This is a genomic window from Streptomyces sp. NPDC059255 (assembly GCF_042752355.1).
GTDB lineage: Bacteria > Actinomycetota > Actinomycetes > Streptomycetales > Streptomycetaceae > Streptomyces.
The window spans coordinates 1-56676 of sequence record NZ_JBHYZP010000005.1; the positions used below are offsets into that span (position 1 = coordinate 1).

53 protein-coding genes and 1 pseudogene (1 of these 54 only partly in view) are annotated in these 56676 nt (G+C 71.3%); 38 read left to right on the plus strand and 16 right to left on the minus strand.

The genetic code is table 11. The features are described 5' to 3' along the window. The coding region (locus tag ACFXKG_RS08815) for an FG-GAP repeat domain-containing protein (protein ID WP_384834543.1) at window positions 1-944 on the minus strand (944 nt) is incomplete at its 3' end. Here ACFXKG_RS08815 and ACFXKG_RS08820 point away from each other — a divergent pair. Then, window positions 910-1122, plus strand: a complete 213-nt coding sequence (locus ACFXKG_RS08820; RefSeq protein ID WP_384834546.1) for a hypothetical protein — start codon at window positions 910-912, stop codon at window positions 1120-1122. The two genes, ACFXKG_RS08815 and ACFXKG_RS08820, sit on opposite strands and share 35 nt — an antisense overlap. Here ACFXKG_RS08820 and ACFXKG_RS08825 read toward each other — a convergent pair. From ACFXKG_RS08825 to ACFXKG_RS08835, 3 genes are all read right to left on the minus strand, one after another. Continuing rightward, on the minus strand, window positions 1116-2702 hold the full coding sequence (locus ACFXKG_RS08825; RefSeq protein WP_384834549.1) for an FG-GAP and VCBS repeat-containing protein: 1587 nt from the start codon (window positions 2700-2702) through the stop codon (window positions 1116-1118). The genes ACFXKG_RS08820 and ACFXKG_RS08825 overlap by 7 nt on opposite strands. Before the next feature lie 160 nt (window positions 2703-2862). Then, window positions 2863-5136, minus strand: a complete 2274-nt coding sequence (locus tag ACFXKG_RS08830; protein WP_384834552.1) for a (Fe-S)-binding protein — start codon at window positions 5134-5136, stop codon at window positions 2863-2865. 73 nt (window positions 5137-5209) lie between these two features. Next, window positions 5210-5959 carry a sugar transferase gene (locus ACFXKG_RS08835; protein WP_384834555.1) on the minus strand — a complete coding sequence of 250 codons (750 nt, stop codon included), beginning with the start codon at window positions 5957-5959 and terminating at the stop codon, window positions 5210-5212. 239 nt (window positions 5960-6198) lie between these two features. Between ACFXKG_RS08835 and dnaK the strand changes: the two genes are divergently transcribed. The 4 genes from dnaK to ACFXKG_RS08855 all read left to right on the plus strand — a co-directional run bounded on the left by dnaK (window position 6199) and on the right by ACFXKG_RS08855 (window position 10506). After that, window positions 6199-8052, plus strand: a complete 1854-nt coding sequence (gene dnaK, locus ACFXKG_RS08840) for a molecular chaperone DnaK (RefSeq protein ID WP_384834558.1) — start codon at window positions 6199-6201, stop codon at window positions 8050-8052. Further along, window positions 8049-8705: a nucleotide exchange factor GrpE gene (grpE, locus tag ACFXKG_RS08845; protein WP_384834561.1), complete on the plus strand. Its 657-nt coding sequence runs from the start codon at window positions 8049-8051 to the stop codon at window positions 8703-8705. Before dnaK ends, grpE begins: the two co-directional genes overlap by 4 nt. 129 nt (window positions 8706-8834) lie before the next feature. Beyond that, window positions 8835-10025: a molecular chaperone DnaJ gene (dnaJ, locus tag ACFXKG_RS08850; RefSeq protein WP_384834564.1), complete on the plus strand. Its 1191-nt coding sequence runs from the start codon at window positions 8835-8837 to the stop codon at window positions 10023-10025. A 4-nt stretch (window positions 10026-10029) separates the two neighbouring features. After that, the gene (locus ACFXKG_RS08855; protein WP_365817241.1) at window positions 10030-10506 is read left to right on the plus strand and encodes a heat shock protein transcriptional repressor HspR; all 477 of its coding nucleotides are present in this window, start codon (window positions 10030-10032) and stop codon (window positions 10504-10506) included. Between the two features lie 137 nt (window positions 10507-10643). Here ACFXKG_RS08855 and ACFXKG_RS08860 read toward each other — a convergent pair whose 3' ends face one another. Both ACFXKG_RS08860 and ACFXKG_RS08865 read right to left on the minus strand, forming a co-directional pair. Next, window positions 10644-11621: a hypothetical protein gene (locus ACFXKG_RS08860; RefSeq protein WP_384834568.1), complete on the minus strand. Its 978-nt coding sequence runs from the start codon at window positions 11619-11621 to the stop codon at window positions 10644-10646. A gap of 287 nt (window positions 11622-11908) precedes the next feature. Then, the gene (locus ACFXKG_RS08865) at window positions 11909-12919 is read right to left on the minus strand and encodes a helix-turn-helix transcriptional regulator (RefSeq protein WP_384834571.1); all 1011 of its coding nucleotides are present in this window, start codon (window positions 12917-12919) and stop codon (window positions 11909-11911) included. 129 nt (window positions 12920-13048) lie between these two features. On the opposite strand from ACFXKG_RS08865, the gene ACFXKG_RS08870 reads away from it, so the two are divergent. From ACFXKG_RS08870 to ACFXKG_RS08895, 6 genes and pseudogenes are all read left to right on the plus strand, one after another. Beyond that, the gene (locus tag ACFXKG_RS08870; RefSeq protein ID WP_384834574.1) at window positions 13049-13321 is read left to right on the plus strand and encodes a 5'-nucleotidase; all 273 of its coding nucleotides are present in this window, start codon (window positions 13049-13051) and stop codon (window positions 13319-13321) included. Then, window positions 13318-13641 (plus strand): (2Fe-2S)-binding protein, encoded by a 324-nt coding sequence (locus ACFXKG_RS08875; protein ID WP_365817249.1) that lies wholly within the window; start codon window positions 13318-13320, stop codon window positions 13639-13641. Before ACFXKG_RS08870 ends, ACFXKG_RS08875 begins: the two co-directional genes overlap by 4 nt. A 502-nt stretch (window positions 13642-14143) precedes the next feature. Beyond that, window positions 14144-16726, plus strand: a pseudogene (clpB, locus tag ACFXKG_RS08880) (ATP-dependent chaperone ClpB); the annotation flags it as partial. A gap of 256 nt (window positions 16727-16982) precedes the next feature. Next, window positions 16983-17510, plus strand: coding sequence for a YbjN domain-containing protein (locus ACFXKG_RS08885; protein WP_365817255.1), 528 nt, complete (start codon window positions 16983-16985; stop codon window positions 17508-17510). A 172-nt stretch (window positions 17511-17682) separates the two neighbouring features. Beyond that, entirely contained in the window at window positions 17683-18168 is a 486-nt protein-coding gene (locus ACFXKG_RS08890) for a prevent-host-death family protein (protein ID WP_384834577.1), read from the plus strand. Then, the gene (locus tag ACFXKG_RS08895) at window positions 18165-18515 is read left to right on the plus strand and encodes a hypothetical protein (protein ID WP_384834579.1); all 351 of its coding nucleotides are present in this window, start codon (window positions 18165-18167) and stop codon (window positions 18513-18515) included. Before ACFXKG_RS08890 ends, ACFXKG_RS08895 begins: the two co-directional genes overlap by 4 nt. 103 nt (window positions 18516-18618) lie before the next feature. Here the strand turns inward: ACFXKG_RS08895 and ACFXKG_RS08900 are convergent, their stop codons facing one another. Together ACFXKG_RS08900 and ACFXKG_RS08905 are read right to left on the minus strand one after the other, a co-directional pair. Then, window positions 18619-18828 (minus strand): DUF397 domain-containing protein, encoded by a 210-nt coding sequence (locus ACFXKG_RS08900; RefSeq protein ID WP_384834582.1) that lies wholly within the window; start codon window positions 18826-18828, stop codon window positions 18619-18621. Then, window positions 18825-19700 carry a helix-turn-helix domain-containing protein gene (locus ACFXKG_RS08905; RefSeq protein ID WP_384834585.1) on the minus strand — a complete coding sequence of 292 codons (876 nt, stop codon included), beginning with the start codon at window positions 19698-19700 and terminating at the stop codon, window positions 18825-18827. Before ACFXKG_RS08905 ends, ACFXKG_RS08900 begins: the two co-directional genes overlap by 4 nt. A gap of 161 nt (window positions 19701-19861) precedes the next feature. Here ACFXKG_RS08905 and ACFXKG_RS08910 point away from each other — a divergent pair, with 161 nt between their 5' ends. From ACFXKG_RS08910 to ACFXKG_RS08920, 3 genes are all read left to right on the plus strand, one after another. Then, the gene (locus ACFXKG_RS08910) at window positions 19862-20344 is read left to right on the plus strand and encodes an ATP-binding protein (protein WP_384834588.1); all 483 of its coding nucleotides are present in this window, start codon (window positions 19862-19864) and stop codon (window positions 20342-20344) included. Window positions 20345-20555: 211 nt separating this feature from the next. Then, window positions 20556-21584: a helix-turn-helix domain-containing protein gene (locus tag ACFXKG_RS08915; protein ID WP_384834590.1), complete on the plus strand. Its 1029-nt coding sequence runs from the start codon at window positions 20556-20558 to the stop codon at window positions 21582-21584. Beyond that, entirely contained in the window at window positions 21581-21928 is a 348-nt protein-coding gene (locus tag ACFXKG_RS08920) for a hypothetical protein (protein WP_384834593.1), read from the plus strand. Before ACFXKG_RS08915 ends, ACFXKG_RS08920 begins: the two co-directional genes overlap by 4 nt. A gap of 184 nt (window positions 21929-22112) precedes the next feature. Here ACFXKG_RS08920 and ACFXKG_RS08925 read toward each other — a convergent pair whose 3' ends face one another. Further along, window positions 22113-22304 carry a hypothetical protein gene (locus ACFXKG_RS08925; protein WP_384834596.1) on the minus strand — a complete coding sequence of 64 codons (192 nt, stop codon included), beginning with the start codon at window positions 22302-22304 and terminating at the stop codon, window positions 22113-22115. A gap of 261 nt (window positions 22305-22565) precedes the next feature. On the opposite strand from ACFXKG_RS08925, the gene ACFXKG_RS08930 reads away from it, so the two are divergent. The 3 genes from ACFXKG_RS08930 to ACFXKG_RS08940 are packed head-to-tail and all read left to right on the plus strand — an operon-like array spanning window position 22566 to window position 26096. Next, entirely contained in the window at window positions 22566-23741 is a 1176-nt protein-coding gene (locus ACFXKG_RS08930) for a hypothetical protein (RefSeq protein ID WP_384834599.1), read from the plus strand. Beyond that, window positions 23738-25318 (plus strand): substrate-binding domain-containing protein, encoded by a 1581-nt coding sequence (locus tag ACFXKG_RS08935; RefSeq protein WP_384834602.1) that lies wholly within the window; start codon window positions 23738-23740, stop codon window positions 25316-25318. The genes ACFXKG_RS08930 and ACFXKG_RS08935 overlap by 4 nt, the downstream gene beginning before the upstream one ends. Then, the gene (locus ACFXKG_RS08940) at window positions 25308-26096 is read left to right on the plus strand and encodes a hypothetical protein (protein WP_384834605.1); all 789 of its coding nucleotides are present in this window, start codon (window positions 25308-25310) and stop codon (window positions 26094-26096) included. Before ACFXKG_RS08935 ends, ACFXKG_RS08940 begins: the two co-directional genes overlap by 11 nt. A gap of 62 nt (window positions 26097-26158) precedes the next feature. On the opposite strand, the gene ACFXKG_RS08945 is transcribed toward ACFXKG_RS08940, so the two are convergent. After that, window positions 26159-27310, minus strand: coding sequence for a pyridoxal phosphate-dependent aminotransferase (locus ACFXKG_RS08945; protein ID WP_384834608.1), 1152 nt, complete (start codon window positions 27308-27310; stop codon window positions 26159-26161). A gap of 919 nt (window positions 27311-28229) precedes the next feature. Between ACFXKG_RS08945 and ACFXKG_RS08950 the strand changes: the two genes are divergently transcribed. The 15 genes from ACFXKG_RS08950 (at window position 28230) to ACFXKG_RS09020 (ending at window position 43796) form a co-directional block, all read left to right on the plus strand. Then, on the plus strand, window positions 28230-28766 hold the full coding sequence (locus tag ACFXKG_RS08950; protein WP_365817147.1) for a DUF2617 family protein: 537 nt from the start codon (window positions 28230-28232) through the stop codon (window positions 28764-28766). Window positions 28767-28802: 36 nt separating this feature from the next. Beyond that, complete coding sequence (locus ACFXKG_RS08955) at window positions 28803-30431, plus strand: polyamine aminopropyltransferase (protein ID WP_384834611.1); 1629 nt, start codon at window positions 28803-28805, stop codon at window positions 30429-30431. Window positions 30432-30553: 122 nt separating this feature from the next. Beyond that, window positions 30554-31495 carry an SRPBCC domain-containing protein gene (locus ACFXKG_RS08960; protein ID WP_384834614.1) on the plus strand — a complete coding sequence of 314 codons (942 nt, stop codon included), beginning with the start codon at window positions 30554-30556 and terminating at the stop codon, window positions 31493-31495. A 9-nt stretch (window positions 31496-31504) separates the two neighbouring features. Further along, window positions 31505-32326, plus strand: a complete 822-nt coding sequence (locus ACFXKG_RS08965; protein ID WP_384834617.1) for an aldose 1-epimerase — start codon at window positions 31505-31507, stop codon at window positions 32324-32326. 63 nt (window positions 32327-32389) lie between these two features. Beyond that, the gene (pyrE, locus tag ACFXKG_RS08970) at window positions 32390-32926 is read left to right on the plus strand and encodes an orotate phosphoribosyltransferase (protein WP_365817139.1); all 537 of its coding nucleotides are present in this window, start codon (window positions 32390-32392) and stop codon (window positions 32924-32926) included. A gap of 226 nt (window positions 32927-33152) precedes the next feature. Then, window positions 33153-34184: a class II fructose-bisphosphate aldolase gene (gene fbaA / locus ACFXKG_RS08975; protein WP_384834620.1), complete on the plus strand. Its 1032-nt coding sequence runs from the start codon at window positions 33153-33155 to the stop codon at window positions 34182-34184. Window positions 34185-34294: 110 nt separating this feature from the next. Next, window positions 34295-35767, plus strand: a complete 1473-nt coding sequence (locus ACFXKG_RS08980; RefSeq protein WP_384834623.1) for an MFS transporter — start codon at window positions 34295-34297, stop codon at window positions 35765-35767. 109 nt (window positions 35768-35876) lie between these two features. Further along, the gene (locus tag ACFXKG_RS08985) at window positions 35877-36290 is read left to right on the plus strand and encodes a DUF3151 domain-containing protein (protein WP_384834626.1); all 414 of its coding nucleotides are present in this window, start codon (window positions 35877-35879) and stop codon (window positions 36288-36290) included. 478 nt (window positions 36291-36768) lie between these two features. Continuing rightward, window positions 36769-37566 (plus strand): DUF3152 domain-containing protein, encoded by a 798-nt coding sequence (locus tag ACFXKG_RS08990; protein ID WP_384834629.1) that lies wholly within the window; start codon window positions 36769-36771, stop codon window positions 37564-37566. Between the two features lie 205 nt (window positions 37567-37771). Beyond that, entirely contained in the window at window positions 37772-38617 is an 846-nt protein-coding gene (locus ACFXKG_RS08995) for a tryptophan 2,3-dioxygenase family protein (RefSeq protein ID WP_365817128.1), read from the plus strand. Further along, complete coding sequence (gene kynU / locus ACFXKG_RS09000) at window positions 38610-39944, plus strand: kynureninase (RefSeq protein WP_384834632.1); 1335 nt, start codon at window positions 38610-38612, stop codon at window positions 39942-39944. Before ACFXKG_RS08995 ends, kynU begins: the two co-directional genes overlap by 8 nt. Window positions 39945-40021: 77 nt before the next feature. Then, window positions 40022-40918: an alpha/beta hydrolase gene (locus ACFXKG_RS09005; RefSeq protein ID WP_384834635.1), complete on the plus strand. Its 897-nt coding sequence runs from the start codon at window positions 40022-40024 to the stop codon at window positions 40916-40918. Window positions 40919-41107: 189 nt separating this feature from the next. After that, on the plus strand, window positions 41108-42421 hold the full coding sequence (locus ACFXKG_RS09010) for a sensor histidine kinase (protein ID WP_384834638.1): 1314 nt from the start codon (window positions 41108-41110) through the stop codon (window positions 42419-42421). Then, window positions 42418-43089: a response regulator gene (locus ACFXKG_RS09015; protein ID WP_384834641.1), complete on the plus strand. Its 672-nt coding sequence runs from the start codon at window positions 42418-42420 to the stop codon at window positions 43087-43089. Before ACFXKG_RS09010 ends, ACFXKG_RS09015 begins: the two co-directional genes overlap by 4 nt. A 140-nt stretch (window positions 43090-43229) precedes the next feature. Then, window positions 43230-43796 (plus strand): Uma2 family endonuclease, encoded by a 567-nt coding sequence (locus ACFXKG_RS09020; protein WP_384834644.1) that lies wholly within the window; start codon window positions 43230-43232, stop codon window positions 43794-43796. A 67-nt stretch (window positions 43797-43863) separates the two neighbouring features. Here ACFXKG_RS09020 and ACFXKG_RS09025 read toward each other — a convergent pair whose 3' ends face one another. After that, window positions 43864-45498 carry an ABC transporter permease gene (locus ACFXKG_RS09025; protein WP_384834647.1) on the minus strand — a complete coding sequence of 545 codons (1635 nt, stop codon included), beginning with the start codon at window positions 45496-45498 and terminating at the stop codon, window positions 43864-43866. Next, a complete protein-coding gene (locus ACFXKG_RS09030; protein WP_384834650.1) occupies window positions 45495-46478 on the minus strand; it encodes an ATP-binding cassette domain-containing protein in 984 nt (327 codons plus the stop codon). The genes ACFXKG_RS09025 and ACFXKG_RS09030 overlap by 4 nt, the downstream gene beginning before the upstream one ends. Window positions 46479-46602: 124 nt before the next feature. Between ACFXKG_RS09030 and ACFXKG_RS09035 the strand changes: the two genes are divergently transcribed. From ACFXKG_RS09035 to ACFXKG_RS09050, 4 genes are all read left to right on the plus strand, one after another. After that, entirely contained in the window at window positions 46603-47145 is a 543-nt protein-coding gene (locus tag ACFXKG_RS09035; RefSeq protein WP_384834653.1) for a GbsR/MarR family transcriptional regulator, read from the plus strand. Window positions 47146-47355: 210 nt separating this feature from the next. Continuing rightward, window positions 47356-48090 carry a M23 family metallopeptidase gene (locus tag ACFXKG_RS09040; RefSeq protein ID WP_384834656.1) on the plus strand — a complete coding sequence of 245 codons (735 nt, stop codon included), beginning with the start codon at window positions 47356-47358 and terminating at the stop codon, window positions 48088-48090. Window positions 48091-48195: 105 nt separating this feature from the next. Next, entirely contained in the window at window positions 48196-48954 is a 759-nt protein-coding gene (locus tag ACFXKG_RS09045) for a LuxR C-terminal-related transcriptional regulator (protein ID WP_384834659.1), read from the plus strand. Then, entirely contained in the window at window positions 48951-50210 is a 1260-nt protein-coding gene (locus tag ACFXKG_RS09050) for a sensor histidine kinase (RefSeq protein WP_384834662.1), read from the plus strand. The genes ACFXKG_RS09045 and ACFXKG_RS09050 overlap by 4 nt, the downstream gene beginning before the upstream one ends. Here the strand turns inward: ACFXKG_RS09050 and ACFXKG_RS09055 are convergent, their stop codons facing one another. Together ACFXKG_RS09055 and ACFXKG_RS09060 are read right to left on the minus strand one after the other, a co-directional pair. After that, window positions 50211-52319, minus strand: coding sequence for a hypothetical protein (locus ACFXKG_RS09055; RefSeq protein WP_384834665.1), 2109 nt, complete (start codon window positions 52317-52319; stop codon window positions 50211-50213). An 89-nt stretch (window positions 52320-52408) separates the two neighbouring features. Then, entirely contained in the window at window positions 52409-53323 is a 915-nt protein-coding gene (locus tag ACFXKG_RS09060; protein ID WP_384834668.1) for a diacylglycerol kinase, read from the minus strand. A gap of 227 nt (window positions 53324-53550) precedes the next feature. Between ACFXKG_RS09060 and ACFXKG_RS09065 the strand changes: the two genes are divergently transcribed. Both ACFXKG_RS09065 and ACFXKG_RS09070 read left to right on the plus strand, forming a co-directional pair. Further along, window positions 53551-54834, plus strand: a complete 1284-nt coding sequence (locus tag ACFXKG_RS09065; protein WP_384834671.1) for an adenylosuccinate synthase — start codon at window positions 53551-53553, stop codon at window positions 54832-54834. A gap of 157 nt (window positions 54835-54991) precedes the next feature. Beyond that, a complete protein-coding gene (locus ACFXKG_RS09070) occupies window positions 54992-55552 on the plus strand; it encodes a LuxR C-terminal-related transcriptional regulator (RefSeq protein WP_384834674.1) in 561 nt (186 codons plus the stop codon). Between the two features lie 31 nt (window positions 55553-55583). Here ACFXKG_RS09070 and ACFXKG_RS09075 read toward each other — a convergent pair whose 3' ends face one another. Together ACFXKG_RS09075 and ACFXKG_RS09080 are read right to left on the minus strand one after the other, a co-directional pair. Continuing rightward, a complete protein-coding gene (locus tag ACFXKG_RS09075; protein ID WP_384834677.1) occupies window positions 55584-55841 on the minus strand; it encodes a hypothetical protein in 258 nt (85 codons plus the stop codon). A 159-nt stretch (window positions 55842-56000) separates the two neighbouring features. Beyond that, window positions 56001-56676 carry the 3' end of a protein kinase gene (locus tag ACFXKG_RS09080; RefSeq protein WP_384834680.1) on the minus strand. Its footprint extends 1322 nt past the window's final position, so the window shows 676 of its 1998 coding nt (coding positions 1323-1998); the start codon falls outside the window, past its right edge; it ends in the stop codon at window positions 56001-56003.

The following is a 56676-nucleotide window of genomic DNA, read 5'->3' on the forward strand; positions in this document are numbered from 1 at the left end:
GCCGGGAAGCTGTACGTGGTGCCCGGGCGCCCGGGGCCGTCCGGGCCGCCCAGCAGCAGCGTTCCGCGCGCGGCCGCCCCGGGCGCGTGGGCGCGGGGCGCGACGACGAGGTCGTCGTAGCCGTCGCCGTTCACATCGCCCTTCGGCTCGGGCGCCGCCAGGACCGTGCCTCCGCCCCGGACCGGCGCGGCGGCGGAGCGCGGGGCTCCGGTCCGGCTGAACGGGCCGCGCAGGAAGGTGACCTGGCCCGCGCTCGCGGTGACCGCGAGGTCGGTCCTGCCGTCCCCGTCGAAGTCGCCGCAGACCGGGTGGTCGGGCCACTCGTCGCCCGCGCGGGCCTTCGCCGGAATCTTGAGGACGACCGCGCGGCCGGTGAGCCCCTGCGGGCCGCCGAAGAGGATCTGGAGCGGTACGGGCGGCATCCCGATGCCGTCGTACGGCGGGTCCGTGGCGATGATCAGGTCGCCGAAGCCGTCGCCGTCGAGGTCGCACGCCGCCTCGGCGTCGAACGCGGCGGGCAGCGCCCCGCCCACCCGCGCGCCCCGTTCGCGCGGCTCCAGCGTCTGGCGGACGGCCGGGTCGAAGCGGCGGGCCTTGTCCCCGTCCCCCGTCCTGGGGGCCGTGCCGTACACGATGCCGATGCCCGCGTCGTCCCCGTACGTGTCACCCGCCGCCTTGACCAGGTCGTTCAGTACGAGGTCGGGGTGGCCGTCGCCGTTGAAGTCGTCCGGGAGACGGCTGCCCCTGCCGCGCGGGACGGGGCGCCGGGGGACGGCCGAGGCGCCGGTGCCCGGGGCGGTGTCGCCGTTCTTCGCCGCCACCGAGGCGTCCGAGGAGGAGGCGGACGAGGAGGAGGCGTCGGTGCAGGCGGTCAGCGGCAGCAGCAGGGCGGTGCAGGCGGTGAGGCCGATGGCCGTTCTCGTCGTTGTCTTCATCGTCTTCATCGCTGTCGTGGTCGCCGTCGTGGTCGCCGTCGTCGGTGTCGTCGGTGTCGTTCGTGCCCGCCGTATCCGCCGTCTCCGCATGACCCCACCCGTCCCGTCCGTACTCACCGGCCCCCGCCGCACCGCCTTATTGTGCGCGCGGCGGCTCGCCGTGCCCAGGCCGGGCGGGGCTCAGTGACCGAAGTCCCAGCCGAACTTGTCGCCCGCCACCGGCTTCAGGCCCAGATCCGCGGGGCCGATCCCGCGCGGCCAGCCGTCGGCCCCGGTCCCGCCGGTGCCGGAGCCCGTTCCTGTGCCCGTCTCCGGGTCCGTCAGGCCGTCCGGGCCGCCGCGCAGGACGCGTACCTCCGGGTTCCCGGAGAAGTCCCCGCGCGCCGCGCCGACCGCCAGCTCCGCCGCCCCGTCCCCGTCCGTGTCCAGCAGCGCGAGCGGGGGCGATCCGGGGAGGCCCGCGAGGTGCTGGGCGCCCGCGCCGGTCAGGCCCTTCTCGCCACCGCGCAGGACGAGGACCACGGTCGAGCCGTCCTTCGCCGGGGCGGTGAAGGCCACGTCGGCGTACCCGTCGCCGTTCACGTCGCCCGCCGTGGCCGCCGCCCCGAAGGAGCAGCCGGTGGAGACCGGCGCGCCCGGCAGTCCCGGCGTCCGGTCGTCGATCGTCGTCGGCTTCGGGGCGCGGCCGCGGCCCGCCCGGCCGCCGTACACGACCGTCAGCCGGCTGCCGCCGTCCGCGATCTGCTCCTCGCCGATGACCTCGCAGGAACGGCCGACGATCACGTCCGCGGTGCCGTCCTTGTCGACATCGGCGGTGAGGGTGTCCGCGCCGTAGACGTTCCTGCCCTGGGCGTCCTTGAGGCGGGTGTACGTGGCGGAGACGCCCCCGGCGCCCCGGGCGGTCCCGCGGTGGACGGCGGTGGCGCGCGGGACGGGCATCTCGTCGACGAAGACATGGGTCCAGGTGACGACGAGGTCGTCCCGGCCGTCGCCGTTCACGTCCCCCGCGGTAGCGAGGCGGGCCGTGTAGTATCCCTCGGAGTCCGGACCGGAGCCGGGGGCGGCGTCGGGACCGAGGCCGGAGCCGGGGTCGGGGCCGCGGTCCTTCGGGGTGAGGTCCAGCGGCACCGTGGCCGCGGGCACACCGGCCCGGCTGAACGGGCCGTACGACAGCGTCGCCGTCGAGGGCGAGCGCCCCGCGGTGACCAGGTCGGCGTACCCGTCCCCGTCGAAGTCACCGGTCACCGGCGCGCTGCCGGCGAGCCGTGCCCCGCCTCCCGCGAGGCCCTTCTCGCCGCCCCAGACGACGAAGACCGTGTCGGTGCCCGCCCCGGTGATCAGATCCGCCGTCCCGTCCCCGTCGAGGTCGGCCGAGCGGACGGTGCCGCCGAAGGCCCCTCCCTGGCCGGCCTTCCCGAGGTTCAGGCTGTTCTGCGTGATCACCCGGTGGCGGGCCGTGTCCGGGCCGTCCGGCGAGCCGGGCACCACGGCCGCGTACCCGGCGGAGTAGACGCCGTCGACCGTCGCGACGGGGTCGGTCAGGACGAGGTCGCTCGTGTGGTCGCCGTCGAAGTCGGAGTACGTGGCGGGGGCGGGCGGCGCGGTCGGCGACGGGGGCGGGGCCGGCGTCCGGGACGGCGTGCCGGTCGTCGTGGAGGTCGCCGGGTTGGTCGTGGGGCCGGGTGACCCGCCGTCCGGTGGGGTGCCGGCGCTCCCGCACGCCGTCGCCAGTCCCATCAGACAGACGAGACCCACCAGAGGGACCACGGGGGCAGGGGCGCGCCTGCCGGCCACCGGACGTTTCCGCATGGCCAGTTGGACCCGCCCCGCCCCCGGAAGGTTGTGCCGCCGGTACGGGCGCCTGTCCGGGGGCCCGTACCGAACCCGTACGGAACGGCGCCCGTACGGAACGGACCGCGCGAACGGACTACTTCGCCGGTTCGGGCTCCGGGTCCGGCGCGCTCTCCCGCTCCTCCAGGGGCTCCGGGTCGGCCGGCGTCCGTACCGAGTCGAGCAGCAGCTGCGCCACGTCCACCACCTGGAGCGACTCCTTGGCCTGGCCGTCGCCCTTCTTGCCGTTGACCGAGTCCGTCAGCATCACCAGGCAGAACGGGCAGGCCGTCGAGACGATGTCCGGGTTGAGCGAAAGGGCCTCGTCCACCCGCTCGTTGTTGATCCGCTTGCCGATGCGCTCCTCCATCCACATCCGCGCGCCGCCCGCGCCGCAGCAGAAGCCGCGTTCCTTGTGGCGGTGCATCTCCTGCTGGCGCAGGCCCGGGACGGCGGACATGATCTCGCGCGGCGGTGTGTAGACCTTGTTGTGCCGGCCCAGGTAGCAGGGGTCGTGGTACGTGATCAGGCCCTCGACCGGTGTCACCGGCACCAGCCTGCCCTCGTCCACGAGGTGCTGGAGCAACTGCGTGTGGTGGATGACCTCGTACTCGCCGCCGAGCTGCGGGTACTCGTTCGCGATGGTGTTGAAGCAGTGCGGGCAGGTCGCGACGATCTTCTTCGAGGACTTCGGCTTCTTCGTGGAAGCGTCATCGTCGTCCTCGCCATATGCCATGTTCAGCATCGCGACGTTCTCCTGGCCGAGCTGCTGGAACAGCGGCTCGTTGCCGAGGCGGCGGGCCGAGTCGCCGGTGCACTTCTCGTCGCCGCCCATGATGGCGAACTTCACGCCGGCGATGTGGAGGAGCTCCGCGAACGCCTTCGTGGTCTTCTTCGCGCGGTCCTCCAGGGCGCCCGCGCAGCCGACCCAGTAGAGGTAGTCGACCTCCGTCAGGTCCTCGATGTCCCTGCCGACCACCGGCACCTCGAAGTCGACCTCCTTGGTCCACTCCAGGCGCTGCTTCTTGGCCAGCCCCCAGGGATTGCCCTTCTTCTCCAGGTTCTTGAGCATCGTCCCGGCCTCGGAGGGGAAGCTGGACTCGATCATCACCTGGTAGCGGCGCATGTCGACGATGTGGTCGATGTGTTCGATGTCGACCGGGCACTGCTCCACGCACGCGCCACAGGTGGTGCAGGACCACAGCACGTCCGGGTCGATGACACCGTTCTCTTCCAGCGTCCCGATCAGCGGGCGCTCGGCCTCCGCGAGGGCCGCCGCGGGCACGTCCTTCAGGGCCTCGGCGGTGGCCTTCTCCTCGCCCTCCATGGTCTTGCCGCCGCCGGCCAGCAGATACGGCGCCTTGGCGTGCGCGTGGTCGCGCAGCGACATGATCAGCAGCTTCGGGGAGAGCGGCTTGCCCGTGTTCCAGGCGGGGCACTGCGACTGGCAGCGACCGCACTCCGTGCACGTGGAGAAGTCGAGGATGCCCTTCCAGGAGAAGTGCTCGACCTGGGAGACGCCGAAGATGTCGTCGTCGCCCGGGTCCTCGAAGTCGATCTCCTTGCCGCCGGAGGTCATGGGTTGGAGCGCGCCGAGCGCCGTGGAGCCGTCCGCCTCGCGCTTGAACCAGATGTTGGGGAAGGCGAGGAAACGGTGCCAGGCGACGCCCATGTCGGTCTTGAGGGCGACCGTGATCATCCACACCAGCGAGGTGGCGATCTTGATCATGGCGACCAGGTAGACCAGGTTCTGCAGGGTGCTGAGGCTCAGCCCCTTGAAGGCCAGGACCAGGGGGTACGAGACGACGTACGCCGCCTGGTAGGAGTCCGCGTGGTGCAGCGCCCCCTCCAGCCCGCGCAGGACGAGGATGGCGATCCCGATGGTCAGGATGACAGCCTCGACGAAGTAGGCCTGGCCCAGATTGGAGCCCGCGAAGCGGGACTTGCGCCCGGCCCGGCCGGGCAGCGAGAGCTGGCGGATGACGATCAGCGTCAGGATGCCGAGCGTGGTCAGCAGGCCGATCAGCTCGACGAAGACCTCGTACGGGGTCCAGCCGCCGATCACCGGCAGCAGCCAGTCGGCCTTGAACAGCTGCCCGAAGGCGTTGACCAGGGTCAGGACGAGCGAGAAGAACCCGACCGCGACGAACCAGTGCGCGACGCCGACGACGCCCCAGGCGTTCATCCGGGTGTGGCCGAGGAACTCCTTGGCCACCGTCAGGGTGCGTTGCCCGGGTTCGTCGGTACGTGTCCCGGCGGGCCCGGGCTGCCCGAGCCGTACGAAGCGGTAGATCTGCGCGATGGCTCGGGCGAACAGCGCGACACCTACGACGGCGAGAACCAGCGACACGATGATCGCGGCGAGTTGCATTTCGGGGGCTCCTCGGGCCTGCGACGGTGGGAGATCCGGAACCGCGCTCAGACTGATCGTACTAAGCGGTAACTTAATCGGCTCGTGCTGAGGGTACCCACTTATTCCGCCGCAATGTAGCCGTCGGGCCGGTGATCTGTGTCGCTGAGGCCACCCTGACCCGTCGCATGAGCGCGCCGGGTGTGCGGGCGAGGATCGACAGGTCGAGGCCGATCCAGTGCTGCTCCACGTAGTGCTGGTCCAGCAGGGGCGCCTCGTTCCACGGCAGCGCCGAGTGGCGCCGCACCTGCGCGAGCCCGGTCAGCCCGGGCCGTACGAGCTGCCGCCAGGGCGCCGCGGCCGCGGGGGAGCCGAACGTGAGGGGCGCCGGACCGACCAGGGAGAGGTGGCCGCGTACGACGTGGGGCAGCCGGGAGAGCAGGTCGAGCCGGAAGCGGCGGGTGCGCAGGGAACTCAGGAGGAAGGGGTGTCCGTTGAACCCGGTGCGGTAGTCGCGCACGAAGACGCCACCGGCCGGGCGGGAGAGCGCGAGGGCGAGGGCGGCGGCCGCGAGGACGGGCGAGGCCAGGAGCAGCAGGGCCGAGCCGAGGGTTACGTCGAGCAGGCGCTTGGGTTCGAGGTGCGGGCGGAGCCGGCCGGGCCGTGCGAGCCGTGCGAGATGCGGGCGGAGCTGATCGAGCCGTGCGAGGTGCGGGCGGAGCTGATCGAGCCGTGCGAGGTGCGGGTTCGGTGGCGGGGATGTCCGGGGCGCCTGGGGTGTCCAGAGCGTCTGGGGTGTCCTGGGTGCCTGAGGTGTCTGGGGTACAGGTCGCTTCGTGGTCACATCTGACCGTTCTCTGAGCGATTTATGGCTTTTGGTGCAGAACGATCGCATGCTGGACCGGTATGGATCGGGTAGGCACCCCGGGCGGAGTCGTCTGCCGTGCCCGTTTCGGCGTGATTCGGCGCGGTCGGGGAGTGGGCGCACAATAGTTGAGCCTTCTCGACTCAGGTCCTTTGACTCCGTGGGATCTGTGATGCATCCTTGAGCCTGTTCCACTCAAGTCACCTGGAGGAATCGAAATGGCACGTGCGGTCGGCATCGACCTGGGCACGACTAACTCCGTCGTCAGCGTTCTCGAAGGCGGCGAGCCCACCGTCATCACCAACGCAGAGGGCGCCAGGACCACGCCGTCCGTCGTCGCCTTCGCCAAGAACGGCGAGGTGCTCGTCGGAGAGGTCGCGAAGCGCCAGGCGGTCACGAACGTCGACAGGACCATCCGGTCGGTCAAGCGCCACATGGGCACCGACTGGAAGATCAACCTCGACGGCAAGGACTTCAACCCCCAGCAGATGTCGGCCTTCGTGCTGCAGAAGCTGAAGCGGGACGCCGAGGCGTACCTGGGCGAGAAGGTCACCGACGCGGTGATCACCGTCCCGGCGTACTTCAACGACTCGGAGCGCCAGGCCACCAAGGAGGCCGGCGAGATCGCGGGCCTGAACGTCCTGCGTATCGTCAACGAGCCGACGGCGGCCGCCCTGGCCTACGGGCTCGACAAGGACGACCAGACCATCCTCGTCTTCGACCTCGGTGGCGGTACGTTCGACGTCTCGCTGCTGGAGATCGGCGACGGCGTCGTCGAGGTGAAGGCCACCAACGGTGACAACCACCTCGGTGGTGACGACTGGGACCAGCGTCTCGTCGACTTCCTGGTGAAGCAGTTCGCCAACGGCCACGGCGTGGACCTGTCCAAGGACAAGATGGCTCTCCAGCGTCTCCGCGAGGCCGCGGAGAAGGCGAAGATCGAGCTGTCGTCCTCCACGGAGACCACGATCAACCTGCCGTACATCACGGCGTCCGCCGAGGGCCCGCTGCACCTGGACGAGAAGGTCACCCGCTCCCAGTTCCAGCAGCTCACGGCCGACCTGCTGGACCGGTGCAAGACCCCGTTCCACAACGTCATCAAGGACGCGGGCATCCAGCTCTCCGAGATCGACCACGTGGTGCTCGTCGGTGGTTCGACGCGTATGCCCGCCGTCGCCGAGCTCGTCAAGGAGCTGACCGGTGGCCGCGAGGCCAACAAGGGCGTCAACCCGGACGAGGTCGTCGCCATCGGCGCCGTGCTCCAGGCCGGTGTCCTGAAGGGTGAGGTCAAGGACGTCCTGCTCCTCGACGTCACCCCGCTGTCCCTGGGTATCGAGACCAAGGGCGGCATCATGACCAAGCTCATCGAGCGGAACACCACGATTCCGACGAAGCGCTCGGAGATCTTCACGACGGCCGAGGACAACCAGCCGTCCGTGCAGATCCAGGTCTACCAGGGCGAGCGCGAGATCGCCGCGTACAACAAGAAGCTCGGTATGTTCGAGCTGACCGGTCTGCCGCCCGCGCCGCGTGGTGTGCCGCAGATCGAGGTCGCCTTCGACATCGACGCCAACGGCATCATGCACGTGGCCGCGAAGGACCTCGGCACCGGCAAGGAGCAGAAGATGACCGTCACCGGTGGCTCCTCGCTGCCGAAGGACGAGGTCAACCGGATGCGCGAAGAGGCCGAGAAGTACGCGGACGAGGACCACCGCCGCCGCGAGGCCGCGGAGACCCGCAACCAGGCCGAGCAGCTCGTCTACCAGACCGAGAAGTTCCTCAAGGACAACGAGGAGAAGGTCCCGGGCGAGATCAAGACCGAGGTCGAGACGGCGATCGCCGACCTCAAGGAGAAGCTGAAGGGCGAGGACACCGCCGAGATCCGTACCGCCACGGAGAAGGTCGCGGCCGTGTCCCAGAAGCTCGGACAGGCGATGTACGCGGACGCCCAGGCGTCCGGTGCCGCCGGCCCCGACGGCGCCGCGGGCGCCGGTCAGGCCAAGCCCGAGGACGACGTCGTGGACGCCGAGATCGTCGACGACGAGAAGCCCAGGAAGGACGGTGCGGCGTGACAGAGGAGACCCCGGGCTTCGAGGAGAAGCCCGATGTCCCCTCCGGCGCCGACGACGCCACGCCGAAGGCCGCCGAGCCGGACTCCGCGAAGGAGTCCGGGGCGGCGGCCCCCGCCGGGGACATCCAGGACGCGGGCCTGCTGGCCCAGCTCGACCAGGTCCGTACGGCGCTCGGCGAGCGTACGGCTGACCTTCAGCGGCTCCAGGCCGAGTACCAGAACTACCGCAGGCGCGTGGAGCGGGACCGGGTCTCCGTCAAGGAGATCGCGGTCGCGAACCTGCTCACCGAACTTCTGCCCGTGCTCGACGACATCGGGCGGGCGCGGGACCACGACGAGCTGGTCGGCGGCTTCAAGTCCGTCGCCGAGTCGCTGGAAGCGGTCACGGTCAAGCTGGGGCTCCAGCCGTTCGGTACGGAGGGCGAGCCCTTCGACCCGACGATCCACGAGGCCCTGATGCACTCGTACGCGCCGGACGTCACGGAGACGACGTGCGTCGCGATCCTGCAGCCCGGGTACCGGTTCGGCGAGCGCACGATCAGGCCCGCCCGGGTCGCGGTGGCCGAGCCGCAGCCGGGTGGCAAGACGAAGTCCGCCGAGGAGCAGGCGGAGTCGGCCGATGACAAGGAGAACGGTGGGCCCGATCAGGGCTGACGGAGACGGCACGGAGCACGCCGTCGATATCCGGGACGCGGCCGGCGCACGACGCGCCGGCGGCGTTCCGGACACAGGTGACGCGGTGACCGGCGGTGCCGGTGCGGGCGGAGAGGAGGGACGTCGAGGATGAGCACGAAGGACTTCGTGGAGAAGGACTACTACAAGGTTCTCGGCGTTCCGAAGGACGCCACCGAGGCCGAGATCAAGAAGGCGTACCGGAAGCTCGCCCGCGAGTACCACCCGGACGCCAACAAGGGCGACGCCAAGGCGGAGGAGCGCTTCAAGGAGATCTCCGAGGCGAACGACATCCTCGGCGACCCCAAGCGGCGCAAGGAGTACGACGAGGCGCGCTCGCTCTTCGGCAACGGCGGGTTCCGGCCGGGGCCCGGCGCGGGCGGCAACGGCTCGTTCAACTTCGACCTGGGCGACCTCTTCGGCGGCGGTCAGGGCGGCGCGCAGGGCGGCCCGGCCGGCGCCGGCGGCTTCGGCGGCGGGCTCGGTGACGTCTTCGGCGGGCTGTTCAACCGCGGCGGCCCCGGCACCCGTACGCAGCCGCGCCGCGGCCAGGACATCGACACCGAGGTGACGCTCAGCTTCACGGAGGCCGTCGACGGGGCCACGGTCCCGCTGCGGATGTCCAGCCAGGCGCCCTGCAAGGCGTGTTCGGGCACCGGTGACAAGAACGGCTCCCCGCGGGTCTGCCCGACCTGTGTGGGCACCGGCCAGGTCTCGCGCGGCTCGGGCGGCGGCTTCTCGCTGACCGACCCCTGCGTGGACTGCAAGGGGCGCGGGCTGATCGCCCAGGACCCATGCGAGGTCTGCAAGGGCAGCGGACGGGCCAGGTCCTCGCGGACCATGCAGGTCCGCATCCCCGCGGGCGTCAGCGACGGCCAGCGGATCAGGCTCCGGGGCAAGGGCGCTCCCGGCGAGCGCGGCGGCCCGGGCGGCGACCTGTACGTCGTCGTCCATGTCGACGCGCACCCGGTCTTCGGCCGCAAGGACGACAACCTCACCATCACCGTGCCCGTCACCTTCGCGGAGGCGGCGCTCGGCGGCGAGGTGCGGGTTCCCACGCTGGGTGGCCCACCGGTCACGCTGAAGCTGCCCGCGGGCACCCCCAACGGCCGTACGATGCGGGCCCGTGGCAAGGGCGCCGTACGCAAGGACGGCAGCCGCGGCGACCTGCTGGTGACCGTCGAGGTGGTCGTGCCCAAGGACCTCGGCGGCCAGGCGCGCGACGCGCTGGAGGCATACCGGAAGGCGACCGCGGACGAGAACCCGCGGGCGGAGCTGTTCCAGGCGGCGAAGGGAGCATGACCCGATGGACAGGGACGGGCGGCGGCGGCCGTCCTCATCGTTCGGCAGGGCGTACGCGCTGACCGAGGAGACGCCGGTGTACGTCATCTCGGTGGCGGCCCAGCTCTCCGGGCTGCACCCGCAGACCCTGAGGCAGTACGACCGCCTCGGCCTGGTCTCCCCGGACCGTACGGCGGGCCGCGGGCGCCGCTACTCGGCCCGGGACATCGAACTGCTCCGGCAGGTGCAGCAGCTCTCGCAGGACGAGGGCATCAATCTGGCCGGAATCAAGCGCATCATCGAGCTGGAGAACCAGGTCGCCGCGCTCCAGGCCAGGGTCGCCGAGCTGGCGTCCGCGGTGGACGGCGCCGCGGCGGCGATGCAGCAGCGCGAGGCGCAGGTGCACGCCTCGTACCGCCGGGACCTGGTGCCGTACCAGGACGTGCAGCAGACGAGCGCGCTGGTGGTGTGGCGCCCGAAGCCCAAGCGCCCGACGGACTGACGTCACCGACGTCACGACGCCACAGACGCCACCGACTACCTCGGAGCGCCCGGCCGGGATCTCCCCGGCCGGGCGTTCCGCTGAGCGCTCGGCGCGGGTCGGTCCCGCTCGCGCACGGTCGTCCCGCCCGCACGCGGTCAGCCCCGTTTGCGTTCCTCGGCGGCGGCCTCTGACCCCCACCACACCCCGAGCGAGAAGAGCGTGTCCACGCCGACGACCTCGTACAGCTTGTTCAGGTCGGTGTTGACGGTGCGCAGGCTGACCTCCAGTTCGCTGGCGATCTGCTTGAGGGTCCGGCCCTCGCGGAGCTTGTTGAGGATGCGCCGGGAGCGGCCCGTCGTGACGATGCCCTCCCTCGGCCGGAACCGGCCGCCCATCCAGGGCTCGGCCCGCTCCCACTGCTGCTCGAAGAGGTGTTGGAGGAAAGCCACCATGCCGGGGTGCGTCACTTTGAACGCGGTCATTCTGTTCGGCTCGTCCCGGTGGTCGGAAATGATGGCGAATCTTCTGTCCACGAGGATCATTCGCTCGAAATCGGAGGCGAGCGTACGAATCTCCGCGCCGTGCGCGCTCATGGTCGTCGCCCACTCCTGTTCCGCGGCGCGGGTGCGGGCGGATTCGGAGTAAATGGTGCGGCGGGTGATGCCGCGTTCCAGGAGCTTGATCTCGCGGGGGATGACCGCGGTCAGCCCTGCCGCGGTCCGGTTTACCGGGTGCGCCGTGTACATGTGGGACCGCGCGTAATCCGCTGCCTGCATGATGGCGGCATTGACGTGTTCGAGCCGGTCGAGAAACTCGATTCCGTTTCCGGTGGGCGATTCGTACGTTCCCAGTTCGCGGTAGAGATCGGCGAGTTGCCGCATGCGCTGGAGGTGGCGGGCTATGCCGGCCCGCTCCTCGGCCATGGCGGTCTCCTCGGCGTGGCGCAGGTCGGCCATGCCCCACCGGTCGTGGTGCGGGTCGTGGACCGCCAGGCCGAGGGCGATCAGTTCGGTGCAGCCGGGCTCGGCGCGCCCGACCTGCTCGCCCCGGGCGAACCGGTCGAGCAGGGCGCGCGCCTCCGCCGACACAGCGGGCGACGGTCCTCTGTGGGTCACCGCGTCCGGTTGTGTCATATGTCCCTCCTGCGTGGTTCCGCAGTGCTGCACGGTTCCGCAGTGCGCATCAGTGCAGTCGCGTTTCGCTTGATCCGGACAGGCCGAAGCCGCACTCTACAGAGAGTGACTGCGGCCGTCGCCGGGTTCTCGCCGTACAACGGCGGGTTTTAGGCGTCCGGTTCGGGGAACTCGCGCTGTTTCAGGTCGGTTCGGATTCAGATTGCGGGTTTCCTCTGTTTGTTCGGTGTGGGGTTCGTTGTGTGCGGTGTGGAGCGAGGTATGTCGGGGTGTATCGAAATGCCGGGTCAGCGCTCCTGGTCCAGGATTCCCGAGTGTGCGATGAGATAGCCGAGTTGTGCCCTGCTGCCGCTGCCGAGCGTGGTGGCGAGTTTGGCGATGTGGGCGCGGCAGGTCCGTACGTTCATCCCCAGCCGGCGGGCGATGGCCTCGTCCACGTATCCCTCGATGAGCAGCCTCGCGATGGAGCGCTGGACGCCGGAGATGCCGTCGGGGGTCGGCTCGTACGGGACCTGTTCGGTGAGGGGGGTGGCGCGTCGCCAGAGCTGCTCGAAGACCTGGGCCAGGTAGTCGACGAGTGCGGGGTGGCGCAGTTCCAGGGCGACCTCCCGGTCGGAGCGCGCCGGGATGTACGCGACGGTGCGGTCGAAGATGATCAGCCGCTCGACCAGCTCCTCCAGCGTCCGGATCTCGACGTTTCCCTCGGCGAGACGTTCGGCGTAGGCGAGCGTGCCCTGGCCGTGCCGGACGGTGTGCTGGTAGAGCGTGCGGATGCTGACCCCGCGGTCCACCACGGTCCGGCCGCGCTCCAGCCCCTGTTCGAGCGCGTCCGCGCTGCGGACACCGCCCGGCTGCACGGTGAGGACCTCGGTCCTGCACGCGGCCGTGGAGAGGTCGATCGCCGCGTTGATCCGGCTCTTGCCCTCCAGGACGGTGATCGCGTGGGTGCTCGGCGGCCCCTGCGAGGCGATCGCCATGAACGGCTCGAAAGCGTCGGTCAGCGCGACGGCGAAGTGCCTCCGCTCCTGGATCTCCCGCTCGATGGGGTTGAGACGCTGGGAGAGCGCGGCCGACGGCGGAACCGGTCGCAGCCAGTCCGGATCGTCCGGGTCCGGATGCAGGAGTGGGAACTCCATCAGACAGGGGGCGGTCACGATCTCGCTCCGGGCGAGGCGCCCGGAGCGCAGCGCACTGGCGTAAAGCCGCCTGCCGTCTTCACATAGATCAGTGACGGCATGGGGATGTGTCGGTTTTGTGATGCTTTCGGTCAAATCTCCACCCCTCAGGGTCCTGAACATGCAGGAACATGATGCCTCGTCCCGGTGGTGTTGACGTGTCCGAATGAGACATCGTCTAGATGGCGGGGGAGAGGAATCCATCAAGTGAGGACGAAGCCGACTATGTATCAGAGAATGCTTCGCGCGGTGGTGGCCACTGCTTTCTCTACGGCTCTGGCCTTCGGTGCGCTGGCTGCTGTCGGGGAGATCTCCTGGACCAGTGCGCCGACGGGTGCGGCCCACCAGGCCGCCGCGGTGGGGGAGATCTCCTGGACCAGCACGCCGGCCGGAACCGCCGTCCGGGCCGCGGGCGCGGGCACCGAGGAGATTTCGTGGACGGTGGCCCCCAAGGCCGCCTCCGGTGACGCCGGTGACTCCGGTGACATCGAATGGGGCAGCACCCCGGCCGGCACCGAGGCATGACCGTCCCGCCGGACGATCGGGTCTTCCGGCGTGAGATGGCCACGGCGTACCGATCGGGGTGGCACTTCATCGATCTGGTCACGGCCATTCCCCACCGAGGAGACTCGTTGATGGTCACTCTCTTCGGAGAGCCGATCGTCGTCGTGCGTGAGGAGGACGAGGACGTCCGCGCCTACCGCTGCCTCCGCAGGCCGCGCGGGGCCCCGCGCCCGGTCCGCTGTGCCATCCGCTACGACATGATCTTCGTCAACCTCGACCAGCGTGACCACCAGCTGGTCGGAGCACCACAGACCACCCTCGCCACCCCCCGCAGTGCCTGAGCGATTCCCCCGTCGTTCCAAATCGTTCAGGCGCTTCCCCCACACAACGGCGCCATCGTGGACCTGAAACACGATGGCGCCGTTGTGCTGCCCGGATTCTTCCGGGCGGCTGCCCCGGATCCTCCCGGGCGCTGCCCCGGATCCTCCCGGCCCGGTGTCCTTCCGGCCCGGCACGCGTGACCCCGCGTGCCGGGCCTTTTGGTGTGTACGGGCAGTGCCCGGGTGCGTACGGGTGGTGGGAGAACCGGAACGCGAGAAAAATCGGGCTCGGGGGGCGGGGTTCTGGGCGCCACTCCAGGCTTGAGTGGAATAGACTCAACTTTGCGTAGGTTCTTGCTGTCAGGATGCGGCGGTCCGGATGAGACCGGAGCGGCGTTTTTCCGTACCCGTAGGTGATCACGCAAGATCGCAGGATCGCGCAGGTCACAGAGGATCACGCAAGACCGCGAGAACAAGACCGCGAGAACGCGCGCAGAACTCGTGCAAGGAGGAGAGGGCCCACGTGGACGCCGAGCTGACCAACAAGAGCCGGGATGCGATCAACTCCGCCACCAGCCGGGCGGTGGCGGCGGGACATCCCGACCTGACCCCGGCCCATCTGCTGCTCGCGCTGCTGGAGGGCCAGGACAACGAGAACGTCACCGACCTGCTGGCCGCCGTGGAGGCGGACCAGGCGGCCGTACGGTCGGCCACCGAGCGGCTGCTCGCCGCCCAGCCCAGCGTCACCGGATCGACCGTCGCGCCCCCGCAGCCCAACCGCGACCTGCTCGCCGTCATCGCGGACGCGGGCCGCCGCGCGAAGGAGCTGGGCGACGACTACCTCTCCACCGAGCACCTGCTCATCGGCACCGCCGCCAAGGGCGGCCAGACCGGGGAGATACTGGCCCAGCAGGGAGCCGCCGCGGACCGGCTCCTGGACGCGTTCGAGAAGGCAAGGGGAGGGCGCCGGGTGACCACACCCGACCCGGAGGGCCAGTACAAGGCCCTGGAGAAGTTCGGCACCGATTTCACCGCCGCCGCCCGGGACGGCAAGCTCGACCCCGTCATCGGCCGGGATCACGAGATCCGGCGCGTGGTGCAGGTGCTGTCGCGCCGTACGAAGAACAACCCGGTGCTGATCGGCGAGCCCGGCGTCGGCAAGACCGCCGTGGTCGAGGGGCTCGCGCAGCGCATCGTCAAGGGCGACGTGCCGGAGTCGCTCAAGAACAAGCGGCTGGTTTCGCTGGACCTCGGCGCGATGGTCGCCGGCGCCAAGTACCGCGGCGAGTTCGAGGAACGCCTCAAGACCGTCCTCTCCGAGATCAAGGAGAGCGAGGGACAGATCATCACCTTCATCGACGAGCTGCACACCGTCGTCGGCGCGGGCGCCGGCGGCGACTCCTCGATGGACGCGGGCAACATGCTCAAGCCGATGCTGGCCCGCGGCGAGCTGCGCATGGTCGGCGCGACCACCCTCGACGAGTACCGCGAGCGGATCGAGAAGGACGCCGCCCTGGAACGCCGCTTCCAGCAGGTGCTGGTCGCCGAGCCGACCGTCGAGGACACCATCGCGATCCTGCGCGGGCTCAAGGGCCGTTACGAGGCCCACCACAAGGTGCAGATCGCGGACGCGGCCCTGGTGGCCGCCGCCGCCCTCTCCGACCGCTACATCACCTCGCGCTTCCTCCCCGACAAGGCCATCGACCTGGTCGACGAGGCCGCGTCCCGGCTCCGGATGGAGATCGACTCCTCGCCGCTGGAGATCGACGAGCTCCAGCGCTCCGTCGACCGCCTCCGCATGGAGGAGCTGGCCCTCAAGAACGAGTCCGACCCCGCCTCCAAGCAGCGCCTGGAGAAGCTGCGCCGCGACCTCGCCGACCGCGAGGAGGAGCTGCGCGGCCTCACCGCCCGCTGGGAGAAGGAGAAGCAGGGCCTGAACCGGGTCGGTGAGCTGAAGGAACGCCTGGACGACCTGCGCGGCCAGGCCGAGCGGGCGCAGCGCGACGGCGACTTCGACACCGCCTCCAAGCTGCTGTACGGCGAGATCCCCAACCTGGAGCGGGAGCTGGAGGCGGCCGCGGAGGCCGAGCAGGAGGCCGCCAAGGACACGATGGTCAAGGAGGAGGTCGGCCCGGACGACATCGCCGACGTCGTCGGCTCCTGGACCGGTATCCCCGCGGGCCGGCTGCTGGAGGGCGAGACGCAGAAGCTGCTGCGCATGGAGCAGGAGCTGGGCAGGCGGCTGATCGGCCAGAGCGAGGCGGTCCAGGCGGTCTCCGACGCGGTACGCCGCACCCGCGCCGGCATCGCGGACCCCGACCGGCCCACAGGATCGTTCCTCTTCCTCGGCCCGACGGGCGTGGGCAAGACGGAACTGGCCAAGGCGCTCGCGGACTTCCTCTTCGACGACGAGCGGGCCATGGTCCGCATCGACATGAGCGAGTACGGCGAGAAGCACTCCGTGGCCCGCCTGGTCGGCGCGCCCCCCGGCTACGTCGGCTACGAGGAGGGCGGCCAGCTCACCGAGGCGGTACGGCGGCGCCCGTACTCCGTGGTCCTCCTGGACGAGGTCGAGAAGGCCCACCCCGAGGTCTTCGACGTGCTGCTCCAGGTCCTGGACGACGGCCGCCTCACCGACGGCCAGGGCCGGACGGTCGACTTCCGGAACACCATCCTGATCCTGACGTCGAACCTGGGCAGCCAGTACCTGGTCGACCCGACGATCACCCCGGAACGCAAGAAGGAGCAGGTCCTCCAGACCGTACGGTCCTCCTTCAAGCCGGAGTTCCTCAACCGCCTGGACGACCTGGTGGTCTTCTCCGCCCTGTCCCAGGACGAGCTGGCCCACATCGCGGGCCTCCTGATCGGCCGCCTCGCCCAGCGCCTCGCGGAACGCCGCCTCACCCTGGAGGTCACCCCGGAGGCCCTGGCCTGGCTCGCAGAGGAGGGCAACGACCCCGCCTACGGCGCCCGCCCGCTGCGCCGCCTGGTCCAGACGGCGATCGGCGACCAGCTCGCGAAGGAGATCCTGGCGGGCGACATCACGGACGGCGACACGGTCCGGGTGGACCGGGTGGAGGACGGCCTGATGGTGGGCCGGGGGGCGGGCGAAGAGCCGGACCCGCGGACGGCCGGGCGGGCAGCCCTGTGGACGGGGGAGGGCCCCGGCACGCCGGAGGGGCCGTCCCTGGAGAAGGCGCCGTAGAAGGCTTCCGGGTCCCCGACAGGCCCGTCACCCGCCCAGGTGACGGGCCTGTCAGGATCTCCGGACGAATCCATGACCCGTGCGGACGCGGATGGGCTTGCCAGGGACCGCCCGGGATGGGAGAGGATGGCAGGAACCGTACGAAGGGAAATACACGGTGAGCATCGACCCGTCCTCGATTCCGAATTTCGGGGGACAGCCCCAACCGCAGGGTGAAGGACCGGCGGGCCCCGTCGTCCCCGACCAGGACCTGGTCAAGCAGCTCCTGGAACAGATGGAGCTGAAGTACGTCGTCGACGACGAGGGTGACCTCGCGGCTCCGTGGGAGGAGTTCCGCACGTACTTCATGTTCCGTGGCGAGGAGGACCAGCAGGTCTTCTCGGTGCGGACGTTCTACGACCGGCCGCACCCCATCGCGGACAAGTCCAAGATCCTCGACGCGATCGACGACTGGAACCGCCGCACGCTGTGGCCCAAGGTCTACAGCCACGTCCACGAGGAGGGCGACGGCCCGCCCACCGTGCGGCTGATCGGCGAGGCCCAGATGCTGATCGGCATGGGGGTCAGCCTGGAGCACTTCGTGTCGTCGACGGTGAGCTGGGTGCGCGCCTCGATCGAGTTCGACAAGTGGCTCGTGGAGCAGTTCGGCCTGGAGCCCGGCGACGAGAAGCCCGAGGACGTCTGAGACCGCGTCCAGCCTGAGCGCGAGGAAGCCCGGCCCGGGTAGTGGGCCGGGCTTTTGCGTACCTGGGGTATTCGCCTGGTGCATAACGCGCAGACACCGAGCACCAGGCACGTGGCAAGGCCGAGCCACTCCAGCTGTGGAAATCAGAACGTGATCTGAGTACAGTCTGGGTATGAGTGTCACGTATCTGGCAACAGAGCAGGAGTCCGTCTCCTTCACCGACCTGTCCCGGAATCCGAAGGGTGTCGCAGCCAGGGCCGCGGCCTTGGGGCAGCTCCGCGTCACGCATCGGGACGCCCCGGACATGGTGCTGACGACGGCCGTGCGGGCAGAGCATGCCGAGGAGAATCTGACCACCGCCTCGCGGCTTTTCCTCGCCCTGATGAAACAGGACGACGGAGCGAAGTCACTCCTCCTCGCGCTGCCCGAAGTGTTTCCCTGGGTGCGGCATCTCGACGCTGAAGAGGTGAGGGCTTTCACCGTCGAGCTTCTTGAAGCGCTGTCCGACGCCGCTGAACTGGGGGCCGGGGAGGCCGTGCACCGCGCGATCGTTTCCTGGCGTGCCACCGCCCGCATCAACGCCGACCCTGAGCAGCTCAGGGAGTCGCTGCGCCCTCTCGAAGGTGACAACCTCGGTCAGGTCGAGGTGCGCGGGTGAGCCCGAAGAAGGGGGATCGGGTCAGTGTCCCTCCGCTGAGCGGCTGGAACGTCGTTTTCGGGACGACGGAGGCGGTGACGGGGTGGGAACAACTCTGCCAAGCGGTGCTGTCGAACGCGCATCGCTGTCTGGACGCGCTGCGCACCGACCCCCAGTCCCGATCCAACTGGAATCGCCAGCATCAGCTCCGAGGGAGGCACGCGACCAAGGAGTGGAAGGGATCCGAGCTGGAGCAGTGGGAGTACGAGATCACCAGCGGTGGCAGGGTGCGCTACCTGGTCAGCCCGGAAACATCGACGGTCATTCTTGTGTACGCCTCGCCACGGCATCCGAAGGACACGGAATGAGCGCCCGTTGACCAGGCCGGACGACTTGCTCTGAGCCGTACTCCGATGTGCCCCGCACACGGTTGTACCGATGCGGTGTGCGGGGTGCGTTGGTGTTGAGGCGTCAGCCTTCCACGGCGTATGTGATGAAGGCCGCCCAGGCGCCGGGCGCGAGCGCCAGCCGGGGGCCCTCGATGTTCTTGGAGTCGCGGACGTGCACCGTGCCGGGGGTGGTGGCGATCTCGATGCAGGAGTTGCCGTTGTTGCCGTCGCTGTAGCTGCTCTTGAACCACTCCAGCCCGGAGGCGTCCCCGGCGGTGGTCTTGCGGATCATGTCTCTCCCAGCAGTTGCTCGATGAGGGCAAGCGACTCCCCTGGCGAGAGCGCCTGAGCCCGGATGGTGCCATATTGCAGCTCAAGGATGCGCAGGTGTTTGGGTTCGGAGGTCGGTCGGCCGTTGAACTCGCCGTCGGCGCGACCCACGGCCGTACCGTCCGCGAACTTCAGCATCTCGATCTTGCCGTCCAAGCCGGAGTGGGTGGTGCAGTTTGTCGGCATCACCTGAAGCACGACATTGTGCAATCGCCCCGCTTCCAACAGACGTTCGAGCTGTTGACGCCAGACCATTGTGCCCCCGATGGGACGCCGGAGAACCCCCTCTTCCAGGATGAAACTGAGGGCTGGAGCCGGGTTGCGTTCGAAGATCGACTGTCGGGCCAGACGGGCTGCCACCATGCGTTCCACGTCATCTGGCGAGTACGGCGGCTGCGCCGCCCCGATCACGGCTCGTGCGTGCTCCGGTGTCTGCAACAGCCCGCTGATGCTGTTGCTTACGTACACCCCGATCTCGACCGCTTGGGCCTCCAGCTTGGCCAGCTCCCGCACCTTCTTCGGGTACCGGACCTTCTTGACGTCCTCCCACGTCGCCGCGATGAGCCCATCCGCGCCCAGCACCTCGTCGGCCGCGTTGAGGAAGTCCTGCCGAGGGATCCGCTTGCCGCCCTCGATCTTGTAGACCATGTCCTCGCCGTAGCCGACCGCCTTGCCGAACTGGCCGGCGCGCATCCCCGCCGCCTCGCGGCGCAGCTTCAACTGCCGTCCCACCGTGGTGATGACGGCCACGCCCCACTCGTCGTCCGGGTCCACCTCCCACCCCGGGTCGTCCGCCTCGTCCCTCGGTTGTGCCGCCTCCACGTCCACCGACATCCGTACTCCTCCGTCCTGCCGCGCCGTCCCTCGGCGCCCTGCGCCCTACCCGTAAGAACCGCGCGGACAGCCAGGACAGCACCGGACAAGAGCCGGACAGTGACCGTACGCAACTGCTCCGTCACTCCCCAGAGTAAGCAGATGTGGCCACTCTGAGTGATGTGATTCATGGAAAAGCCGAGACATCGGCCCAACTCAACCACCCCGTACCCGTCTTCAGCGTGCTGCTTTCCTCCACGCCCCGGGGCGCCCGGCTCGCTCGTCTGCTCGCGGAGAGTCAACTTCGCCACTGGGGGCTTCCGTCCGACCCCGGGCGGCTCCTCGTGGCCGAGCTGGCCGCCAATGCCACTTCGCACGGCCGCGTGGCCGGGCGGGACTTCCGGCTCACGCTCCGTCTCACCCGGGACGTCCTCCGGATCGAGGTCGCCGACACGCGCCGCGAGCGCCTGCCCGTACTGCAACGGCCGGATCGGGACTCCGAGTCGGGGCGTGGCCTGCTGCTGGTGGACGCGCTCGCCGACCGGTGGGGAGTGACCGAGGGGCTGTACCCGCGCAAGACCGTCTGGGCGGAGCTGCGCTGCACGAGACCGGAACCCGTTCCGTCAGGTTCCGGTGATGCCGGCTGCCTTCCTCAAGGAACATGAGGAGAAATAACCCCACCAAGCCCCACCCCACCCGCCCGTCGCTCACTGTCACTCGGGCGGGTGAACATCCCTGGTCGGGCTGGATTTCGTGTCCCCCGGCTGCCTTACGCTCAGCGGGAACAGACACACCACCGCAGACATACGTCGGCCCCCGGCCGGGACTAGCGATCCCGATCGAGGGCCTGACCACCGAGGAAGAAGCGACTTCCTGATGGATACCCGGAACACTAGCGCGCCTTCGTGCGCCCCGTCAGGCGTAGCCGACGGGCAACGCCCCTTACGGGCTAACCAACGTCCTCGCGTTCGGCCCCCGGCTCCGGCCCCGGCCGCTCATCCCGCCGGTGTCACGCACGACAACTCCCGCCACACCACCCGCTTCACGGTGATCGGCAATCACCTGGCCCAGCACCGCGAGCTGTCGCTGCTCGCCATGGGCCTCGGTCTGCACATCCAGTCGCTGCCCACCGGCGCCCGCGTCGACATCAAGACCCTCGCCGACCGTTTCCCCGAGGGCGCCACCCGTATCGCCGCCGGGCTGCGCGAACTTGAGGCGCATGGCTATCTGCGCCGCATCCGCGAACGTACCCCCGGCGGCCGGATCGTCACCCGTACGATCTCCTGCAATCAGCCGGCGGCGCCCCGGAACCTACCGACCACCGCCCCCGGCCGCGCCGCGAAGCCCGTCCGCGTGCCGCGCCCGCAGGCAGCCCTGGCACACGCCGCGCCTCCGGTGGCCGAGACGGATGCCGACGAGAGTCACACGACTCCCGGCATGCGCCCTGAGCCCACACAACCCAAGCCCAGCGAGAAGCGGCGGCCCCTGCCCGCCGTACCCCAGCCCGGCTACTCGTCCCCGGACCTGCTCCGAGCGGCCACAGCCATCCTCGCCGACCTGAGCGCCCTCGACCCCCGGCTGCACCTCTCCGCCTGCGCCACGGCCCATCTGGCCCCCGGCGTCGCCGCCTGGCTGGAGCGCGATGTGCCGCCCGCCGCTGTGCGCCACGCCCTGACCAGCGGCCTGCCGCCCGAAGGCCGGCACAGCCCGCACCACCCGGCCGCCGTGCTGGCCTACCGCCTGACCACCGAGTTGCCGCCCCCGCCTCCGTTCCGCACACCGGAAGCCCCGGAACCCGTCCGGCACCCCCTCCAGAACTGCGACCACTGCGACCGCGCCTTCCGCGCCCCGGAGCCTGGGCGGTGCGGCGAGTGCCGCCCGGTCGCTCCAGGGAGGACACCATGAGCATCCAGGCCGACTGTGGGCACGAGCTGGTCCCCCGCCCCGAGCAGACGCCCGACGCACTGCGTGTCGCCCTCGCCGTCGTCGCCCCCGGTCGCCTGGCCGAGATGCAGCGGACGAAGGACAACGCCTTTGCCAAGGCTGTCGAGTGGCAGTCGGTCAGCCCGGTGCGGAGCTGGGTTCTGGCCTGGGCCAGGGATATCGAGATCGCCCGCCGTCCCGATCTGTCCGCCCGGTATGCCTGGGCAAGCGGCAACCTTGAGCGCGAGGAGCCGGACGTTGCCGGGGAGGCGCTGCGGGAACTGACCGCGGTCCTGAACGAGGCGATGACGGCAGTACGCGGTTGAGCTGGGCCTGGGAGTACTCCTTCGGAGCGGAGGAAGCGGCCCGCACCGCACCGCGCTCCTTCCTGGCCACGCAGCGAACACGTCCACATCGTCCAGATCACGTACCTGGGCTTCTGACGTGCGGTTGCCACTGTCGCCACTGCGGTACCCGGTCGCTGTACCGGTGGCCTGGCGTGCCGCGCGGCTACTCGACGAGATGGGCACGGACGAACGCGACGACCACGAGGCCGAAGCCGAGCCCGAGCGCGAACCCCTCGTGCTGGTCGGCCAGGCGTCGTACCGCGTCCAGCGGCGTGCGACGCGCGTTGCGGGAGTCGGGGTCGCCGAGCACGATCTGCGCGTCGAGTCCGCACAGCACGACCGCACCGACGATCACGCCGGGCCGCCAGACACCCCTGCATGCAATGCGGTGACAGAGTCGGCGCAGAACACAAGGCGCAGGGCGCGCGGCGACCGTCCGGCCGAGCTGCGGCGGTCATGGTGAATTCCGCCGTCATCCGTACGGAATTCATTGGTCCGCCCATTGCATCGGGAATGATCCTGGCCCTCTCTCAGGCAGGAGAAACCGGTGACCGCAGAAAGACCCGGTGCGGATGAGCCACGCTTGGACGTCCAACGCCCCTCGCGACGTCTCTTCGTGCGAAGCCGCTCAGTCCGCTCGTTCGTTGCCGCGCTCGCCTTTCCCGTGGCCGGACTGATCGCGCTCACCGCCGGAGGTCATCTTCTCTTCCCGTTCGAAGGGATCACCACCCTGGAGGGCAAGATCGCCTCCAAGTCGGAGTTCTTCGAGGACGGCGAGGTCCAGAGAATCCTGATGCAGCGCGGGATCAGGGTGCACATCACGAAGATGGGGTCCCGGGAGATCGCGACCACGAGTTTCGACGGTTACGACTTCGCGTTTCCGTCCGGCCAGCCCGCGGCGGAGATCATCAAGACCGGCCGCAGGGACGCGTACGCGAAGGGGCACCGGCCCTTCGTCAGCCCGATCGTCCTCGCCACCTACCGCGAATACGCCGAAACCCTGCGGGAGCACGGCCTGGCCAGGCCACGGCAGATCGGCGGCTCCGACCGCGACAGTCCGCTCTACTACACCCTCGACATGAAGGGGTTCCTCGAACTGAGCGCGCGAGGAAAGACCTGGGACCAGATCGGCATCGGAAGGAACCGTCGGACGACGAACGGCAACAGGATTCTCGCCCAGACGTCGAACATCTGCGATGCGAATCACGCCGGTACGTATCTGGGGCTGGTCGCCTTCGTCCGTAACGGAAACACCGTCCCGACGAGCGATGCGGAAGCGGATCGCGTGGCCGGGATGATCAAACCGACCCTCGTCTCCCAGGGGCTTCCCTCGGAGCAGATGTTCAAGACGTACGAGGTGCCGGAGGGAAAGGGCGTCGCCCCGATCGTGGTGGTGTACGAGCACCAGTACTTCGCCTACCAGATACGGCATCGGCAGCAGACCGGAAAGGCCGACCCCGAGCGGGTGCTGCTCTATCCGTCGACGCAGGTCCTGACCGAGCCCGAATACATCGCGCTCACCCCGAAAGGTGACCGGCTCGGGGAATTGCTCGCCACCGATGAAAAACTCCAGCGCCGGGCGATGGAACTGGGCTTCCGCGTCCTCGATTCCAGCGGCAGGGCGACCAGCACCGAGCTGTACCGGTTCCTGGCGGACCGCGGTGTTCCCGCACCCGCGCCGGCGGCCAACGACACCAAGGCGACCCTGCCGAGCCTGCCGCTGCTGGAACGGATGATCAGCCGCGTCGGCGAGTGCCCGCCGCCGACGCGGACCCCGGGGGCGTCCTCATGAGGCGGCGCCCGCGTCCCGGAGTGGTTCTCGCGCTCTGCCTGGCTCTGCTCTGCACGGCCACCGCCTGCACATCCGGAGGCGAGGAGCCCACCACCCTGCGGGTACTCGCGAGTCCGGAACTGAGGGACATGGGTCCGCTCCTCGACGAGCTCCGCCGGGACACGGGGGTGGACCTGGAGATGGAGTACGAGTCCACCGCGGACGTCGGGAACGGCCTGACCCCCGGCGCGTACCACCACGATCTCGCGTGGCTCTCCTCCGACCGGTACTTCCAGCTCAGGCTCAAGGAGGCCGGAACCGGGGCCGCCAAGCCGCTCGGCACCCCGACCATGTTCTCCCCGGTGGTCGTCGGCGTGAAGCCGGCCACGGCGAGGGCGCTGCGCGCGAAGGCCAGGGCCGGGCAGGTGTCCTGGGCGGACATCGCCGACGCTGCCGCCGCGGGCACGGTGCGCTTCGGCATGGCCGACCCGAAGCGCACCAACAGCGGCCTCTCCGCGCTCGTCGGCGTCGCGACCGCCGCCGCCGGGACCGGCAGCGCGCTGCGCGCCGAGGACATCTCCTGCGACCGGCTGCGCGGATTCCGTACCGGCCAGCGGATCACCGCGGAGAGCGACGCGGAGCTGCGCGAGACGTACATCGCCCACCAGGACCGGCTCGACGCCCTGATCACCTACGAATCGGAGCTGCTCGCACTCAACGCCGGCGACCGGCTCCGCGAGAAGCTGGAGATCATCTACCTGAAGGACGGCATGGTGCTGTCCGACCACCCGCTGCTCCTGCTCGACCCGGCCAAGCGCGACGCGTACGACAAGGTGGTGGGCTGGCTCAAGAGCGCGTCGACGCAGAAGAAAATCATGGAACGCACGCTGCGCCGGCCGCTCGGCGCGGAGGTGCGCAGGGATCCCCGGCTGCGGGCGGACGTCGGCAACGCGCTCTACTTCCCGGACCGGTTGGCGGTCGTGGACCAACTGGTCGAGCAGTACGGCGATCCCCGGCCGAGCGTCCCGAATCACGTGATCTTCCTCCTCGACTACTCCACCTCGATGCGGGGCGCGCGGGCGGCCTCACTGCGCGCGGCGTTCGCCGGTCTCAGCGGCGCGGACACCTCCGCCACAGGGAAGTTCGTGCGGTTCTACCGGGGGGAGGAGATCACCGTCATGCGGTTCGGTGGCCGCGTACTCGCCGAACGCGATGTCACCGTCGGCGGGCGGCGCGACCTGGAGTCCGTGGGCTCCTTCGTCGCGGCCGACGACTTCGACGCCTCCACCGCCGTCTGGTCCGCGCTCGACCACGCCTACCGGAAGGCGTCCGGCATCGCGCGCGACCATCCCGGACAGCACGTGTCCGTCGTCCTCATGACGGACGGTGAGAGCAATTCGGGGATCGGCCTCGGGGAGTTCGAGCGCCGCCACTCGGCACGGGCGGATGCTGTCCGCTCCATCCCCACCTTTCCGCTCCGCTTCGGCGAGGCGGACCCGGCGGAACTGACCCGGGTGGCGCGTATCACCGGCGGACGCGTGGTGGACGCGGGCACCCGTTCCCTTTCCGACGCCTTCAAGGAGATCCGTGGCTGTTGACAACGCACTGTGGTGGAGCGTCTGGTGGCCGTGGACGCTCGTATGGACGGCGACCGCCGTGAGCCTGATCATCGTCGCGGTCCTGCTGGTGGCCCTGGTGCGTCGGTACCGCAGACGCCTCGGACAGAGCTCGGGGAAGCCGACGGAGGGGATCTGCTTCTACCTCCATGACAGCGCCATCATGGACCTGTACCAGATGGGCCGCTACGAGAAGGCGCTGGAGCGGGAGGTCGAGCACCGGATCAGCGGCAGTACGGACGGATCCCTGCGGGCGCGGATCTTCGGCGTCGGCGTCAGCGGCGGCAGGAACGTCAGCCGCGAGGAGATCAGCACCTACATCGAGAGCGCGAGGCCCATCGCGGTGATCGGCATCATCGTGGACACCCTCGAACGGGCCGACGCCATCGTCCACGGCGACCTCAGAACCCGCACCATCACCTGGAACCAGGCCCTCGCCAGGGCCCTGGACACGATCGACCGCCCCGGCGCCGGGGCCGAGGAGCGGGTACGGCTGCGCGACATCGAGGACTTCGTCTCCATACGGGGCCGCTTCCGCAGGGCCGCACAGACCTCCTCACGCACCGTCTTCCTCGCCCCGTACGGCGACCCCGAGGACCCGTCCCAAGGCCCCCAGGTCCGCGTCACCTGTGCCACGGACGGGCTGCGCAACGACGACAGCAACGAGGGCACATTCCCGGCGCGCTGCCTCGGCAAGGTCCGGGACTGGAATCCGGGAACCAGGGAGCTGACCGTCGAGGCCATCGCGATCTTCAGCTAGTACGGACGGGCCCGGCTCGAAGAGCTGACCCACCCGGCCGCGAGCGGCCGTTCGCTGTGCGGTCAGGACGTCAGGCCCCGCAGGCGGTCGGTGGCCTCCTGGAGGACGTCGGTGCGTTTGCAGAACGCGAAGCGTACGAAGGGCGCGCCTTCCTTCCGGTGGTCGTAGAAGACCGCGTTCGGGACCGCGACCACTCCGCACCGTTCCGGCAGCGCGCGGCAGAAGGCGAAGCCGTCGGTCTCGCCGAGGGGGCGGATGTCGGTGGTGACGAAGTAGGTGCCCGCCGGGCGGTAGACCTCGAAGCCGGCCGTCTCCAGGCCCGCGCAGAGCAGGTCGCGCTTGGCGCGGAGGTCGGCGCGCAGGTCGTCGAAGTAGCTCCGGGGCAGGCGCAGCGCCTCCGCGATCGCGTACTGGAACGGGCCCGAGCTGACGTACGTCAGGAACTGCTTCGCCGAGCGCACCGCCGTGACCAGCGCGGGCGGGCCCGTCACCCAGCCCACCTTCCACCCCGTGAACGAGAAAGTCTTGCCGGCGCTGCTGATCGTCAGGGTGCGCTCCCACATGCCGGGGAGGGGCGCGATCGGTACGTGTTCGCCGTCGAAGACCAGGTGTTCGTAGACCTCGTCGGTGACGACCAGCAGATCGCGCTCCACGGCGAGTTCGGCGACCGCGGCCAGTTCGGCGGGGCTGAGGACGGTGCCCGTGGGGTTGTGGGGGGTGTTGAGGAGGAGGACGCGGGTGCGGTCGGTGACAGCGTCGCGCAGTTCGTCGAGGTCGAGGTGGTACGCGCCGTCGTGGGGGCGCAGGGTGACCGGGACGCGGGTGGCGCCCGCCATGCCGATGCAGGCGGCGTACGAGTCGTAGTACGGCTCCAGCGCGATCACCTCGTCGCCGGGGCCGGTCAGCGCGAGCAGGGTGGCGGCGATGGCCTCGGTGGCGCCCGCCGTGACCAGGACCTCGGTGTCGGGGTCGTACGTCAGGCCGTAGCGCAGCCGCTGGTGGTCGGCGACCGCGGTGCGCAGTTCGGGGACGCCGGGGCCGGGTGGGTACTGGTTGCCGCGGCCGTCGCGCAGCGCCCGTACCGCGGCTTCCCTGACGCTGTCGGGTCCGTCCGTGTCGGGGAAGCCCTGGCCGAGGTTGATCGCCCCGGTGCGGGCGGCCAGAGCCGACATCTCCGCGAAGATCGTTGTGCCGCCGAGCCATTCTTTGGTCATGACGGCCATCCTGGGCCGAACCTCTGGACTTGCTCAAGTCAGCTTTGGGCGGCGGACGTGGGGGGACAACCTGAGTCACGCACGTCAGTGCGAGGCCCGCCGCCGGGGGGCGGCAGGCCTCGCTTCGGGGGAACAGCCGGGAACGGCTGGGAAGAGTGAGGACGGTGGGGCCCATGCTCGGTGTGAGTGTGGTGGTGGTTCTGGTCGCGGTCGCGTTCGTCGGGGTCGTGTCGAGTGTGGGCGGGCGGGACAAGCGCCGGAAGGCGAAGGCCCGTGACGCGGCGAGGGCGCGGAGCGCGGCGCAGGGCAGGCGTACGGCGGCTTCCTCGCGGTCGAGGAAGAGCGCGAGCGGTGCGAAGCGCCGTCGGTCCGACGGCAGTTGGTGGGCCGGTGGCAGCGGGGGCGGCAGTGGCGGTGCGGGCTGTGGCGGCTCGGGTGGCGGTTGGGACTCGGGCAGTGGCTCGGACTCGGGCGGCGGCTCGGGCTCGGGGGGCGGCGGTGGGCATTCGTCCTGCGGCGGTGGCGGGTCATCCTCCTGCGGTGGTGGCGGGGGCGGGGGATGTGGCGGAGGTAGCTGACACGGGGCAGCTAGTCCGTCGCTGAACAGTTCCGCCACTGATACGGACAGGTCCCGCGGGGGTTCGCCCTCGCGGGACCTTTTCGTCGGCACCAAATGTCGTTGATCGGCACCGGATTTGGTTGAACAGTTGAACCCCTGGGCCCCCTAGGGGATGGAAACCCCGTCAAGTTGGGTAAAAACACTGTGAGCGTCGCGTACTTCGTGATTCCCTCCCTCTTGAGAGCTTCCAGCCCTCGGGCCTGATACGGCGCCGAGCCGGCGATCTCCCCCACAAGTTCCGGAGCTCTCCGTCCGGGACGTCCCCGGTCCACCCGTCAAGCGTGTTTGCGGAGCCGACCCATGCTCACCACCCTCAATACCGCCTACACCGACACCCGAGCGGCCGATCTGGCCTGGGAGTTGGGCCGGGAACCGGTTCCCGCCCTGGCCGTCCTGGACCTCGACCTCGCCGGTGCCGGGCTCCAGTTGCGACTGCTCGGCGCTTCCCACCAGGTGATCCTTGAGGAGCGTGGGGGTACGTGCTCCGAGACCGTCGCCTGTATGCCGGGCAGCAGTACGCCGCTGCCGCTCGGTGTGTCCAAGCGCCTCGGCGAATGGGAGTACGAATTCGCCGCGCGCGTCGAGACGCTCTCGCGCAATTCTTTCGCCGGCCGCGCGCAGGAGCTGCTGGCGCTGGTCGCCGATCACCCGAACGGCTTAGCGGGGACGTTCCCCGGGGCCCCGAACGCCTTCACCGCGATGCTCGCGCAGCGCGACGAGAGCCATGTCCGGTGGCGTACCTGGCACGCGTACCCCCAGGAGGGGCGCCTGGTGGTGACCCGGACGCGTATCAGGGTCCGTATGCCTGCCGCGCGGGAAATTCAACCGTGTGGGTGACAAACCGCAATGAATTCGTGACGTAGCGTTACGGGCATGATCGAGCAGTCCGTGTCCTCGCCGCCCCAGGGTGAGACACGGCTGCCCGTGCGCGCGGGCGCGGGACGGTTCCTGATCCTCGCCGCCGTCTTCGTCTGTGCCGCGTGCGGACTGGTGTACGAGCTGGAGCTGGTCGCGCTCGCCTCGTATCTGATCGGGGACTCCGTCACCCAGGCGTCCGTCGTGCTGTCCGTGATGGTCTTCGCGATGGGGGTCGGCTCGCTGCTCGCGAAGCGGCTGCGCTGCCGGGCGGCCTTCGGGTTCGGGCTGCTGGAGGCGGCGCTCGCGCTGCTGGGCGGCTGCTCGGCGCTCGTGCTGTACATGAGCTTCGTGTGGGTGGGCGAGTCGCGGTATGCGCTGGTGGGCTTCTCGCTGGCCATCGGTGTGCTCATCGGCGCCGAAATCCCGCTGCTGATGACACTCATCCAGCGGTTCTCCCGGCAGGACGCGGAGGGGACGGTCGCCGACCTGTTCGCCGCGGACTACGTGGGCGCGCTCGTCGGCGGGCTCGCCTTCCCGTTCCTCCTGCTGCCCTGGCTGGGACAGCTCATGGGGGCGCTGGTGACGGGCGCGGTCAACGCGGTGGCGGGCGCCGCGCTCGTCCTGTGCCTGTTCGGGCGCGATCTCACGCGGCGGTCGCGCCGGCTGCTGGTCGCGGTCAATGTGCTGGTGCTGGCGGTGCTCGCCGCGGCGGCGGTCGGGGTCGACGACTTCGAGCGGGCGGCGCGCCGCGCGCTCTACGGCGACGAGGTGCGGATCGCCCTGCACACCGAGATCCAGGACGTGGTGCTCACGGGCGCGGGCGAGCGGGGCGGGCCGCTGGAGCTCTATCTGGACGGGCGGCTGCGGGTCAGCGGGCGCGACGAGTTCCGGTACCACGAGGCGCTGGTGCACCCCGCGATGCGCGGGCCCCACGGGCGGGTGCTGATCCTCGGCGGGGGCGACGGACTGGCGGCGCGCGAGGTGCTGCGCTACCGGGACGTCCGCTCGGTCACCCTGGTCGAGCTGGACCCGGGCGTCGTCCGGCTCGCCCGTACGGACCGGGCGCTGGCGGCGCTGAACGGGCACGCGTACGACGACCCGCGGCTGCGGCAGGTCTCGGCGGACGCGTTCAGCTGGCTGCGGGGGGCGGGCGGCGGTGGTGCGGGAGGCGGTGGTGCGGGCGCGTACGACGTGGTCATCTCGGACCTCCCCAACCCCGGCATCACCGCGAGTACGAAGCTCTACTCCGAGGAGTTCTACGGGCTGGCCTCGCGCGTCCTCGCCAAGGGCGGGCGGCTGGCGGTGCACGCGGGATCGCCCACGGCCGAGCCGCGTACGTACTGGACGGTGGACGCGACGCTGCGCGCCGCCGGGTTCGGTACGACGCCGTACCGCGCCAAGGGCGGCCCCTCCGGCTTCGCGGCGGGGCCCGACCGGGTGAAGGACGGCAGACCGGCGGCGCGCGACTGGGGGTTCGAGCTCGCGGCCGTGGGCGCGCGCCCTGCGCTCACACCGATACCGGACGAGCCGAGGCTGCGGTCGTCGGCACCGGCCCTGCCGGGCGCCGGGCGGCGGGAGGTGGAGCGGACGAGGGTGCCGGGGCTCCCGGCGTCGACGCTGGTGCACCCGCGGTACGGCGGATAGCGGCGCGACAGGGGTGGACAGCGGTGGACAGCGGCGGATCGCAGGGGGCGTTGTGTGTCGTGTGGGGTGGTGTGGGGCAAAGGGGCTGCTTCTGCGGCGACCTCTGAGTAGGCTCGGCTTCCATGGAGCATGAGGTGTTCGTTCCGGTTTCGGCAGAGACCCTTCGGCAGACGCTGCGGGACCCTGCCCGGGTCGCCCGGTGCGTACCGGGACTCCAGCAGGACGCCGACGCTTCGGCCGGGCCGCTCGCCGGGCGGCTCAAGGTCCGTATCGGCGGCCATACGATCACCTACCGCGGCGCGCTGACGCTCGCCGAGCGGGAGGGGCGGGACGGGCAGGACGGGCGGTTCGAGGCCGAGGGCGCGGGCGCCGAGGTCCGGGGCACCGGCTCGGCCAAGCTCACCCTCACGATCCGGCTGAGGGACGCCCCCGGCGGCACGATCGTCATGTTCACGGGTGGCGCCCGCGCGGACGGCCGGCTGGCCGAGGTGGACGCCGGGACGGTGGCGAGCGCGGGGCCCCGGCTGCTGGACCGGTTCGTGGCGCGGCTGGGGGAGGAGTCGGCCCCGGAGGAGCCCGGGAGTGGCGGTGCGGCCGGGCCGGAGTCCGGGGCTTCTCGTGCTGCCGCACCCGACGCGGACTCCGGGACGGATTCGGAGGCGGGTTCCGGGCCGGAGACGGGTTCCGGGACGGAAGCGGATTCGGGTGCTGATGCGGACGGCGATGTGGACGGCGATGCGGAGATCGATGGCGCCGCCTCCGTCTTCGATGTCGATGTGCCGCCGTCCTCGCTCGACGGTGAGACCACCTCCGGGGAGGGCGACTTCCGTATCCCCGACGTTCCCTTCGAGGAGCCGCCCGCCGAGGCCGCGCACGCCCGGCGGACCATGATCGGCCGCAGCGCCGAGGAGGTCGACCACGCGCCGCCGCGCGGCCGGTACGCGCCGGTGCCCGCGCCCGACGCGGCCGAGGGCGGCGGCGCGCTCCGCTGGATCGCCCCCGCAGCCGCACTCGCCCTCGCCTCCGCCGTGGTGGTCGGCCGCGCGCTGCGGCGGCGCAAGTAGTGTCGGAGTGTGAGTAGCAGCGAAGAGAACATCCGACTGGCGGCGGGCGACGCCGAGTTGACCATCACCCCGGCGAACGGCTGCCGGATCAGCAGTCTGCGCATCGGTGGGACCGAAGTGCTGCGCCAAGGGGAGCGGTACGGCTGCTTCCCGATGGTGCCGTGGTGCGGCCGGATCGAGCACGGGCAGTTCCGCACCGGCGGAGTGCTCCACCAGATGCCCCTGAACTCCCCGCCGCACGCCATCCACGGCACCGGCAGGGACACGGCCTGGCGCACCGCGCGGGTGGGTGACAGCGAGGCGGCGTTCACGTACGACCTGGTGGAGCCGTGGCCGTACAGCGGACTGGTGACGCAGGTCGTCGAACTGACCGCGGACTCGCTGACCCTCCGGCTCGGGGTGGAGACGTACGACACGTCCTTCCCGGCGCAGGCGGGCTGGCACCCGTGGTTCCTCCGCACCCTCGAAGAGAGCGGGGCCGGAGGGTCGGCCGAGGGGAGCGGTGTGAAGCTCGACTTCGCCGCCGACTGGCAGGAGGAGCGCGGCCCCGACCACCTGCCCACCGGCCGCCGGATCCCGCCGCGCCCCGGCCCCTGGGACGACTGCTTCGGGATGCCGGACGGCGTGGCCGCCACGCTGACCTGGCCCGGCCGGCTCGAACTCAAGGTGACGAGCCCCGCCGAGTGGGCCGTGATCTACGACGAGCAGGCCGAGGCGGTCTGCGTCGAGCCGCAGTCGGGGCCGCCGAACGGACTGAACACCGCGCCCCGGCTGGTCACCCCGCTGGAGCCGCTGGAGATCGTCACCACGTGGCAGTGGCGACGGCTCTGAGCACCGGGAGGGGCGGCGGGGAGGACCGGCATGATCCAAACGACAGGCCCTAAGCTCATGGGCATGAGTGACGTACGGGCTGAGCTGCTCCAGCTGATCAAGGACAAGGCCGTGGTGCACGGCAAGGTGACCCTCTCCTCGGGGCAGGAGGCCGACTGGTACATCGACCTGCGCAGGATCACGCTGGACGGTCATGCCGCACCGCTGGTCGGGCAGGTCATGCTGGACGCCACCGCAGAGCTGGACTTCGACTGCGTGGGCGGGCTGACGCTGGGCGCCGACCCGGTGGCGACGTCGATGCTGCACGCCTCCGCCGCGCGCGGGCAGCGGCTCGACGCGTTCGTCGTCCGCAAGGCGCAGAAGGCGCACGGCCTCCAGCGCCGGATCGAGGGCACGGACGTCAAGGGCCGGCGCTGCCTCGTGGTCGAGGACACCTCCACCACGGGCGGCTCGCCCCTGACGGCCGTCGAGGCGGTACGGGAGGCCGGCGGCGAGGTCGTCGCGGTCGCCGTCATCGTGGAGCGCGGCGCGGCCCCGGCCGTCGCGGCGGCCGGGCTGCCGTACCTCAATGTCTACGGACTCGCCGAGCTGGGGCTCTGACCCGCGAGCCGGGGCTCTGACCCGCCTCTCCCAACCACCGCTCCCACCTGGGGATTTCCGCCGGTGACGGCGGCTGTCGGCCGTTTCACGTGAAACGGCCGACAGGGGTGCGCGCGACACTCGCCGTGGACGCCGCGGGAGAGTCTGGAAAGATGGGGCCGACGACGATGTCGCCCCCAGGTCAGGGACAAGCACCTCACACCCGCACATCACAAGGAGCGGCCCGATGCCCATCGCAACCCCCGAGGTCTACGCCGAGATGCTGGACCGGGCGAAGGCAGGCAAGTTCGCCTACCCGGCCATCAATGTGACCTCGTCCCAGACCCTGCACGCCGCGCTGCGCGGCTTCGCCGAGGCCGAGAGTGACGGCATCATCCAGATGTCGACCGGTGGTGCCGAGTTCCTGGGCGGCCAGTACAACAAGGACATGGTGACCGGCGCGGTCGCCCTCGCCGAGTTCGCGCACATCGTCGCCGCCAAGTACGACATCACCGTCGCGCTCCACACCGACCACTGCCCCAAGGACAAGCTCGACGGCTATGTCCGTCCGCTGCTCGACATCTCCGCCGAGCGCGTGAAGGCCGGCCGTAACCCGCTCTTCCAGTCGCACATGTGGGACGGCTCCGCCGAGACCCTCGCGGACAACCTGGCCATCGGTGAGGAACTGCTCGCCCAGGCCGCCGCCGCCAAGATCATCCTTGAGGTCGAGATCACCCCGACCGGCGGCGAGGAGGACGGCGTCAGCCACGAGATCAACGACGAGCTGTACACGACCGTCGATGACGCCCTGCGGACCGCCGAGGCCCTGGGCCTGGGCGAGAAGGGTCGCTACCTGCTGGCCGCGTCCTTCGGCAATGTCCACGGCGTCTACAAGCCGGGCAATGTCGTGCTCCGTCCCGAGCTGCTCAAGGACCTCCAGGACGGCGTCGGCGCCAAGTACGGCAAGGCCGCCGGCAGCCAGCCGTTCGACTTCGTCTTCCACGGCGGCTCCGGCTCCACGGCCGAGGAGATCGCCACGGCGCTGGAGAACGGCGTCGTGAAGATGAACCTCGACACCGACACGCAGTACGCCTTCACCCGGCCCGTCGCGGACCACGTGCTGCGCAACTACGACGGTGTGCTGAAGGTCGACGGCGAGGTCGGTTCCAAGAAGACGTACGACCCGCGCACCTGGGGCAAGCTGGCCGAGGCCGGCATGGCCAAGCGCGTCACCGAGGCGTGCGCCGCGCTGCGCTCCACGGGCACCAAGCTCAAGTAGTCCGGTCGAGGACGTTTCTGGAGGGCGCGTCGGCAGGACGCGTCTGGAGGACGCGTCTGTGCGTCGGGTGCCGGGTCGCCTTCCGCGAGCGGTGCGGGGATGATCCCCGTATGGACATCAGGCTGTCCTCGGCCCGGGGACGCTGGGTCATTCTGACGACGGTGCTCGGCTCGACCATGGCCCTGCTCGACTCCACCGTCGTCAATGTCGCGCTGCCGCACATCGGGGACTCCCTGAACGCGGATCTCGCGGCGCTCCAGTGGACCGTCAACGCGTACATGGTCACCCTGGCCGGGCTGATCCTGCTCGGCGGGTCGCTCGGGGACCGGTACGGGCGGCGCCGCGTCTTCGTCATCGGTGTGGTGTGGTTCGCGCTCGGGTCGCTGCTGTGCGGGATCGCGCCGAACGCGGGCATCCTGATCGCGGCGCGCGCCCTCCAGGGCGTGGGCGGCGCGCTGCTCGTCCCGGGTTCGCTCGCGATCATCCAGGCGAGCTTCCACCCGGACGACCGGGCGCGGGCCGTCGGTGTGTGGTCGGGGCTCGGCGGTGTGGGGGCGGCGGTCGGGCCGTTCCTCGGCGGCTGGCTGGTGGACGGTCCCGGCTGGCGCTGGGTGTTCCTGATCAATGTGCCGCTGGCCGCGGTGTGCGTACCGGTGGCGCTGCGCCACGTACCGGAGACCCGGGACCCGGCGGCGCACGGGAAGTTCGATGTGCTGGGCGCGGTGCTCGGCGCGGCGGCGCTGGCGCTGGTCACGTACGCGCTCATCGCGAGGACCGTCTGGCCGGGCGTGGCGGGGGTGCTGGTCGCGATCGCCTTCGTACGGACGGAACGGCGCCGGGCCGATCCGATGCTGCCACCGTCGATCTTCAGGTCCCGGCTGTTCACCTCGGTGAACGTGGTGACGCTGTGCGTGTACGCGGCGTTCGGCGGCTTCTTCTTCCTCGCCGCGCTCCAGCTCCAGGTCGTCGCCGGGTATTCGGCGCTGCGCGCGGGCGCCGCCCTGCTGCCGACAACGGTGCTGATGCTGCTGCTCTCCGCGCGCTCCGGCGCCCTGGCCCAGCGGATCGGGCCCCGGCTGCCGCTCACGGTGGGGCCGCTGCTGAGTGCCGTGGGCATGCTGCTGATGCTCCGCGTGGGCCCGGGCGCCGACTACCTGACGGATGTGCTGCCGGCCGTGGCGGTACTGGGGATGGGCATGGTGACGCTGGTCGCCCCGCTGACGGCGACGGTCCTCGCCTCGGTCGATGTCGCACGGGCCGGGCTGGCCAGTGGCATCAACAACGCGGCGGCCCGCGCGGCGGGGCTGATCGCGGTGGCCGCGCTGCCGCTGCTGGCGGGCATGGGGCCGGAGGCGTACCGGTCGGCGACGGAGTTCGACGCCACGTTCCGGCGGGCGATGCCGATGCTCGCGGGGGTGCTGGTGGCGGGCGCGCTGATCGCCTGGGCGACCGTACGGTCCCCGGCGCGGGAGGCGGCCGGGCGGCGGCCGGAGCCCGAGTGCCGGGTCAACTGCGGGCTGACGCCGCCGCTGGAGGCGCGCCGGTCAGAGGGCCTGCAGGGGGAGCGCGGCGGGGCGGAGTGAGGGGAGCTGTTCCGGTGGCTGCGGGATGGGGCTGCCGGGGTCGGTGCCCGTGGCCGCCGGGGTCGACGCCCGTGGCTGCGGGGGGTGAGGGGCAAGGCAGACTGTAGGCATGGGTATCCACGAAAACCTTCTGGGGGGACCGCCCCCCACCGAACTGCCCGACGATCCCGAGCCGCGTGAGCTGCTCGCGAACGGTACGCCGCCCGCCGATGTCGCCGCGAAGTACCCGACCTCCTCGCTGGCCTGGGCGCAGCTCGCCGACGGCGCGTACGAGGGCGGGCGGGTCGTCGAGTCCTACGCGTACGCCAGGACCGGCTACCACCGCGGGCTCGACGCGCTGCGGCGCAGCGGCTGGAAGGGCCACGGCCCGGTGCCGTGGGAGCACGAGCCGAACCGCGGTTTCCTGCGCGCCCTGCACGCGCTCGCGCGTGCCGCGCAGGCGATCGGCGAGGAGGCGGAGTACGAGCGCTGCGCGACGTTCCTGCGGGACTCCTCGCCGCTCGCCGCGGACACCCTCGGCTGAGAGCGTCCGCACACCGCGTGACGACGGTTGCCGGTGCCGACGGTGCCTGACCTGCCCGGACGTCTCCGGAAGCGGTTGCTGCGGATGAGGCCGGGTAGGCGCGGACTGAGTCGGAGCGGGCCGCGCCGCGTATCTCAGGGTGCCGGTATCACTGCGGGGGTGATCTTTTTGAGCCACGTCGTGTCCTGAAAGTCGCGATGAGTGTTTCGGAGAGGAACCCTTCGAAGGCTCCGCCCGTCTCTCAGGGCGTGGCCTTCGCATAAGTGAGCGCATGCCGCTACCGGCATGCCTCAACCGGCATCGACCGTGACCGGGCTCGACCAGGGAGACACACGTTTTGGGCAAGCGCGCCGCCACCCGTCCGGGACGCCGCAGAGCGTCCGCCCCTGGTGGCGGCGGTGGCCGAGGCCTCCGCGGCCGCAGGGGCGGGCGTTCCCGGTTCGGCCCCCTGGCGGTGGCCGGGATCGGCCTCGCAGTCGTGATCATCGGTGGGGTCGTCGTCGCCTCCTGGCCCGGCCCTCCGGCGGAGGCGGACCCCCGGGGAGGGGGCGCTGCCTCCCAGCCGGCCTCCTCCCCGGGCGGGGAGGAGGAGGCGGAGGCCGGACGGAAGCCGGCCCCTGACGACCCGGAGGCCTCGCCGTCCGACGCCTCGTCCAAGCCCTCCAAGTCGCCCGAGCCCTCCGAGTCCGCCAAGGAGCCGAAGACCCCGGAGGTCCCCGCCTCCGGTCCGGGTACGTTCACCACCGCCCAGTCGCAGGGCGAGCCGGTCGGCTCCGGGCCGCTGCGCCGTTACCGCGTGCAGGTGGAGGACGGGATAGACATCTCCGCCGCCGACGCCGCGACCGAGATCGAGGAGATCCTCGCCCACTCGCGCGGCTGGGCCGCGCACGGCCGGGGCACCTTCCAGCTCGTCTCGTCCAACGCCGACTTCGTCGTCCGAATAGCCACCCCGGCGACGGCGGACCGGCTCTGCCTCGCCCAGGGGCTGGACACCCACGGCGAGCTGAACTGCGAGACCACCGAGGGCGTCGTGGTCAATCTGCGCCGCTGGATGCTGGGCTCTCCGACGTTCGACGGACCGGCCTCCGAGTACCGGCACCTCATCATCAACCACGAGGTCGGCCATGAGATCGGCCTCCGCCAACATCTGGGGTGCGCCGGGCCCGGCGAGCTCGCGCCGGTGATGATGCAGCAGATCAAGGGGCTCGACGGGTGCCGGTCCAACCCCTGGCCGTACGACGAGGACGGCGCGTACGTCGACGGCCCGACCGTCTGAGTCCCGACGACCGTGTGAGTTCCGACGGCCGTGTGAGTTCCGACGACCTTCTGACTCTCGACGGCCCGGCTCGCTGAATTCCTGGGCCCGCCTGCCCGGGCCGGGCTCCGGGGACCCGGATTATGATGCCGGGAGGGGACCGGAGCTCCGTAGCCACCCACGGAAAGGGGCGGACCGCTACCCGGCACTTGTCGAGGAGACAGAGATGTCGTACACCCCTGACGCCCCCGGAGCCGGTTCGGACGCTCCGAATCTGGACTTCGCCGGGACGACCCCGTACGAGGACTACGTCCAGGCGGACGTCCTCACCCACTTGCAGCACCCCCGCTCCGACGACCCCGGCGAGATGGTCTTCCTCGTCACCACCCAGGTCATGGAGCTGTGGTTCACCGTCATCGTCCACGAGTGGGAGACCGCCTCCCGGGCGCTGCGCGAGGACCGTACGAAGGCCGCGATCGACGCGCTCGGGCGCTCCGCCCACGAACTGGAGGCGCTCAACGCCTCCTGGCAGCCGCTCGCCCGGCTCACCCCCGCGCAGTTCAACGCGTACCGCGGCGCGCTCGGCGAGGGCTCCGGCTTCCAGTCCGCGATGTACCGGCGCATGGAGTTCCTGCTCGGTGAGAAGTCCGCGTCGATGCTCGTCCCGCACCGGGGCGCGCCGCGCGTCCACGCCGAGCTGGAGAAGGCGCTCCAGCAGCCGAGCCTGTACGACGAGGTGCTGCGGCTCCTCGCCCGGCGCGGGCTGCCGGTGCCGGACGCGGTGCTCGGCCGCGATCTCGCGCTGCGGTACGAACCGGTGCCCGAGGTCGAGGAGATCTGGACCGGGATCTACGGCGACCCGGACGGGAACGCCGAACTCGTCCGGCTCGGCGAGGCGCTGACCGATGTCGCCGAGCTGGTGTGGCGCTGGCGCAACGACCATCTGGTGGCGACCCGGCGAGCGATGGGCTCCAAGACCGGCACGGGCGGTTCCGCGGGCGTCGCCTGGCTGGAGAAACGGGCCACCAAGAACGTGTTCCCCGAGCTGTGGACGGCGCGCAGCCATGTCTGAGCCACTGAAGACGTCCGGGTCGACATCGGAGCTGACAACGGAGCCGGCAACGGAGCCGGCAACGGAGTCTTCGGCGTCGGCCGCCTCGCCGGACCTGGTCGCCCGGGCCGCCGCGCTCGACGCCGCCGACGGACTCGCCCCGCTGCGCGGACTGTTCGCCCTCAACGAGGGATCCGTCTATCTCGACGGGAACTCGCTGGGCGCGCTGCCCCGCCATGTCCCGGAGCGGATCCGCGACGTGATGACCCGTCAATGGGGCGAGCTGGGCATTCGCTCCTGGACCGAGGGCGGCTGGTGGACCGCGCCCGAGCGGATCGGTGACCGGATAGCCCCGCTCGTCGGCGCCGGTCCCGGGCAGATCGTGGTCGGGGACTCCACCAGCGTCAATGTCTTCAAGGCGGTGGTGGCCGCCGTACGCCTCGCCGACGGGGACGGGGGTCAGGAGCGCCAGCAACGTACGGAGCTGCTGGTCGACGCCACGACCTTCCCCACGGACGGCTACATCGCGCGGTCCGCCGCCCGGATGACCGGCCGGCGGATCGTGCCGTTCGACCCGGCCGAGCTGCCCGGCGCGCTGGGGCCCCGTACCGCCGCCGTGCTCGTCAACCACGTCGACTTCCGTACGGGACGCCTCCACGACCTGCCCGGGATCACCGCCGCCGCGCACGCGGCCGGGGCGCTCGCCGTGTGGGACCTGTGCCACAGCGCGGGCGCCCTGCCGGTCGGGCTGGACGAGCACGGCGTCGACCTCGCGGTGGGCTGCACGTACAAGTACCTGAACGGCGGGCCCGGTTCGCCGGCCTTCCTCTATGTCGCCGAACGTCATCAGGCCCGCTTCGACTCCCCGCTGCCGGGGTGGAACGCGCATGCCGACCCGTTCGCGATGGCTCCCGGCTTCGTGGCGGCGGACGGCGCGGTACGGGGCCGGGTCGGCACCCCCGACATTCTCTCCATGCTGGCGCTGGACGCGGCGCTCGACGTCTGGGAGTCCGTACGGATGGCGGACGTCCGGGCCAAGAGCCTGGCGCTGACCGACTTCTTCCTGGAGTGCGTCACGGCGTACGTCCCACCGGGCAGGGTGAGTTCACCGACCCCCGCCGCGCACGCGGAGCGCGGCAGCCAGGTCGCCCTGCGGTGCCCGGAGGCGCCCGCGGTGATGGAGGCGCTGATCGCCCGCGGGGTGGTCGGGGACCTGCGCAGGCCGGACCTGCTGCGCTTCGGTTTCACCCCGCTGTACGTGGGCTTCGCCGACGCGGAACGGGCGGCGCGGGTACTCGGTGACGTGCTGGCCGGGGTACCGGGTGAGGAGCCGCCGGGTGATCGGTGACGGCCGACGCCCCATGGGGCTGATAGCGTCCCGCTGATCAGGTCAATTCGGCCCCCGTACCGAAAGGTTGGCGCAAGATGCCGGACCCCGCCGCGCACGACGCTGTCGCTCGCGACGCCGCAGAGACCGAAGCGGTCCTCACCCGTCCGGTCGTCCGGCCCGATGCCACCGCCGCGTACGGTGAACACCCTGATCAGGTGATCGACTTCTACGCCCCCCGGGGCGGTCAGGAGCGGGTGCCGCTCGTCGTCGTCCTGCACGGCGGCGCGTGGCGCGCGCCGTACGACCGGCAACACCTCACCCCGTTCGCGGACTTCCTGGCACGGCGCGGGTTCGCCGTCGCCAATGTCGAGTACCGGCGCGGGGACGCTCCTGAGGGGAACGCCGGTACGAACGGGGGCGGTGGGCCGGTGGCGGGGCGCTGGCCCGAGACGTTCGACGACGTGGCCGCCGCGCTCGACGCCCTCCCGGCGCTCGCCGAGGCCGCGCTGCCGCAGGCCGACGTGCGGCGCACGGTGGTGACGGGGCACTCCGCGGGCGGCCACCTCGCGCTCTGGGCGGCGTCCCGCCATGTGCTGCCGGAGGGCTCGCCCTGGCGGCTGGCGGAGCCGCCGCCGCTGCGCGGGGTCGTCGCGCTGGCGCCGATCGCGGACCTCGTACGCGCCGTCGAGCTGGCGGTGTGCGGCGGGGCCGTGCTCCAGCTCCTCGGCGGTGAAGCGGAGTTCAAGCTGCGCAGGGAGAGCGCGGACCCGGCCGCGCTGCTGCCGACGGGGATCGCGACGACGGTGGTGCAGGGCCGTACGGACCTCACCGTTCCGTACGAGGTCGCCGAGGCGTACGTGGAGGCGGCGGGCCGGGCCGGCGAGCTGGTCGGGCTGACGCTGCTGGAGGACGTCGGGCACTTCCCGCTCGTGGACCCGTCGGCGGACGCGTGCGCGGTGGTCGCGGAGGAGATCGCCCAGCTCGCGTGGTGAGCGGTCCCGGCACGCGCAGCTCGCGTGGTGAGCACCCCTGTCCTGCGCGGTGAGCACGCGCGGCGACCACCCGTCACCCCGTCACCCCGTCACCTCGTCACCTCGTCACCTCGTAGTACCTGGGACGGACGGGGAAGGATCCGCTTCCGTGCTGACGACCCGGTCCTGCCCTCCCCCTACCTTGGGGGAGTGACCGAAACCCCATCCGGGAAGCCCCGGGACAACGAGTTCCACCTGGCCGTGGGCGCGTTCGGCGGCCTGCGCCAGGCGCTCATCCAGGACGCCTTCGCCTACCGCCCGTTGCCGCCCATGCGTACGGACGGCCGGTTCACGCGGCGGCTGCCCGGGCGGATACACGCGTTCGCGGGCTGGACGCCGCACGCCCTGATCGTCGGCGTGGCACTGGTGATGTTCGCCCTGGCCATCGAGGACCGTGACCCGCGCACCCTCCTACCGGTCTTCCCGGTCCTGCTCACGCTGGTCAGGCCCGTCGCCGCCTGGTGGCTGGCGCTGGGGGTCAGTCTCCTCGTCAATGTCTCCGTCAGTGTCTTCAGCCCCTTCAGCTATTACGACTGGCCCTGGACGCCCCAGACCTTCGCCGGATACCTCGCCGTGCTGACGGTGGCGGCCATCCGTACCGGCCCGCGCACCGCCGCCTGGATGTGGGTGATGACCGCCGGGTTCGCGGTGTTCTCGCAGTTCTTCCTGTCCCGCTACGGCGGCGGCTCCTCCACCGCCCTCCCGATGCTCTTCACCTCCGCGGTCGTCCTGCTGGCCGTGAGCATGTGGCAGATCCGCCGCAGGGCGGATCAGGAGGTCGCCGAGCAGCTGAGCGTCACCGCCGTCGAGCGGGGCCGGCGCACACTGCTGGAGGAGCGCACCACCATCGCCCGCGAGCTGCACGATGTGGTCGCCCACCACATGTCGGTGGTCGCCATCCAGGCCGAAGCCGCCCCGTACCGGGTGGAGAACCCGCCGCCCGAGCTGGAGCAGGCGTTCGTCACGATCCGTGAGAACGCCGTCGCCGCCCTGACCGAGCTGCGCCGCATCCTCGGTGTCGTACGGGCCGACGACTACGAGGCGCCGGACGCCCCGCAGCCCACGCTCGCCGAGCTCGACGGGCTCATCGGCAATGTCCGCGAGGCCGGTCTCACCGTGGAGAAGACGGTCACCGGAGCGGTGCGCGAGCTGCCGCAGGGCGTGGAGCTGTCGGCGTACCGGATCGTCCAGGAGGCCCTGAGCAACGTGCTGCGCCACGCCCCCGGGTCGACCGCGCGCGTCGAGATCGCGTACGTGCTCGGCGGCCTGGGCCTGCGGATCGTCAACACGCCGCCGCGGGGCCTGGTCAAGCCGTCGCCGGGGGCGGGGCACGGGGTCACGGGCATGCGGGAGCGTGTCACGATGCTGAACGGTGAGATGACCGCGGACCTCACGGAGGACGGCGGGTACGAGGTCGCGGCCTTCATTCCGGTGGCCGGCGCCCGGGACGGGGACGCGTCATGACCAGCGGCAACACCATCAGGGTGCTGATCGTCGACGATCAGGTGATGGTCCGCGAGGGCTTCTCCGTGCTGCTGAACGCGATGCCGGACATCGAGGTGATCGGCGAGGCGGTCAACGGCCGCGAGGCGGTCCGGCAGGTCGCGGTGCTCCGCCCCGACGTCGTCCTGATGGACATCCGGATGCCCGAGCTGAACGGCATCGAGGCGACCCGCGAGATCGTCGCGGCCGACGCCGACGCGAAGGTGCTGGTCCTGACCACGTTCGACCTGGACGAGTACGTGTACCAGGCGCTGCGCGCCGGCGCCTCCGGCTTCCTCCTGAAGGACGCCTCGGCGCGGCAGCTCGCGGACGGGGTACGGGTGGTGGCGTCCGGCGAGGCGCTGCTGGCGCCGACGGTCACCCGCCGCCTGATCACCGAGTTCTCCAAGCTCGCGGACACTCCGCGCGGCCCGGCGATGGCCCGGATCGGGGAGCTCACCGAGCGCGAGACGGAGGTCCTGGTGCTGATCGCGCAGGGCCTGTCGAACGCGGAGATCGCGGCGCACCTGGTGGTCGCGGAGTCCACGATCAAGACGCACGTGAGCCGGATCCTGGTGAAGCTGGGGCTGCGCGACCGGACGCAGGCGGCGGTGTTCGCGTACGAGGCGCGGCTGGTGACGCCGGGGTGAGGTGACCGGCGATCACTCGAACGGGTGGCCGACACGGTAAGTCGCGTCGCGAGGGGTTCGCGCCCAGCAGGCTGATGCCCATCCGGACCCGGACCCGAGAGGACGCCATGGTGGTACGTACACGCCCGTCGGATTTTCACGTGACGATCGAGGACTTCGAACGGATCGCCAAGTTCGCAGAGGTGGACTCCGAAGCGTTCACGCTGGAGTTCATCAACGGGCGGTTGAGGGACAAGGTCCTTCCGGACGGGGATCACGCCACGATCCAGGAGTGGCTCGCGAGGCGCTGCATGACGGAGAGGCCCGGGTGGGGACTGCATGGTCGCCTCCTGGGACTGAAGGTGGGCAAGGACCGAGAGGGGCGCGCCCGACCGGACGGGACGCTCGCGCCCGCCGGGAACTTCGCGGGGCAGGGAGAATGGGCCGCTCCCGAAGGTGTGCTGATGACTGCAGAGATCACCGCGTACGACGTCGGCAGCAATCGGCGGGACCGCGAGGAGAGGCCCTCCGTCTACGCCTCCACGGGAATCCCGCTCCATCTCATCATTGACCGTGCGGCCCGTACGGTGACGGTGTTCAGCGAGCCGGACCTGAACCTCGGTGGCTACCGCGCGGAGTGCACCGTGAAGTTCGGCCGGAAGCTCGTGCTCCCCGACCCTGTCGCAATTGAGCTTGACACCGAGGAACTGAAACAGTACGTCCGTTGACGTGCGCGGGCCGGTTCCGTCCACAGGGTGTGGACGGAACCGGCCCGCCAGGCCACACGAGCCCGGCTCAGGTCTGCACATCCCGCCGCCGCAGCCCCGCCAGTCCCGCCGCCACCAGTGCCACCGACAGCCCCGTCAGCACGAGCACCGGCGGCCACGCCATCTCCGCGCCCGGCAGCTTCGTGAGGTGGCCGAAGGGCGACAGATTCATCACCGCCTGCGAGAGGCCGAGCGCCGGGCCGAGCCAGCCGAGCGCCAGTGCCAGGCCGCTCGCCGCCCACGCGGCCACCGCCGCCCTCGGGACGACCCCGTACAGCAGCACCGCCACCGCGCCCAGCAGCCAGATCGCGGGCAGTTGGACGAGCGAGGCGCCGAGGATCCCGGGCAGGTCGTGGCCGTACCCGAGGAACAGGCCCACCCCGCCGAGCAGCATGATCAGTACGGCGCCGCCGAAGGCGATCAGCAGATGGCCCGCGGCCCAGCGGAGCCGGCCCACCGCGCCCGCGAGGACCGGTTCGGCCCGGCCGCCCGTCTCCTCGGTGCCCAGCCGGAGCACGGAGGAGACCGCGTACAGCGCGGCCACCATGCCGAGCAGGCTCACCATCGCGGCGAGGAACGCCTCCGTCAGCCCCTGTTCGCCGCCCATGCGCTGGATGATCTCGCGGGTCCGCTCGTTGTCGCCGACCAGTTCGGCCGCACCGTCCGTGATCCCGCCGAACATGATCCCGCTGACCAGGAACCCCGCGCCCCAGCCGGCCACGCTCCCGCGCTGGAGCCGCCACGCCAGTCCGCCCGCCGTGGCGAGCCGGCCCGCCGCCGGGCCCGGCCGCGTGGGCAGGAAGCTCATCCCGATGTCGCGCCGTCCGGCGAGGACGTACGCGAGCACCGCCTGCACGGCGACGGCGGCGAGGAGCACGAGCAGCACCCACCACCGCTCGTCCGCGTAGGCGCGTACGTGCTCGGCCCAGCCCAGCGGGGAGAGCCAGGTCAGTACGGAGGAGCCGTCGGCGGTGGCGGCGTCGCCCGCCGCCTTGAGGACGAACGCGGCGCCGATGACCGCGGCCGTGAGGCCCTTCGCGAGCCGCGCGTTCTCGGTGATCTGCGCGGCGATCGCGGCGGTGCACGCGAAGAGCATGCCGACCCCGGCGACCGCGAGGCCGAGCGCCAGTGAACCGGTGGTGTCGCCGGTCGCCCCGGCCAGCCCCGCCGTGATCACCACCGCCAGCGCGGTATGGGCGATCAGCGCCGTGAGCAGTGCGGCGGTCAGCGGGGCCCGGCGTCCGACCATCGCGGCGGAGAGCATCTCCTGGCGGCCGGTCTCCTCTTCCTCCCGGGTGTGCCGTACGACGAGGGTCAGGCTCAGCACGGCGGCGAGCGCGGTGCCGAACGCCGTCATCCGCAGGGCGGTGAGCCCGCCGATCGAGTCGCTGAAGACCGGCCCGTACAGGGCGCGCAGGGAGCCGTTGGCCCCCAGGGAGCGCGCGAGATCGGCGCGTTCGGCCGCCGTGCCGGCCACGGAGTCGAGGGAGCGGGCGACGGACATGAAGGAGCCGCCGAGGACGATCACCCAGACGGGGAGCATGACCCGGTCGCGGCGCAGGGCGAGCCGGAGCAGCGGGCCCGTACCGGCGAGCTGCCGGGAGCCGCCGGTACGAGCCACGGGCAGGGCGCGCGGGGCGCCGGTGGCGAGCCCGGCGGTCATGACGCCACCCGCTTCTCGCCGGTGCCGGTGCCGAACCCGGTGCCGGACCCGCCGGACCTGTCGGACCCGCCGGACCCGTTCGCCGGGCCTGCGCCGTCCGCGGCGTAGTGGCGGAGGAACAGTTCCTCCAGCGTCGGCGGCGTACTGCTCAGGGAGCGGATCCCGGCGCCGGACAGGGACCGGAGCACGGCGTCGAGCTTGTCGGTCTCGACCTGGAGCCGTACCCGCGTCCCCTGGACGTCGAGGCCGTGCACCCCGGGCAGCCGGTCCAGCCCGGCGGGCGGCCCCGCCAGCTCCGCGCTCACGCTCGTACGGGTCAGGTGGCGCAGCTCCGCCAGCGAGCCCGTCTCGACGGTCGCGCCCTTGCGGATGATGGACACCCGGTCGCACAGCGCCTCGACCTCGCTCAGCACATGGCTGGAGAGGAGGACGGTCCTGCCCCGGTCGCGCTCCTCGGCGACACAGCTCTGGAAGACCTCCTCCATCAGCGGGTCGAGCCCCGAGGTCGGCTCGTCGAGGATCAGCAGCTCCACGTCCGAGGCGAACGCCGCGACCAGGGCGACCTTCTGGCGGTTGCCCTTGGAGTACGTACGCCCCTTCTTGGTCGGGTCGAGTTCGAACCGCTCGACGAGCGCGGCCCGCCGCCGCGCGTCCAGGTTCCCGCCGCGGAGCCGTCCGTACAGGTCGATGACCTCGCCGCCGGAGAGGTTGCGCCACAGGGTCACGTCGCCGGGGACGTACGCCACGCGCCGGTGCAGCTCGACCGCGTCCCGCCACGGGTCCCGGCCGAGGAGCTGGGCCGCGCCGGAGTCGGCGCGCAGGAGTCCGAGGAGGACCCGGATGGTGGTGGACTTTCCGGCTCCGTTGGGGCCGAGGAAGCCGTGGACCTCGCCGGTCTCGACGGCGAGGTCGAGGCCGTCCAGCGCGTGCGTCCGGCCGAACGACTTGTGAAGTCCGGCGACGCTGATTGCCTTCGTCATGCTTCGGAACGTACGCTACTTTCACAAAGTTGTGAAGTTAAGGAAGCGTAAAAAGGATCGGGTTAAGATCGGGACACGGGGGCCGGACCCGCACGCAGAGGACAGCAGGGGAGACGAGCAGGCGATGAACGAGAACAGCCCGTCGCGGGACCCGGAAGCGGTGACCCGCTTCGTCGAGCGGTTCGCGGCCGTGATGACCGAGTCGGGTATGCAGCGGACGGCCTCGCGGGTCTTCGCCGCCCTCGTCTCCGCGGACGACGCCTCCCTGACCTCCGCGGAGCTGAGCGAGCGGCTCGGCATCAGCCCGGCGGCGGTGTCGGGCGCGATCCGCTACCTCGTCCAGGTGGGGCTGGCCGGCCGGGAGCGCGACCCGGGCTCCCGGCGGGACCGCTACCGGGTGCACGACGACGTCTGGTACACGACGTTCGCGCAGCGCGACGCGACGCTCACGCGCTGGGAGAACGCCCTGCGCGAGGGGGCGGAATCGCTGGGGCGCGACACCCCGGCGGGGGCGCGGCTGGCGGAGACGGTCGAGTTCTTCGAGTTCCTGCAGGCGGAGCTGGCGACGATGATGAACCGCTGGCGGACGCTCCAGGAGCAGCGCAGGGCGGAGGCGGCAGGGGTGGCTACGGCGGGGGCGGGCGGAAAGGCGGCGCGGGACGACTAGCCGGGAGTGTTGACCAAGACCTCTCGGTCAGCAACGCCCGTGATCGGTACAGCCGGTCGCACCACACCACTTGTGGTGTGAATGGACGACACCGCGCTCGCTGCCCCCGCCCTCCGTGGCGCTGCCACGCTCGGGAACTCCGACGACGGACGATCACCAGGAGGTCCGATGGGTATCCCACGGCCCATGCCCATGCCCAGGCGCAGGTCCATGCCCAGGTCCATGCCCAGGCCCGGTTCGCGGTCCCGCTCGCGCAGATTCGCCGTGGCCGTGGCAGCCGCGTTCGCCCTGCTCACCACGTTCGCCGCACCGGGCGCGGTCGCGGCGGTGACAGCGGGTTCGGCGGTCGCGGCACCCGGCGCACCCGGCGCACCCGCCGCGCCCGCGGCGGTCGGCGGCTGTGTCGACTGGCCGACGAGCAAGTTCCTGCAGACCCCGTTGACGTACAAGGCCAACGGCGGCGCCGGTTACGCCATGCAGAACGGCAGCCACTACGGCGAGGGTTACCACGTCAATTGCAACACCGCCTCCAGCATGAACCAGTACTACGCACTGGACCTGGGCATGCGGGAGGGCGACGAGGTTCTCGCGCCCGGCGGCCCCGGCACCGTCCTGTACGCGGGCTGGGCACCTCCGGGCTGGGAGACCTGCGGCCAGTACATCGTCGTCGACCACGGCGGCGGCTATTGGAGCGTGGTCTGCCACCTCAGCCGGATCCTGGTCGGCAAGGGGCAGAAGATCACCGACGCGACCGTCATCGGACTGGTGGGCGGCACCGGTGGCTTCGCCCCGCACCTGCACTTCTCGCTCATGTACAACGCCAAGCTCACCGGGGCGGGCGGGGTGTACGGAGGCCAGAGCGCCCAGCCCCGGCGCCTGTTCCATCTCGGCTGCGGCGGCGGCTACTACGACTACGTCAACAAGGGCCAGCAGGTCTGTTACTGACCCCGTCGCGATCGGCGCGCTCGGACGCGTCGGCCGGGTTCCGCCGCTCCCCTCGGGGCGGAGCCCGGCCGGCGTGTCTTCCGTACGCCGGAAAGACAGGACACAATGGCCGCCGAACGCGTCACCGGCAACGACGCCACCGACTTTTCGGCCGCCGAGGGGTCCCCCATGATTACCGTCGCGGTGGTGGACGACCATCCCGTCGCCCGTCACGGCATCGCCCACATCCTCGGCGCCCTGCCCGACTCTTCCGTCACGACGACCGCGTCCGTCGGCTCGCTCCGCGAACTGGAGGAGGCACTCGCGGCCGTCGGCGCACCGGATGTCGTCGTCCTCGACCTCTATCTCGACGGCGGCACGCCCGCGCTGGACGCGGTCGCCGCCCTGTCCGCCGCCACCCGCGTCCTGGTGATGTCCGCCTCCGGACTGCCCGCCGACGTACTCGGCGCCATACGGGCCGGAGCCAGCGGCTACGTCACCAAGCACTGCAGCGCGGAGCTCTTCGTCGCGGCGGTGGAGACCGTGGCCGCGGGCGGCTTCTCGATGTCGGCCGAACTCGCCGACATCCTCCAGGCCGAACTGACCCGCAGGGACCCGGGGCCCGGGACCGGCGCCGTCGGCCCACGGCTGTCCGCCCGGGAGGAGGAGACGCTGAGTTATGTGGCGCGCGGCTTCACCCACGCGCAGATCGCGACGAGGCTCGGCGTACGCAAGACCACGGTCGACACGTACGTCGAGCGGATCCGGGCAAAGCTCCAGGTGGGCAACAAGGCAGAGTTGACGCGGGCGGCGATGGCGCGGCTGAGCGCGCGCGAGAGCGAGAGCGAGAGCGCGGACGCGCGCAAGGACACGGCTCCGAAGTGACGACGGGGCCGCCGGGAAGTACGGGGACGACAGGGACGACGGGCGGAGCCAGCGGCCCGGCGGCGACCGCCGGAGCGCTGCGCGGCGAGCGGGTGGTGCTGCGGGCGTACGTCCTGTTCCGCCTGGGCGGGCTGTTACAGGTGGTGATCGGAGCCGTCGCCACCTTCCCCTACTACCAACCTCTTTGGGCGGGGGTGTCGTTGTGCGTGTTCGTTTTCGGCGAGAGTCTCGCGCTGATCGCGGCGGGCCTGCGGCTGCGCCGGGTCCCGCCACGGGTGCTGGTGGCCGCCGACGCGGCCGTCATGGCGGCGGTCCTGGTCGTGGGCGGCGGGCTCGCGGACCGTACGCACGGCCACACCTGGGCCTACTTCGTCTATCCGTTCAGCCTGTTGGCCAGCATCGGGTTCGGGCTCGTCCTCACCCGGCTGGCCTCCGTACTCGCGCTGGCAGCCCTGCCGGCCGCCGCGTACGCCGTCACGGCGGTGACCCAGCTCGGCGAACCGGCCTGGAACGCCGCCCCCAACAGCGTTCCCTACCTGGCCAACGCGGGGATCGCCTGGGCGGTGGCCAGGACGCTGCGCCGTACCGGCCGCGAACTCGACCGCGCGACGGACACCGCCATGGCGAAGGAGGCGGAACTCGCGGCCGAGCGCGAACGCGTGCGGCACGCACGTCTGTTGCACGACCGGGTGCTCCAGACCCTGGAGACCCTCGCCCGCGAGCCGTGGATCACCGATCCGGGACTGCACGCGCATGTCCGGGCCGAGGCCGTCTGGCTGCGGGGTTTCGTACGGGGTGAACGCCCCGCCACCGGCAACGGTGACCTCGCGAGCGGCCTCGCCCGGCTCGCCGAGGACATGGCCAGGATCGGCCTGACGGTGGAGGTGCACACGGCCCAGCTGCGCAGCGCGTCGGAGCGTGCCGCGTCGGCGGCCCTGCCCGAGGAGGTCGCCGAAGCCCTTGTCGAGGCGGTGCGCGAGGCCCTGACGAACGTGGTCAAGCACGCCGGCACCGCGCGTGCGGTCGTCCGCGCGGAACGTGCCGGAGGCGCCGTCCTGGTCAGTGTCCTCGACAACGGCACCGGCTTCGACCCGGCGACGCTCGCGCCCGGCTCGGGGCTCGACGGCTCCGTACGGGACCGGGTGGCGGGCGTCGGCGGCCGGGCGGTCATCGACTCGGCTCCCGGGGCGGGTACGTACGTGGAGATGCGTGTCCCCCTGGCGCCCATGGCCGCCGAGCCTCGCCACAGGCTCTAGCTAGGGCCTGTCGTCCGCGGCGGTGACGTTGGGGGCCAGCAGCTCCAGGTAGGTACGGATCCCGGGGTCGTTCGGGTTGATCTCCTCGTACGGGTGCCGGGGCCACAGCGCCCGGCCCTCGATCCACGGCACGACCGCCGGGGACGGGTCCAGCCAGCCGCGCAGCTCCGCCTCCCCGGTGGGGGCGGGCAGCCCGAGCCACGGCCGGCGGGCGGTACCGGGCGGCAGTACGCCGAGCAGCGCCTCCGGCAGGTCGTCGTCACCGCCGTGGGCCGGGAAGAACAGCAGCACAGGGCCCGCGCCGTACGGATCGTTCAGGAGGACGTACCGCTTGGGCACGGGCACCGGCGCGAGGGCCGCCCGGACGAGCGTGTGCACCGTGGGCACGCCCCGCCACACCAGCCGGCCCAGCGCGGTCACCCCCGCCGCCGCGCAGAAGCCGCCCACCAGCAGGGTCAGCCACGGCATCTCGTCGCCCGGGATCAGCCACAGCACCCCGACCCCCGCCGCCACGCCGAGGCTCTGGAGGACGGCGGTCAGCGAACTCAGCTCACGCAGCGTCCGCACCCGCCACCACCGCACCGCCCGGATGTCGAGGTCGGGGCGGTACCGGCCACCGGGCCGGGGGAGGGGCGCACTGCGCGCCTCGGCGGCCAGGGCCGCGTACGTGAAGGCGACCGCCGCGCGGCGGTCCGCGCGGGCCAGGTGATCGGTGACCTTGGCGAGGCTGACGGGCGGGCGCGGCCGCAGGGCAGGCGCCGACGGCGAGGGCAGCGAGGACGGCAGGGGCGCCCGGCCGCCGCCCGCCATCCCGGCCCCGGCGCCGCCGACGATCCCGCCGCTGCCCACGGTTGTGCCGCCGCTCCCCTCCTGGCTCCGCCGCCACCGCCACAGCCGGAGGCCGCCGCCGGCCAGACCGGTGAGGGTGAGCGCGGCCCCGGCCAGGAACACCGCGCCGTTCACGTCGTTGGCGATCGTGCCGCGCTCCTCGGCGTCGTACAGTTCGCCCTTCCACGGGCCGTACGAGACCAGCCACCCCGTCTCCCAGTCGTCGAGGAGCGGATCGCGGTCCGGGTCGCAGTGGTACGTGCCCCGGCGTTCCGCGCCGCTCCACGGCTCGGTCCACCGCACGGCGCAGACACCGTCGGAGCGCTCGTCGATCACGGTGAGCTCGATCTGCGGGTCCTTCATCGAGGCTTCGAAGGAGGCGATGCCCACGCCGAGCGCGATCACACCGACGAGCAGCACCCAGCGGAAGACGCCCCGGTGGCGGACGGCGGCGGTGAGCGCGAGAAAGGCCGAATCCGCGGGGGACGATTCCGGCGGTACGGGCGGTGCGGGTCGGGCGGGTGTGGCGGCGGACGGTGCGGCGGCGCCCGCCGCACCGGATGGCGCGGCGGCGCCGGACCCGTACCGCCCGTACCGCCGGGGGGCCGGCTGTGGCTGCCGCGGAACCGGCCGGTCCAGCAGACCGTGCTCCGCCGCCGCCCGTACGTTCCTGAGCCGCGCCCGTTCCCCCCGTACCGCCCGCGTCCAGACCAGCTCCGCGCCGCCCGGCGGCGCGATCACCCCGCCGGTCCGCGGATCGCCGCACCACCACAGCACGCCGCCGGGGCCCGGCTCGACGAGCTGGTAACGCTGCTGCACGGCGACCACGGCCATCGGCCACAGATCACCCGTGACCGGGTCACGCAGCACCACCGTCCCCGCGTGCAGCCCGCGCGGTACGGAGACCGCGGCGCAGGCCGTCCACGGCGCCCCCGCCAGGCGGTGCCCCATCCGGCGGGCGAGCCGACGGGCGCCCACGCCGAGCCCGGTCGCGAAGAGGGCGAGGCCGCACACGGACGGCAGCACCTCCTGCGGCCAGGTCATTCCGCGGCCTTGCGCGGCCAGCGCGACGACCACGACGCCGGCCAGCAGCGCGAGCCCGCCGCGCGTCCAGGTGCCGGAGCGGGCGCGGTAGCGGGTCAGGGCCTCCGCGGTGTCGGGGAGGTCGAGGGCGACGGCCGCCCTCGGTGCCCCGCCCTCGACCCCGTCCCCGTCCCCGTCCCTGTCCTCGCCTCCGCCGGGCCCGGGTCTCCGGGCTGCGGTGCCGTACGTGCCGTGCATGCGTTTTGTCCCCCCGGGCGTTGATCGGACGCTGAGGGTAACCGTCCCGCTGACCAGGGAGAAGCCGCACCCCCCGGCGGAGAAAGGTGTCAGCCGCCGCCGGGCCCCGCGTACGCCCCCGCCACCGCGGGACCGCCGCCCGCGCCGGCGGGCAGGGTCAGCCCCCAGGCCCCCGGCCGGAGCGTCCAGGTCCGCGTACGGACCGGACCGGCGACGCGGGCGTCCGCGCGGTAGCGGAAGTCCGCGCCGGAGACCGTGACGGAGAGGGCGCTCGCCCTGACCGGTTCCGCCGCGCCCTGTGTCCGGATCACCACCTCCGCCCGGCCGCCGCGCGACCGTACGGTCACCGCCTCGACCGGTTCGTCCAGATCGCTCAGCACGACACCGTCCGCCTCCACGCGCAGCCGGTGCGTGTGCACCGCGAGGGCGTGCGGGACGGGGCGGACGAGCGTACGGACCAGGGAGCGGCAGGTGTGCCAGACCGAGGCGACTGCGGGCGCGACCCCCGCGCCACCGTCCGGTTCCCGGGCCGCGCCGCCCGCCCCCGGACGCGCGGGGAGGGCCGGGATACGGAGATCGCCCAGCACGACCCCGTCGCTGTCGTCGACCAGCAGGTCCAGCCTGCGCACCGCGCCGTCCAGCACCGCCCGCGCCGCCGCCACCGCGCCTATGGGCACGCCCAGCGAACGCGCCAGCTCCACGGAGGCGCCCACCGGCACCAGCGAGAGCGCGCCCGCGGTCAGCTCGCGTTCCCGGTGGAGCAGCGAGACCATCCGCAGCAGCGCCCGGTCGTCGCCCACCAGCACGGGGCGCCGGCTGCCGCGCCGGGCCAGCGCCCGCGCCAGCTCGTCGGGGCCTTCCGGGAAGCAGAGCTTGACCGCCGCGCCCCCGCTGAGCACGTCTCTCGCGATCCGCACCGATTCGCCGTCGGTCCGGCCTGCCACCGGGTCGATGACCACCAGAAGCTGCTGCGCGCCGTTCTCGGCGGGCTCCGGAGCCGACACCTCGGTCCTTCCTCGGGTAGCATCTTTGTGCAAGAGCCCCTTGCGCTATTGCGCCAGGGGCTTCGTCTATTCCGGGGCATCCGGTTCGACGGTCAGGTCTGTGTCGTACAACGCTGTGCGATGTCGCAGGCACGGATCACGCATGGTGACGGCGTACTCACGCCGTACCAACGGCGTTTGTGCGTCCCTGACCTTGGACATGCCCCGCCCGGAAGGGGTGTACGCCTGTGCCCGCACTTGTGCTGCTCGGTGCTCAGTGGGGTGACGAAGGCAAGGGAAAGGCCACCGACCTGCTCGGTGGTTCCGTGGATTATGTCGTGCGCTATCAGGGCGGCAACAACGCCGGCCACACGGTCGTCGTGGGCGACCAGAAGTACGCACTGCATCTCCTCCCTTCCGGAATCCTCTCCCCGGGGTGCACCCCGGTGATCGGTAACGGTGTGGTGGTCGACCCGGCTGTCCTGTTCTCCGAGCTGAACGGTCTTGGCGAGCGCGGTGTCGACACGTCGAAGCTGCTGATCAGCGGCAACGCACACCTGATCACGCCGTACAACGTCACGGTCGACAAGGTGACGGAACGGTTCCTCGGCAAGCGGAAGATCGGCACGACCGGGCGCGGCATCGGCCCGACCTACGCCGACAAGATCAACCGCACCGGCATCCGCGTCCAGGACCTCTACGACGAGTCGATCCTGGAGCAGAAGGTCGACGCGGCGCTGGAGTCCAAGAACCAGCTCCTCGCCAAGGTCTTCAACCGGCGTGCCATAGAGTCCGGCAAGATCGTCGAGGAGCTGCTGACCTTCGCGGACCAGCTCAAGCCGTACGTGGCCGACACGACTCTGATCCTGAACAACGCGATCGACGAGGGCAAGGTCGTCCTCTTCGAGGGCGGCCAGGGCACCCTGCTCGACGTCGACCACGGCACGTATCCCTTCGTCACCTCGTCCAACCCGACGGCGGGCGGCGCCTGCACCGGCTCGGGTGTCGGGCCGACGAAGATCAGCCGGGTCATCGGCATCCTCAAGGCCTATACGACGCGCGTCGGCGCCGGACCGTTCCCGACGGAACTCTTCGACGACGACGGCGAGGCCCTGCGCCGCATCGGCGGCGAGCGAGGCGTCACCACGGGCCGCGACCGCCGCTGCGGCTGGTTCGACGCGGTGATCGCGCGCTACGCGACACGGGTCAACGGCCTGACGGACTTCTTCCTCACCAAGCTGGACGTGCTGACCGGCTGGGAGCGGATCCCGGTGTGCGTGGCGTACGAGATCGACGGCAAGCGCGTCGAGGAACTCCCGTACAGCCAGACGGACTTCCACCACGCGAAGCCGGTGTACGAGTACCTGCCCGGCTGGTCGGAGGACATCACGAAGGCGAAGACGTTCGCCGACCTGCCGAAGAACGCGCAGGCGTACGTGAAGGCGCTGGAGGAGATGTCGGGCGCGCCGATCTCGGCGATCGGCGTCGGCCCGGGCCGCACGGAGACGATCGAGATCAACTCGTTCCTGTAGCCGTTCCTGTAACCGATCCGGCAGCCGTCCCGGCGGCCGACCCGACGCACGCACCGCCCCGGCGCCCTTGAACGGCCGCCGGGGCGGTGTCGTTCGCCCCGGGCCCTGTTCTCGCCCCGGACCCTGTTCCTGACGCGGCCGAACGTCGTCTCATCCGATGTCCGAGGCGCTGGTCGCCATCGACGTGCACAAGCCGGACGTCGCCATCCTCGACGTACGGATGCCGCCGACCCACACCGACGAGGGGATCGTCGCCGCGGTCGAGGCCCGGCGCCGACGGCCCGATCTTGCCGTGCTCGTGCTGTCCGCGTACGGCGAGCAGAGTTTCGCCTCCGAGTCGCTCGGCGGCGGGGTGAACGGCCTCGGCTATCTGCTCAAGGAACGGATCGGCCGGGTCGAGGAGTTCCTGGACGCGCTACGGCGCGTGGCCGGTGGCGGCACCGCCATCGACCCGGAGGGCGTCGCCCAGCTCTTCACCCGCTCCCGCCAGGACACCCGCCTAAAACGGCTCAGCCCCCGCGAACGCGACGTACTCGCCCTGATGGCCGAGGGGTTGGGCAACTCCGCCATCGCCGAGAAGCTCGTCGTCACCGACGGCGCCGTCCACAAACACATCCGCAGCATCTTCGCGAAGCTCGATCTGTCTCCGACGGACCAGGTGGACCGCCGCGTCGCGGCCGTCCTGCGGTATCTGGAGGATCTACGGCGGCTGGCGTGAGGTGGTGCCGGTACGGCCGAGAGCATCCTCGTCAGTCGTCTTCGGGATCCAGCTCGAACGTGAAGTAGATGCTCAGCGTGTAGGGCTCGGCCTCGTCGTGCGCGAAATCCCATGACACGTCCACCAGGAAGACCTTCTGCTCCCCCACCCACTCGTAGGCCTTCCTGAAGGCTTCCGCGGCGGTTGTGGCCGGGAACAGCTTCCTGGCCATGGGATGCACCCCGGTCTCGGCGTCCGAATCGTCGAAACCCTCCGGAACGTCCAGGCAGAGGCTGGGATCGAGCTTCATGGACACGCCCTTTCACATCGGTTCTGCCGGTACGGGTCGACGGAGGCCGGCCCTCCGCGCACGCACGACACCCGGTAGGACCACCGCACGGCCGGAAGGGTTGAGACGGGCGCCACGCTTGAGGCGCCACGCATGAAGCGTGGCGCCCATGGCGTTCGGTCAGCCCGTTCTCGTGTACGTCAGGGACTCGCCGTCCGCCGTCACGCGGCGGAGCTTGCCGTCGGGGAGGACCGTCAGGTCGGTGGCGGGTCCGGGGGTGCAGGCGGACATCGGTTCGCCGGTGGTCACCCGGGACGGGCCGATCCGCAACTGGGAGGTGCCCTCCGGGGGTTCGGTGGCCAGGGGGGCTTCGAAGACACAGTGGTACGTGCCGCCCCCGTTGGCCGGGCCGTTCGCCGTCAGGGTCAGGACGGCATCGCCCTGGCCGCCCTGGCGGATGACCAGGGTGCGGGTGCTGTACCCCGAGTTGCTGCCCAGCCCGCCGATCCAGGTGCCGAGGAACTTCGCCGGGATCGCCCCCGGGGCCCCGGAGGCCTCCGACGGGGTGGGGGTTCCGGCGCCGGAGGAGGCGCCCGAGGAGGCGTCGGAGCTCGCCTCGGGGGCCGGGGCGTCGGCGGACCCGGTGTCCGTCGTCCGGGTGTCCCCGTCGGTGCCGGCGTTCCTCGTGCCGTCGCCGCCCAGGACGGCGTACACCGAACCGCCCGCGCCGATCGCGACGACCACCGCGACGGCGATCAGGGCCACCGTGCCGCGGGTGCTGCGCCCGGCCGGCTGCGGCGCGGGGACCGTCGCCGGGGCGGGACCGTACGGGGGAGTGGGGCCGAAGGGTTGTCCC

Bases quoted from the DNA above. Each gene is read 5' to 3' on its own strand.
- ACFXKG_RS08820 (WP_384834546.1), top strand. From the start codon at position 910: ATGGCCGTTCTCGTCGTTGTCTTCATCGTCTTCATCGCTGTCGTGGTC.
- ACFXKG_RS08830 (WP_384834552.1), bottom strand. From the start codon at position 5,136: ATGCAACTCGCCGCGATCATCGTGTCGCTGGTTCTCGCCGTCGTAGGT.
- dnaK (WP_384834558.1), top strand. From the start codon at position 6,199: ATGGCACGTGCGGTCGGCATCGACCTGGGCACGACTAACTCCGTCGTC.
- dnaJ (WP_384834564.1), top strand. From the start codon at position 8,835: ATGAGCACGAAGGACTTCGTGGAGAAGGACTACTACAAGGTTCTCGGC.
- ACFXKG_RS08855 (WP_365817241.1), top strand. From the start codon at position 10,030: ATGGACAGGGACGGGCGGCGGCGGCCGTCCTCATCGTTCGGCAGGGCG.
- ACFXKG_RS08860 (WP_384834568.1), bottom strand. From the start codon at position 11,621: ATGACACAACCGGACGCGGTGACCCACAGAGGACCGTCGCCCGCTGTG.
- ACFXKG_RS08865 (WP_384834571.1), bottom strand. From the start codon at position 12,919: ATGTTCAGGACCCTGAGGGGTGGAGATTTGACCGAAAGCATCACAAAA.
- ACFXKG_RS08875 (WP_365817249.1), top strand. From the start codon at position 13,318: ATGACCGTCCCGCCGGACGATCGGGTCTTCCGGCGTGAGATGGCCACG.
- ACFXKG_RS08890 (WP_384834577.1), top strand. From the start codon at position 17,683: ATGAGTGTCACGTATCTGGCAACAGAGCAGGAGTCCGTCTCCTTCACC.
- ACFXKG_RS08900 (WP_384834582.1), bottom strand. From the start codon at position 18,828: ATGATCCGCAAGACCACCGCCGGGGACGCCTCCGGGCTGGAGTGGTTC.
- ACFXKG_RS08905 (WP_384834585.1), bottom strand. From the start codon at position 19,700: ATGTCGGTGGACGTGGAGGCGGCACAACCGAGGGACGAGGCGGACGAC.
- ACFXKG_RS08915 (WP_384834590.1), top strand. From the start codon at position 20,556: ATGGATACCCGGAACACTAGCGCGCCTTCGTGCGCCCCGTCAGGCGTA.
- ACFXKG_RS08920 (WP_384834593.1), top strand. From the start codon at position 21,581: ATGAGCATCCAGGCCGACTGTGGGCACGAGCTGGTCCCCCGCCCCGAG.
- ACFXKG_RS08935 (WP_384834602.1), top strand. From the start codon at position 23,738: ATGAGGCGGCGCCCGCGTCCCGGAGTGGTTCTCGCGCTCTGCCTGGCT.
- ACFXKG_RS08945 (WP_384834608.1), bottom strand. From the start codon at position 27,310: ATGACCAAAGAATGGCTCGGCGGCACAACGATCTTCGCGGAGATGTCG.
- ACFXKG_RS08950 (WP_365817147.1), top strand. From the start codon at position 28,230: ATGCTCACCACCCTCAATACCGCCTACACCGACACCCGAGCGGCCGAT.
- ACFXKG_RS08955 (WP_384834611.1), top strand. From the start codon at position 28,803: ATGATCGAGCAGTCCGTGTCCTCGCCGCCCCAGGGTGAGACACGGCTG.
- ACFXKG_RS08960 (WP_384834614.1), top strand. From the start codon at position 30,554: ATGGAGCATGAGGTGTTCGTTCCGGTTTCGGCAGAGACCCTTCGGCAG.
- pyrE (WP_365817139.1), top strand. From the start codon at position 32,390: ATGAGTGACGTACGGGCTGAGCTGCTCCAGCTGATCAAGGACAAGGCC.
- fbaA (WP_384834620.1), top strand. From the start codon at position 33,153: ATGCCCATCGCAACCCCCGAGGTCTACGCCGAGATGCTGGACCGGGCG.
- ACFXKG_RS08980 (WP_384834623.1), top strand. From the start codon at position 34,295: ATGGACATCAGGCTGTCCTCGGCCCGGGGACGCTGGGTCATTCTGACG.
- ACFXKG_RS08985 (WP_384834626.1), top strand. From the start codon at position 35,877: ATGGGTATCCACGAAAACCTTCTGGGGGGACCGCCCCCCACCGAACTG.
- ACFXKG_RS08995 (WP_365817128.1), top strand. From the start codon at position 37,772: ATGTCGTACACCCCTGACGCCCCCGGAGCCGGTTCGGACGCTCCGAAT.
- kynU (WP_384834632.1), top strand. From the start codon at position 38,610: ATGTCTGAGCCACTGAAGACGTCCGGGTCGACATCGGAGCTGACAACG.
- ACFXKG_RS09005 (WP_384834635.1), top strand. From the start codon at position 40,022: ATGCCGGACCCCGCCGCGCACGACGCTGTCGCTCGCGACGCCGCAGAG.
- ACFXKG_RS09015 (WP_384834641.1), top strand. From the start codon at position 42,418: ATGACCAGCGGCAACACCATCAGGGTGCTGATCGTCGACGATCAGGTG.
- ACFXKG_RS09025 (WP_384834647.1), bottom strand. From the start codon at position 45,498: ATGACCGCCGGGCTCGCCACCGGCGCCCCGCGCGCCCTGCCCGTGGCT.
- ACFXKG_RS09030 (WP_384834650.1), bottom strand. From the start codon at position 46,478: ATGACGAAGGCAATCAGCGTCGCCGGACTTCACAAGTCGTTCGGCCGG.
- ACFXKG_RS09035 (WP_384834653.1), top strand. From the start codon at position 46,603: ATGAACGAGAACAGCCCGTCGCGGGACCCGGAAGCGGTGACCCGCTTC.
- ACFXKG_RS09040 (WP_384834656.1), top strand. From the start codon at position 47,356: ATGCCCAGGTCCATGCCCAGGCCCGGTTCGCGGTCCCGCTCGCGCAGA.
- ACFXKG_RS09045 (WP_384834659.1), top strand. From the start codon at position 48,196: ATGGCCGCCGAACGCGTCACCGGCAACGACGCCACCGACTTTTCGGCC.
- ACFXKG_RS09055 (WP_384834665.1), bottom strand. From the start codon at position 52,319: ATGCACGGCACGTACGGCACCGCAGCCCGGAGACCCGGGCCCGGCGGA.
- ACFXKG_RS09070 (WP_384834674.1), top strand. From the start codon at position 54,992: ATGTCCGAGGCGCTGGTCGCCATCGACGTGCACAAGCCGGACGTCGCC.
- ACFXKG_RS09075 (WP_384834677.1), bottom strand. From the start codon at position 55,841: ATGAAGCTCGATCCCAGCCTCTGCCTGGACGTTCCGGAGGGTTTCGAC.